Source organism: Pseudomonas sp. 22072, assembly GCF_052046095.1.
GTDB classification, from domain to species: Bacteria; Pseudomonadota; Gammaproteobacteria; order Pseudomonadales; family Pseudomonadaceae; genus Aquipseudomonas; species Aquipseudomonas paracarnis.
On the sequence record NZ_JBQEQE010000025.1, the window covers coordinates 1 to 57,671 of the forward strand.

45 protein-coding genes and 1 pseudogene (1 of these 46 running past the window's edge) are annotated in these 57,671 nt (G+C 61.4%); 29 read left to right on the forward strand and 17 right to left on the reverse strand.

Annotated features, from left to right (window positions below):
• Positions 1-115: 115 nt before the first annotated feature.
• Complete coding sequence (locus ACTJLA_RS21700; RefSeq protein WP_003191730.1) at positions 116-322, reverse strand: hypothetical protein; 207 nt, start codon at positions 320-322, stop codon at positions 116-118.
• Between the two features lie 299 nt (positions 323-621).
• On the opposite strand from ACTJLA_RS21700, the gene ACTJLA_RS21705 reads away from it, so the two are divergent.
• The 4 genes from ACTJLA_RS21705 to ACTJLA_RS21720 all read left to right on the forward strand — a co-directional run bounded on the left by ACTJLA_RS21705 (position 622) and on the right by ACTJLA_RS21720 (position 13,059).
• Positions 622-1,098 (forward strand): hemerythrin domain-containing protein, encoded by a 477-nt coding sequence (locus ACTJLA_RS21705; RefSeq protein WP_003191732.1) that lies wholly within the window; start codon positions 622-624, stop codon positions 1,096-1,098.
• A gap of 183 nt (positions 1,099-1,281) precedes the next feature.
• Positions 1,282-3,918 carry a Tc toxin subunit A gene (locus tag ACTJLA_RS21710; RefSeq protein WP_314544128.1) on the forward strand — a complete coding sequence of 879 codons (2,637 nt, stop codon included), beginning with the start codon at positions 1,282-1,284 and terminating at the stop codon, positions 3,916-3,918.
• Positions 3,919-3,952: 34 nt separating this feature from the next.
• Positions 3,953-8,632, forward strand: a complete 4,680-nt coding sequence (locus tag ACTJLA_RS21715; RefSeq protein WP_314544130.1) for a neuraminidase-like domain-containing protein — start codon at positions 3,953-3,955, stop codon at positions 8,630-8,632.
• Entirely contained in the window at positions 8,629-13,059 is a 4,431-nt protein-coding gene (locus tag ACTJLA_RS21720) for a SpvB/TcaC N-terminal domain-containing protein (protein ID WP_440842096.1), read from the forward strand. Before ACTJLA_RS21715 ends, ACTJLA_RS21720 begins: the two co-directional genes overlap by 4 nt.
• A 54-nt stretch (positions 13,060-13,113) precedes the next feature.
• On the opposite strand, the gene ACTJLA_RS21725 is transcribed toward ACTJLA_RS21720, so the two are convergent.
• The 3 genes from ACTJLA_RS21725 to ACTJLA_RS21735 form a co-directional block, all read right to left on the reverse strand.
• Positions 13,114-16,008, reverse strand: coding sequence for an RHS repeat-associated core domain-containing protein (locus tag ACTJLA_RS21725; RefSeq protein ID WP_440842098.1), 2,895 nt, complete (start codon positions 16,006-16,008; stop codon positions 13,114-13,116).
• 129 nt (positions 16,009-16,137) lie between these two features.
• Positions 16,138-16,683 carry a putative natural product biosynthesis protein gene (locus ACTJLA_RS21730; protein ID WP_054896537.1) on the reverse strand — a complete coding sequence of 182 codons (546 nt, stop codon included), beginning with the start codon at positions 16,681-16,683 and terminating at the stop codon, positions 16,138-16,140.
• A 62-nt stretch (positions 16,684-16,745) separates the two neighbouring features.
• Positions 16,746-17,129: a DUF2946 domain-containing protein gene (locus tag ACTJLA_RS21735; protein WP_054918556.1), complete on the reverse strand. Its 384-nt coding sequence runs from the start codon at positions 17,127-17,129 to the stop codon at positions 16,746-16,748.
• 181 nt (positions 17,130-17,310) lie between these two features.
• Between ACTJLA_RS21735 and ACTJLA_RS21740 the strand changes: the two genes are divergently transcribed.
• The 14 genes from ACTJLA_RS21740 to ACTJLA_RS21805 all read left to right on the forward strand — a co-directional run bounded on the left by ACTJLA_RS21740 (position 17,311) and on the right by ACTJLA_RS21805 (position 34,158).
• A complete protein-coding gene (locus ACTJLA_RS21740) occupies positions 17,311-17,919 on the forward strand; it encodes an SCO family protein (RefSeq protein WP_034125726.1) in 609 nt (202 codons plus the stop codon).
• Entirely contained in the window at positions 17,919-18,401 is a 483-nt protein-coding gene (locus ACTJLA_RS21745) for a copper chaperone PCu(A)C (protein WP_054896538.1), read from the forward strand. Before ACTJLA_RS21740 ends, ACTJLA_RS21745 begins: the two co-directional genes overlap by 1 nt.
• Positions 18,402-18,545: 144 nt before the next feature.
• Complete coding sequence (locus ACTJLA_RS21750) at positions 18,546-19,040, forward strand: DUF1543 domain-containing protein (RefSeq protein ID WP_034125728.1); 495 nt, start codon at positions 18,546-18,548, stop codon at positions 19,038-19,040.
• Between the two features lie 107 nt (positions 19,041-19,147).
• Positions 19,148-19,429, forward strand: coding sequence for a peptidylprolyl isomerase (locus ACTJLA_RS21755; RefSeq protein ID WP_034125729.1), 282 nt, complete (start codon positions 19,148-19,150; stop codon positions 19,427-19,429).
• A 129-nt stretch (positions 19,430-19,558) separates the two neighbouring features.
• Entirely contained in the window at positions 19,559-21,418 is a 1,860-nt protein-coding gene (locus ACTJLA_RS21760) for an extracellular solute-binding protein (RefSeq protein ID WP_314544147.1), read from the forward strand.
• Positions 21,418-22,476, forward strand: coding sequence for a microcin C ABC transporter permease YejB (locus ACTJLA_RS21765; protein WP_005788805.1), 1,059 nt, complete (start codon positions 21,418-21,420; stop codon positions 22,474-22,476). The genes ACTJLA_RS21760 and ACTJLA_RS21765 overlap by 1 nt, the downstream gene beginning before the upstream one ends.
• Entirely contained in the window at positions 22,476-23,498 is a 1,023-nt protein-coding gene (locus ACTJLA_RS21770) for an ABC transporter permease (RefSeq protein ID WP_034125731.1), read from the forward strand. The genes ACTJLA_RS21765 and ACTJLA_RS21770 overlap by 1 nt, the downstream gene beginning before the upstream one ends.
• 10 nt (positions 23,499-23,508) lie before the next feature.
• Entirely contained in the window at positions 23,509-25,080 is a 1,572-nt protein-coding gene (locus tag ACTJLA_RS21775; RefSeq protein ID WP_054896540.1) for an ABC transporter ATP-binding protein, read from the forward strand.
• Between the two features lie 145 nt (positions 25,081-25,225).
• Complete coding sequence (locus ACTJLA_RS21780; protein ID WP_054896541.1) at positions 25,226-26,626, forward strand: sigma-54 interaction domain-containing protein; 1,401 nt, start codon at positions 25,226-25,228, stop codon at positions 26,624-26,626.
• Between the two features lie 281 nt (positions 26,627-26,907).
• Positions 26,908-28,299, forward strand: a complete 1,392-nt coding sequence (locus tag ACTJLA_RS21785; RefSeq protein ID WP_054896542.1) for a GntP family permease — start codon at positions 26,908-26,910, stop codon at positions 28,297-28,299.
• A 7-nt stretch (positions 28,300-28,306) separates the two neighbouring features.
• On the forward strand, positions 28,307-29,080 hold the full coding sequence (locus tag ACTJLA_RS21790) for a 3-hydroxybutyrate dehydrogenase (RefSeq protein ID WP_054896543.1): 774 nt from the start codon (positions 28,307-28,309) through the stop codon (positions 29,078-29,080).
• 127 nt (positions 29,081-29,207) lie between these two features.
• Positions 29,208-31,163: an acetoacetate--CoA ligase gene (locus ACTJLA_RS21795; protein ID WP_440842102.1), complete on the forward strand. Its 1,956-nt coding sequence runs from the start codon at positions 29,208-29,210 to the stop codon at positions 31,161-31,163.
• A 138-nt stretch (positions 31,164-31,301) separates the two neighbouring features.
• On the forward strand, positions 31,302-33,839 hold the full coding sequence (locus tag ACTJLA_RS21800; protein WP_072447743.1) for a PAS domain-containing hybrid sensor histidine kinase/response regulator: 2,538 nt from the start codon (positions 31,302-31,304) through the stop codon (positions 33,837-33,839).
• A 43-nt stretch (positions 33,840-33,882) separates the two neighbouring features.
• Positions 33,883-34,158: a peptidylprolyl isomerase gene (locus tag ACTJLA_RS21805; RefSeq protein ID WP_003174397.1), complete on the forward strand. Its 276-nt coding sequence runs from the start codon at positions 33,883-33,885 to the stop codon at positions 34,156-34,158.
• Between the two features lie 125 nt (positions 34,159-34,283).
• Here ACTJLA_RS21805 and ACTJLA_RS21810 read toward each other — a convergent pair whose 3' ends face one another.
• The 8 genes from ACTJLA_RS21810 to ACTJLA_RS21845 all read right to left on the reverse strand — a co-directional run bounded on the left by ACTJLA_RS21810 (position 34,284) and on the right by ACTJLA_RS21845 (position 40,870).
• A complete protein-coding gene (locus ACTJLA_RS21810; protein WP_440842105.1) occupies positions 34,284-35,189 on the reverse strand; it encodes a sugar kinase in 906 nt (301 codons plus the stop codon).
• Between the two features lie 143 nt (positions 35,190-35,332).
• Positions 35,333-36,541 carry an amino acid deaminase gene (locus ACTJLA_RS21815; RefSeq protein ID WP_314544170.1) on the reverse strand — a complete coding sequence of 403 codons (1,209 nt, stop codon included), beginning with the start codon at positions 36,539-36,541 and terminating at the stop codon, positions 35,333-35,335.
• A 9-nt stretch (positions 36,542-36,550) separates the two neighbouring features.
• Complete coding sequence (locus ACTJLA_RS21820) at positions 36,551-37,315, reverse strand: IclR family transcriptional regulator (protein WP_003191821.1); 765 nt, start codon at positions 37,313-37,315, stop codon at positions 36,551-36,553.
• Between the two features lie 134 nt (positions 37,316-37,449).
• Entirely contained in the window at positions 37,450-37,839 is a 390-nt protein-coding gene (locus ACTJLA_RS21825; protein WP_057014351.1) for a RidA family protein, read from the reverse strand.
• Positions 37,840-37,853: 14 nt separating this feature from the next.
• Positions 37,854-38,636 carry an amino acid ABC transporter ATP-binding protein gene (locus ACTJLA_RS21830; protein ID WP_020301585.1) on the reverse strand — a complete coding sequence of 261 codons (783 nt, stop codon included), beginning with the start codon at positions 38,634-38,636 and terminating at the stop codon, positions 37,854-37,856.
• Positions 38,633-39,295, reverse strand: a complete 663-nt coding sequence (locus ACTJLA_RS21835; RefSeq protein WP_314544182.1) for an amino acid ABC transporter permease — start codon at positions 39,293-39,295, stop codon at positions 38,633-38,635. The genes ACTJLA_RS21830 and ACTJLA_RS21835 overlap by 4 nt, the downstream gene beginning before the upstream one ends.
• An 11-nt stretch (positions 39,296-39,306) precedes the next feature.
• On the reverse strand, positions 39,307-39,969 hold the full coding sequence (locus ACTJLA_RS21840; RefSeq protein ID WP_034125741.1) for an amino acid ABC transporter permease: 663 nt from the start codon (positions 39,967-39,969) through the stop codon (positions 39,307-39,309).
• A 52-nt stretch (positions 39,970-40,021) separates the two neighbouring features.
• Entirely contained in the window at positions 40,022-40,870 is an 849-nt protein-coding gene (locus ACTJLA_RS21845) for a transporter substrate-binding domain-containing protein (RefSeq protein ID WP_314544187.1), read from the reverse strand.
• Positions 40,871-41,152: 282 nt separating this feature from the next.
• On the opposite strand from ACTJLA_RS21845, the gene ACTJLA_RS21850 reads away from it, so the two are divergent.
• Both ACTJLA_RS21850 and ACTJLA_RS21855 read left to right on the forward strand, forming a co-directional pair.
• Entirely contained in the window at positions 41,153-41,401 is a 249-nt protein-coding gene (locus tag ACTJLA_RS21850) for a hypothetical protein (protein WP_034125743.1), read from the forward strand.
• An 80-nt stretch (positions 41,402-41,481) separates the two neighbouring features.
• Positions 41,482-41,763 (forward strand): annotated as a pseudogene (locus ACTJLA_RS21855) (thioredoxin family protein); the annotation flags it as partial.
• Between the two features lie 22 nt (positions 41,764-41,785).
• Here ACTJLA_RS21855 and ACTJLA_RS21860 read toward each other — a convergent pair.
• The 3 genes from ACTJLA_RS21860 to rpiB all read right to left on the reverse strand — a co-directional run bounded on the left by ACTJLA_RS21860 (position 41,786) and on the right by rpiB (position 45,293).
• Positions 41,786-43,354 carry a TerC family protein gene (locus tag ACTJLA_RS21860; protein ID WP_314544190.1) on the reverse strand — a complete coding sequence of 523 codons (1,569 nt, stop codon included), beginning with the start codon at positions 43,352-43,354 and terminating at the stop codon, positions 41,786-41,788.
• A 433-nt stretch (positions 43,355-43,787) separates the two neighbouring features.
• Complete coding sequence (locus ACTJLA_RS21865) at positions 43,788-44,768, reverse strand: sugar-binding transcriptional regulator (RefSeq protein ID WP_034125745.1); 981 nt, start codon at positions 44,766-44,768, stop codon at positions 43,788-43,790.
• A gap of 63 nt (positions 44,769-44,831) precedes the next feature.
• The gene (rpiB, locus tag ACTJLA_RS21870; RefSeq protein ID WP_019817614.1) at positions 44,832-45,293 is read right to left on the reverse strand and encodes a ribose 5-phosphate isomerase B; all 462 of its coding nucleotides are present in this window, start codon (positions 45,291-45,293) and stop codon (positions 44,832-44,834) included.
• A 262-nt stretch (positions 45,294-45,555) separates the two neighbouring features.
• Between rpiB and ACTJLA_RS21875 the strand changes: the two genes are divergently transcribed.
• From ACTJLA_RS21875 to dhaL, 7 genes are all read left to right on the forward strand, one after another.
• Positions 45,556-47,043, forward strand: a complete 1,488-nt coding sequence (locus tag ACTJLA_RS21875) for a sugar ABC transporter ATP-binding protein (RefSeq protein WP_440842111.1) — start codon at positions 45,556-45,558, stop codon at positions 47,041-47,043.
• A complete protein-coding gene (locus ACTJLA_RS21880) occupies positions 47,040-48,017 on the forward strand; it encodes an ABC transporter permease (RefSeq protein WP_014718193.1) in 978 nt (325 codons plus the stop codon). The genes ACTJLA_RS21875 and ACTJLA_RS21880 overlap by 4 nt, the downstream gene beginning before the upstream one ends.
• A 34-nt stretch (positions 48,018-48,051) precedes the next feature.
• Positions 48,052-49,059 carry a substrate-binding domain-containing protein gene (locus ACTJLA_RS21885; RefSeq protein ID WP_014718192.1) on the forward strand — a complete coding sequence of 336 codons (1,008 nt, stop codon included), beginning with the start codon at positions 48,052-48,054 and terminating at the stop codon, positions 49,057-49,059.
• Between the two features lie 121 nt (positions 49,060-49,180).
• Positions 49,181-49,936: an SDR family oxidoreductase gene (locus tag ACTJLA_RS21890; RefSeq protein WP_060767525.1), complete on the forward strand. Its 756-nt coding sequence runs from the start codon at positions 49,181-49,183 to the stop codon at positions 49,934-49,936.
• 27 nt (positions 49,937-49,963) lie between these two features.
• On the forward strand, positions 49,964-51,079 hold the full coding sequence (locus ACTJLA_RS21895) for an erythritol/L-threitol dehydrogenase (RefSeq protein ID WP_019817618.1): 1,116 nt from the start codon (positions 49,964-49,966) through the stop codon (positions 51,077-51,079).
• 96 nt (positions 51,080-51,175) lie between these two features.
• The gene (locus ACTJLA_RS21900) at positions 51,176-52,177 is read left to right on the forward strand and encodes a dihydroxyacetone kinase subunit DhaK (protein ID WP_089042557.1); all 1,002 of its coding nucleotides are present in this window, start codon (positions 51,176-51,178) and stop codon (positions 52,175-52,177) included.
• Positions 52,178-52,180: 3 nt separating this feature from the next.
• Positions 52,181-52,825 carry a dihydroxyacetone kinase subunit DhaL gene (dhaL, locus tag ACTJLA_RS21905; RefSeq protein WP_054918578.1) on the forward strand — a complete coding sequence of 215 codons (645 nt, stop codon included), beginning with the start codon at positions 52,181-52,183 and terminating at the stop codon, positions 52,823-52,825.
• Positions 52,826-52,973: 148 nt separating this feature from the next.
• Here dhaL and sohB read toward each other — a convergent pair whose 3' ends face one another.
• Positions 52,974-53,999 (reverse strand): protease SohB, encoded by a 1,026-nt coding sequence (gene sohB / locus ACTJLA_RS21910; protein WP_054918580.1) that lies wholly within the window; start codon positions 53,997-53,999, stop codon positions 52,974-52,976.
• 194 nt (positions 54,000-54,193) lie between these two features.
• Between sohB and ACTJLA_RS21915 the strand changes: the two genes are divergently transcribed.
• A complete protein-coding gene (locus ACTJLA_RS21915) occupies positions 54,194-54,904 on the forward strand; it encodes a histidine phosphatase family protein (protein ID WP_034135852.1) in 711 nt (236 codons plus the stop codon).
• A gap of 56 nt (positions 54,905-54,960) precedes the next feature.
• Complete coding sequence (locus ACTJLA_RS21920; RefSeq protein ID WP_314544219.1) at positions 54,961-55,275, forward strand: SCP2 sterol-binding domain-containing protein; 315 nt, start codon at positions 54,961-54,963, stop codon at positions 55,273-55,275.
• A 164-nt stretch (positions 55,276-55,439) separates the two neighbouring features.
• Here the strand turns inward: ACTJLA_RS21920 and ACTJLA_RS21925 are convergent, their stop codons facing one another.
• Positions 55,440-57,671, reverse strand: the 3' portion of a protein-coding gene (locus ACTJLA_RS21925) for an MGH1-like glycoside hydrolase domain-containing protein (protein WP_314544221.1). The gene runs 405 nt beyond the window's last position; 2,232 of the gene's 2,637 nt are visible here — the last part of the coding sequence; the start codon falls outside the window, past its right edge — the gene reads right to left on this strand; the stop codon is at positions 55,440-55,442.

Below are 57,671 nucleotides of genomic sequence, written 5' to 3' on the forward strand. Positions count from 1 at the left end.
TTTTTGGGGCCGCTTCGCGCCCCAGCGGGAGCAAGCTCCCTCGCCACAGTTACCGATTCTGTCTTAACTGACTGGCATTAGCCCCATGGGCGCCTGTTTTTTATCACTCACCGCTTCAGCTTTTACGCTGCTGCGCCATTTCACGCTTGGGTCCGAACATCGCCCACGCAATCAACCCCAGCAGCGGCACGAACACCAGCACCACGACCCACAACCCCTTGGTCTCCCATCCGCCAGTGCTGCGCAAAACGATATTGATCGCCCAGAGTTCCAAGAGCAGCAGAACCACCGCCAATACGATCCAGATATATTCAATTTGCATGATTCACCTCCTGAAGTCTAAGCGTTAGGTCAAGCAGATGCCCCAAGGGTTCCATTAGAATTTTCCTGGCCACCCTTTAGGGCCGCCCGTTGCGCTGGAGCGTCAGCAACCGGTTGTGCGTTGTGCAATCTCAACGCGGCCCGACCATGCAAGCTGCACGACCACCAAGCACACAGAAAAATACAACCAACTGATTTACAAGATAATTTTTAACCATAAAAGTTGGTACGCCTGATGCAACCTTCCTCACCACGAGGCGTGCACTTCGACACGCCCGCATACCCCCCGTGAGGTTACCTATGAATGCCATCGACCTGCTCAAAGCCGACCATGAACGCGTCAAGACCCTGCTGACCCAGTTAAGCGAATCCACTGAACGCGGGGTAAAAAAGCGTACCGAGTTGTTGGCCAAACTCGAAATGGAGATCACCCTGCATACCCAACTCGAAGAAGAGATCCTCTACCCCGCGTTCAGGAAAGCTGGTGGCAAGGAACAGGACATCATGTACCACGAAGCCAAGGAAGAGCACCGTACCGTCGACTCGCTGGTACTGCCGGACTTGAAGAAAACCGACCCCTCGTCCACCGAGTTTTCCGGTCGCGTCAAAGTGGTCAAGGAGTTGCTTGAGCACCATATCGAAGAAGAAGAAACCGAGATGTTCCCTCAGGCCAAGAAACTGCTGGGTAAAGCGCTGCTCGAAGAGCTGGGGGCCGAGATGGAAGCGATGAAGGCCGCGCACAAAAAAGCCATGGCGAAAAAACCGCTGGCGGCGTAACGGCTACCTCCTCGCAGCAAGGTTCGCGCGACAGTGCCCCACAGGCCCTGTCGCGCTATCGATTTGCACCGATGATTTCTCCTCGCTCACTCAGCGATCCGGCCGACCGAGCCGGCCTGGCGCCCCATGCTAGCGTGCCATTGCCCTTGGCAGTGGCCGGGGGCTTTCAGGAGATTCATCACAATGGACACGCACTCCCCCACCTATACCCACCTGTTCAAAGAGGACTGGCACCTGCTGTGTTCGGCCTCTTCCATGGCGGCAATCGACTCCCCGATCGCCTACCTGAAGGCGTTATACCTGTTTGCCCAAGCGCTGGAAAAAAGCGGTAAAGGCAAACAGCCCAAGATCACCCTCGACCGGCGACGCCCCGAACTCAAGACACTGCCCCTGGACGAACGCGGCCTCAGCGCTGTGATTCCTCAACTCTCGATGATCAACGAAACCCTGTCCCGCCAGATCGACGCTCATCTCAAACAAACCCGCCGTGAATACCGCGGCCGCTCCCTTGATGAGGTGCTCGGCAGGCAACGCTTCCCCTTCGTGCTGCCGTTCGAACGCGCGCATCGCCAGTGCTGGCTCGGTTTGTCCGGCGGCAAGCCACAATTGGGCGAACTCAGTTACCGCATCAGCCTCAAGCTGCCCACCAGCCAGCGCGCGCAAAACACTTACGGCGTGGTCCGGCACGAGGCCTATGAAGCGCAACGTTTGCTGTCCGGGCTGAGCCCTGCCCAGCAGGTGTTATTGATCGAGCCTTTGTTAATAAGAACGGGAGACGTACAGGCAGAAGATTTTTTTACCCAGCACTATGGTACCCAGGAGCAGCCCCTTGAGGAGTTGTCCCACTGGTTGCAGAAAACCGGACTCACCGCCGATCAGACCGAAGCGCTACTGGCCTGCGGCAAGTATGTGCCGGTGCTGTCGAGCAATGTTCTGGCAAGCGCCCTGCCAACGCCGCCGGCCAAGCTGCGCCTGCACAACGGTGCCGCGTACGTGAACGGGCCGATCACCGAGGCCGGCGCGACCCAGTCGCCCCTGTCGATCAATGCGCAGGACAAGGATGGTGCGCGCCTGCTCAATACCTCATGGGAACGTTATCAGCGCCTGCACCGAATGATCCGCCTGCAACGCTGGACGCAATTGCCCTTCGACGCACTCGACGCCCTATCGACGAGCGTGGTGCGGCGTGAACACGAGGGCGACCCGGCGCAGCCCGCCAACGACAATACCCTGCGCGCACTGGGCGTCTATCGCTATCTGGAGCGCCGCTACAGCCTGTCATTGCAAGCCTTTGCCGCCGTGCTGGATGAGATACCGGTGTGGGCACCCGGCACTCGTCTGTCGCTGTACGACCAGCTGTTCAATCCCGGCCCGTTGCCAGGCCAGGCATTGACCCTGGACAGGCCGACCCTGGCCTTGAGGGAGGAAATCCCGACAACCCTGCGCCACCAGCTCTGCACCGGCCTGCACCTGAGCGACACCCCAGCCTCGTTGCACTGGCTGATCAAGCAGGCCCGCCTGCATCTACCCGCTTCTTGCCCGACGCTTACGTTTTATAGCGCGCTGTATCGCCAAACCCGTATCGCGCGATTGTTCGGGCTGTCAGTGCTCGACAGCTACCATGTGGCGGCGCTGCTGGGCGGTAAGGATTACACCGCACAACTGGTCAACCCGAGCCTGCGTCGCTCCGGCGTCAATGCCCCTGCCGACCTGCTCGATGTGCTGATGCAAATGGACTGGCTGGTCCGCTGGCTCAACGACACGGGTCAAACGGTTGATCAGCTTCGCCGCCAATTGCTATTGGATGCCCAATCCCCACCGCCCCACGTGCAGACGTACATCACCCAACTCGATGAGGTGGTCGAACTGACCCGGCATGGCCTGTTGGCGCAAGAAGACCTCGCTGACCTGTCATTGCCCCAGCCCGAGCCTGACACCAAAGCGGCGCCCATTGCCTGGCATGCCCTCATCGTACAAGGGCTGCTGCACAGCCAACCGCTGCTCAAGCCCGCGCCGCCCAAAGAACTGCCCAATGCGCTGGTGCAGCTTATCGAAGCCCAGACCCTGAGCCTCGACCCAGAAGGCAACACGGCTCTGCACAGCGATGCCAAACAGGCAGTGACCAAGAAGCTGGGCGCGTTCTACCAACAAATGCAGCCGCTGAAAGCAAAAATCGACACGCTGCTCAACGCTCCCTCACACCTCGCCGGTGACCCCGCCGCGTACCTGCAATGGCGCAAACTCGTGGTTCGACAAATTGCCCGAACCGCCACTGCCGAGTCCACCACGGAGCTGCACAAAAATGTACTGCTGAGCCTGCCGGATGCCGAAGTGTCCTTGGGGCTGGCAGTGAGCCGTGAGGCCTTGCAGGCCTTCGTGCTCCATCCGCACTGGCTGAGCCCGGACCACACCGCGGCCTCGCTGCTCAAGCTGACGCTGAGCACGCTGTACCTGCTGCAACGCTTTGCCCATTGCCTCAGCACCTACGGGCTGGCCCAGGACAGCGTGCTCGCCTATTTGCAGTGCGCCAATTCATCCTCCGTCGAAGGCTCCGCCATAACTGACAATGGGGCTTGCACCTCGCAACTGGCCGCATTGCTCAAGTGGGATGTCGATGAAATCAACCTGCTCGTTGAATACCTGCCTGCCAAACAGGTGAAGACCCTGGCCGACCTGGACTGGCTCCTGCGTTGCCATGAAGCCGTCAGGCTCACCGGCCTCTCCGCCAGCGCCTTGCTCAAGGCTGCCGACCTGCATGCCACCTTGATGAATGAAGACTGGCAACACGTTGGCTCGGCATTGATCGCCACAACCCCCTAATCCCGTTGTATTTCGCCTGGTTCAAGGAATGACCATGTCTGACACCCTCACCCAACACCTCAACGAATACCTGCGCGACGCGATGCTGGGGTTCTACCTCAACAGCGTGCTGCCTGAAGACACGGCAGTGGCCGATACCGTCAAGACCGTAGACGATGTCTATACCTATTGGCTGCTCGACCCCCAGGTCAGCCATACGGTGCCTACCACCCGTGTCGCCAGCGCCATTGCCAGCCTGCAGCAGTACATCACAGGCATTTACCTGGGCCTGGAGCCCGGCTACGACGAACAGGGCATGAGCGCTGACGAGCAGAGCGAGTGGCGAGACCAGTTGCTGTCCTATTCACTGTGGCGTGCCCACCAGCAACTCCAGCACTACCCGGCCACCTACCTGAGCCCTGCATTGCGCCATGACAAAAGCGACAACTTCAGGCAACTGGAGAACCAGCTCAACCAATTTCGCATCGAGCCTGCGCCGCTGCAGACAGCCGTCCACAGTTACCTCAGCCGCTTCGAAGCACTTGCCAACATCAAGACCCTCAATGGTTATATCGACGGTGATAAAGACAGCTTTGCCAGCAGCACTTATTACTTCACCGGCAAGTCCAGTCCGGAAAACACCTATTACTGGCGCACGCTGAAAATGGCCTCGGGCGACGCGGCCACTCCGCCAGCCTGGTCCTCCTGGCAAAAGATCCCGCTGTCGATTGACGATAACGTCCCCGAACAGACGATTCGCCCGGTGGTGTTCAACGGGCGCCTCTTCGTAGTGTGGGCCCAATGCATCAACCCGACGTCCTCGTCGAGGGACATCACCCCGATTGGACGAGGTGATGTCGAATCGGAGAGGGAATACCAACAACGGCTGGAAACCCGGATAAAGACCACCTATCTACAGTTGCGCTTGTACTTTTCCTATAAAAAACTGGATGACAGTTGGAGCGTGCCGCAGGCCTGCATTCAGGAATACAGCCTTGCACAGGGCCTTGACGAATTGAGCTCGGAAGACCTGATGAGTGCCACTGCGTCCATCGCCGTACTCGATTCAAAAAGCCAACCGCCGTCACTGTTCCTGGGCCTGAGCGCACAGCCGAACCATCAAACGGCTTCCTCGCACAACGGCGTGCATCGGCATTTCTTTCAAGCGGTACGGCTGGATCAGCACTTCAACGTCCATTGGCTGGAAACCCTGGGCAGCACTCGGCGGATGTTCTCCTGGCATAAAGAGTCTGAACTGGCCGGGCGGTACCAGGCCCTGTTCGGGCACCACAACAGGTCAAGATTTCAATTCAGGGCGCCCGAAACGGTCCAGGTCAAAGTTCACTCCCTGACCAACAATGCGCCCCATGGCACCACCCATGGCTGGAATTACGAAGACAATCAACAGCATATCCGCAGTCTTTCGGCTGAGAGCGATATCCGGTTCAACCGAACGACGTCAGTACTGGAGGTCACCACCCGCCTGGCGAAACGCTTCGAACCGCACCGCACTGTCAGGTTCAGCAAGGCAGACGCAATGGCCAATTTGACCATCACCCTCAGCAGCAGCGGTCCTGCCCAGAACGAGATGCTGGCGTTAGGCCCCACCGCCGAGATTTTCCTGGAGAGCGCCAGGCTGGCAACCTTCTCCAACGTGCGCATCGACTTGACCCTCAAGTGCAACGAGACCGGCGTCAGCTATGCCCAATTCATAAAAAATGCAGCGAATCAGCCGACGACCTTTACCCTGCCGCAGATTGAAAAAGATCAAGAAACCCCGAAAAGCGCGACATTCAATCTGCGCGACCAACGCATTAGCCAAGAAGCCTTCGATTATTTTTTCAATACGCCGGACGCCACCTATACCGTCATTCTCTCGTTCTACAACAATCAAGCGGAGTCCAGCAGCCATGCCTACGACTTGGTACTGGACAAGGTCCAGGTCCAGCAGAAACAACGCCTGTACAAACCCGTGTTGATGTATCCCAGACAGGGAGACAGCGCTTTACCGGAAAGCCCTCACCGCAATAACACGGTACTCGTCGGCCTGGCAGACGCCTCTCGGCGCACCCTGCGCGACACGTTCACTGAACTCTCCGAAACGCACACGCTTGAGGCGCAGATCGAACTCTCTCCCTCGACCTTGCACCCCTACGACGAGGACTCCACTGACACGACGGCTTCCACATTGACGCTGATTCACGGCGTGTTGCTGCTGGAAAGCGATGTGCATTACCCCGACCCCATCATCCTGGGCTACGCGCTGAAAACCGCGACTTTCACCCTGCCGCCCGATAACAGCACCCCCATCATTCCACTGGCTCCGTTTATCCGGCGACTCGCTACCCCGCCCTATGGCACGGCAGAGTTCATCGACTTCAGCGGGTCCACTATCGAGTCTCTCGATAAGCCTGAAAACAAACGAGCGCCCATACGCACCAACACCTGCGTGGCCGGGCTGCTGGCAAAAACCGCGGGCGCAGGTTTGCATGAGCTGTTTGCGTTGGCGCCGGATGCCTGGCGCGAGCCGCCCTTGCCAGGCGAGAAAAAGCCCAGTCCCCTGGACTTTCACGGCCCCCATGGCACCTATTACTGGGAGTTGTTTCTTTACCTGCCCTGGCTGTTGGCACAACGCCTGAACCAGGAGCAACAATACGCCGAGGCCGAAACGTGGATACGCTACGTGTTCGATCCCGTACACCCATCCGGGTTCTGGCGCCTGCCTGCGCTGCTTACCAGTGCGCCACAACGCCACGACGTCTCGTCCGTGTCCCACCCATTGGCGACAAGCAGCGCGGTACATTTTCGTCAGGCGCTGTACCTGCTGTACGTCGACATCCTGCTCAATCGCGGGGATGCGGCCTACCGGCAAATGACCCGTGACGGCCTGGCCGACGCCAAGTTGTGGTACATCCGCGTCAAGGGCTTGCTCGGGCCAAGGCCGCCGCTCAACCCGGTCGATCCCTGGGCAGCCACGACCCTGGACAAACTGCAAAACCCTTCCACGCTCGACAGCACGACAGTACCTGCGGGCACCTCGCGGCTGTGTCGGTCCCTGAGCCCTGATTTGCTGCTGCGCTGGGACAAGATCGAATCTCGCCTGCACAACCTGCGCCATCACCTGGATCTGACCGGCAAACCCTTGAGTTTGCCGCTGTACGCCGCGACCCTGACGCCTCAAACGCTGCTTGCCGCGTACCAGCAAGGGGCGGTCGGCGCCAGCCTGCGCCCGTCCCTACGCACCGCCCAGGCCGCGCACTATCGCTTCCAGGTGCTGCTGGGACACGCCTTGCAAGCGGTCGACAACCTGATCCAGTTGGGGACGACCTTATTGTCGTTGTTCGAACGCAAAGAGCAGGCCCAGTACCTGGAAACCCAGCAGCAGCAAGCCTGGGACTTGGCGAGGCTGGCCGTCGAGCAACAGGCCCAGGCCGTACAGTTCGATGCGAGGAACCAGGAGGCGCTGTTGGCAGGACGCCGCATGGTCGAAGCGCGGGTGGCGTTCTTCGAACAGCAGCTCAAGCGAGGCATCAGCCCGGCCGAGGCCCAGGCCACCCAGGAGTACCAGGACAGTGCGCGCTGGGACACCGCCGCCGCCGTGGCACAAGCCGGCGCGGGGCTGGCGATGCTGATACCGAATATTTTTGGCACCTCCAACGGCGGCGTGCGCTACGAGGGCGCTTTTCACGCCCTGCACGCGGCGTCCCAAGGCATTGCCAATGAAAAGCGCGCCAACGCTGCCCACCTGGACCGCACCGACCTGTTTGCCCGACGCGCCGCCGAGTGGGCCCATTCGCTTGAACAGGCACGCCTTGAGCTGGCCCAGGTCGACGCCCAACTGCAGGCTTATACCGAACAGCAAGCCCATACCCGCTTGCAACTGGCCCTGGCCCAGACCAGCCTGACCCAGGCACGAAGCCTGTACGACCAGCTCGGCAAACGCTTTACCAACGCCCAACTGTATCAATGGCTCAATGGCCAACTTTCCACTTTCTACTACCAAGCCTATGACTCGACCCTGTCGCTGTGCCTGGCGGCCGAGGCCTGCTGGCAGGAAGAACGGGCTCAGTGGGACAAGCACTTCATTCAAACCCAGCATTGGACCCATCAATATCGAGGCTTCAGCGCCGGCGAAGCGCTCAAGCAAAATCTACTGAGCATGAGTAACGCCTACGTCACCCACAACGAACGTTTGCTGGAGATCACTAAAACCGTGTCGCTGCGCCATCTGCACAGCCGAGACCCGATGGCCACGCGCGACATGCCCTGGGCCGCGCTTAAAGCCGACCTGGTAAAAACCGGCACCTTGACCTTTGAACTGACCCTCAAGCTGTTTGACGACGACTACCCAGGCCATTACCTGCGGCGTATCAAGCACGTCAGTGTGTCCCTGCCCGCCACGCTGGGCCCCTATGAAGACATCAAGGCCATCCTGACCCAAACCGCCAATACCACGCACGTCACCCCAGCGACCAGACACACCGAAGCCGCGGTAAAAAAAGACCTGCGCGCCAAACAGCAAATCGCCCTGTCCAGCGGGCTCAACGACAGCGGATTGTTCACCTTGAACTTCGACAGCGACGAGCGTTACCTGCCGTTCGAATACACAGGAGCGATCTCCACCTGGCAACTGACCTTTCCCAACCATGCCCGGCAAAACGCTCTGCTCGAATCCCTCACCGATATCATCGTGCACCTGCGCTACACCGCTAAAAACACCGGAGGTCAACGATGAGCGTGCAGTCGCCCGAACTCTTGGAACCTAAGATTCCTGCGTTGCCCAAGGGCGGTGGCGCCATCCAGGGCCCCGGCGCGCAATGGGGCGCCGTGGGCACACGGGGTGAGGCGTGCCTGGAGGTGCCCTTGCCCATTTCGCCGGGCCGTGGCTTCACGCCGGCCTTGAGCCTGGGTTATCGCAGCGCCCAAGGCAACGGGCCCTTCGGCCTCGGCTGGGCGATGTCGGCAGGCGCCATCAGCCGTGATACCCGCAAAGGCGTACCGGCCTACGGTGATGACGACCGTTTCATCAGCCCCCAAGGCATCGACATGATCCCTGAGCGTGATGCCGACGGCGCAATTCAGGCCACGACCTGGGACCACTATAACGGCCTGGCCCTGGGTGAATCCCACCGAGTGGTGCGCTATTTTCCGGTGATAGAAGCGCGCTTCGACCGTATCGAGCATTGGTCTTGCGACAGCGACAAGGCCGGGTTCTGGTTGGTTCAGGGGGCCGACGGCTGCGTGCACCTGTTCGGCAAGACTCTGATCGCGCGCTGTGCAGACCCGAACGACGATCTACGTGTTGCCCAATGGCTGTTGCAGGAAAGCCTCAACCCCCTGGGTGAGCAGATCTATTACCACTACAAACACGACGACCAGCCGCCAAGCGCCGCCAGGGACTATCGCGCCCAGCGTTATCTGGCGCGGGTGTGCTACGGCAACCTCAAGCCCCTTGAGCACCTGGCGCTGTGGCGCGCGGACGCCCTCGCTGACAAGCAATGGCACTTCGAACTGCTGCTGGATTATGGTGAACGCCACGCTGGCCTGAGCCAAGTGCCGACCTATGCCGAACAACACGCCTGGCCGGTCCGCAACGACCCGATCAGCAGTTATGCCTATGGCTTTGAACTCGGCACCCTGCGGCGGTGCCAGCAAGTGCTGATGTTTCATTACTTCCCCGACGAGCCGAGCCTGGGCGCCGAGCCGGTGCTGACGCGGCGTCTGTTGCTGGAGTACACCCATCGCCACGCCATCGGCAGTTGCCTGAACGCCGTGCACAACCAGGCCTTTGACGCCCAGGGGAACGCCAGTGCCTGGCCGCCCCTGGAACTGGCCTACAGCGCCTTCGTGCCGACGCTGGACGCCGCGCGCTACCAAGCGTTCGACGCCATGGCGGGCGTCAACGATGGGCAGCATTATCAACTGGTGGACCTGTACCGCGACGGTTTGCCGGGCATCCTGCACCGCACCGATAAAAGCTGGTATTACCGCGAGCCGCTCAGGGCCCCCGGCACAGCCAGCAGCAATGCGCTGATCTATGGTCCATGGCAGGCCCTGCCACGCATCCCCCTCGCCGATACCGTCCAAGCCACGCGCCAGGCACTGGCGGATCTTGACGGCGATGGGCATCTGGAATGGGTGGTGGCGCAACCGGGGCTGAGTGGTTTTTTCAGCCTCGACTCGCAGCGGCAATGGTCGGGTTTCGTGCCTTTTGCGTCGATGCCCCAGGAGTTTTTCCATCCCCACGGGCAACTGGCCGACCTGATGGGCAGTGGGAGGCTGGACCTGGCCTTGATCGGCAGCCGTAGCGTGCGCCTGTATGCTCAGCGCCAGGACGGCGGGTTTGATCCTGGCCAGGAGGTGCGCCATGCGCCCGACGATGAGGGGCTACCCACCCTCAGCCATTCGCCGGCTGAATTGATCGCCTTTTGCGACCCCCTGGGCAGCGGCCAACAACACCTGGTGCGTATCCGCCATAACGAAATCAAATGCTGGCCCAACCTCGGCCGTGGACGCTTCGGCAAAGGGTTTGTCTTCGCCACACTGGCGTTCGACCACGCCAGCTTCGATGCCGCCCATATTCGCCTCGCCGACCTGGATGGTTCAGGCGCGGTGGACCTGATTTACCTGGCGCCTGAACACGTACAGATCTATATGAACCGCGCCGGCAGCGGGCTGGCATCGGAGCCACTGACATTGCCTTGGCCCGAGGGCGTGCGACATGACGCGACGTGCCAGGTCAGCTTTGCCGACCTTCAAGGCCTGGGCTGTTCCAGCCTGATCCTGAGCGTGCCGCACATGACCCCCCAGCACTGGCGGTATGACTTCGTCAGTCTCAAACCGTATTTGTTAACCGCCACGCTCAACAACCGGGGGGCCACCACCCAGCTGAGCTACCGCAGCAGCGCCCAGGAATGGCTCGACGAAAAACAGCACTGGCAAACCCTGGGAGTGCCCCAAGGCAGTAGCCTTGCGTTCCCAGTGCAGGTGGTCAAGCGGCAACAGCAAAAGGACCTGGTCAGCGGCAACCGCTCCACCCAGTATTTTCGTTACCGGCAAGCCTGCTATGACCGTGAGGAGCGCCAGTTCCTCGGCTTTGGCCTGGTGTTGCACACCGAGCAACCCCCTACGGCCGATGCGCAGCCTGGGGTGTTGACCAAACGCTGGTTCCACACCTTTGAGCCCTCGCAGGAGGCTTTTTACCCGGGCGACCCACAGGCGCCCGCGCTGGGGCCAACCCTGCTGGGCCAGTTGGAGGCCGGGCGCACGGGAGACACGCTGATCGCCACGCCCGTCGCAACCACCCGCCGCGCGATGCAGCGTGCATTGGCGGGGAGCCTGCTGCGTGAAGAGGTGTATGCCGCCGCCGATGCGCCACCCCAGGCAGTGCCCTATTCGGTGCAGCAACAGCGCTATCTCATACGGCAATTAAGCCCGTCGGCCAAGGCCGGCGAACCGGCGGTGCTGCTGCCACTGTTGCTGGAGTCGCTGACCTGTCGCTACGAGCGCCAACCGGACGACCCGTGCTGCCGGCACATCCTCAATCTGCGCTGGGACCGCTACGCCGGCAATCTGCACAGCGTGGTGGTCGACTATGCCCGTCGCAGGACAGCCAGCGACTCCCCACCGCCCGGGCCAGCCCACCAGCAGCAGTGGTGGCGTGACGCACACGACTCAGCGCAGCAGACGTATTACCTCAACGAAACCCGCGCCCGCTTCATTCACCTGGACGCCGCGCAGCGCTGGCGCTTGCACTTGCCCTACCAGCAACGAAGCAACGTGCTGGTGCTGAGCAAAGAGGCGTTAGCGATTGAAAAAATAAGCTATGAACACTTCATCGCGCAGGGCCCGTCCGATCCATTGGGAACAGCGGCCGAACGCAGGCTGGGGGGGCTGTCGGTGCAGCACTACTGCGTGGCGGAGCACACCGAACCCTTGCCGGCCGGCACCGCGAGTTTTCAGGCGCTGCCTGCCTATATCGAGACGGCCGAACTCGATCAGCAAGCGCTGGAGGTATATGAGGGCCGCACTGTCACTGCTACGCTCAGTGCACAGCACTATCGGGCCATGGCCGCGTTCCTGTCACCGGACCCCGGGCAGGACGAGGCCATCACCCTGTGGTCCCTCGGCCAGGGTTACACCCGCTACGGCCAGGCCGAAATGTTCTATCGGCCTCGTCGGCATCAGGCGAGCCTGAGCCATGGGTTCACGCAGTCCGAGTACGACCGCTATGGGCTGTACATCATCAAAGTGCAATTGGCGGACGGCTGCACGACCCAGGCGCAGTACGACTACCGCCTTGGCCTGCCGGTGAGGGTGACTGACGCACAGCGTACACAACGCTACGCGCACTACGACGCCCACGGGCAGCTGCTGGCGACCGGCCTCAAGGGTGAGGAGCAAGGAAAGCCCGTCGGCCATGACGCCCCTACGCCCTTCATCCGCACGCCCGATACGGGCCCGGCGCAGGCCCTGGCTGATCCGAAGGCGGCGTTGCTCAACGCTCAAAGCGCGTGCTTCTACGACGTGTTCAGTTGGATGGGGCGCATTCCACCCGCCAGCATCCAGGCGCAATGGGTAAGCAACGGTTACCTGCTGCCCAGCGGGCATATTCGTGCCTCGGCGTTGGCACGCCTGAACAGCCTGAGCGCTGCGCTCCCCCATCATCAAACCCTCAAGCGCCTGATTCAGGCGGCCAGGCAAGTGCCGGTGCACGTCGTGGTACTGCACGCCGACCGTTGGCAAGGCACGTCGCAAACGGCGCAGATCCAGGTAGCCCTCGCCTTCAGCGACGGCTTTGGCCGCGTGCGGCAAACCCAGGAAAAGGCGCAACCGGGCCCGGCCTTTGCAGTCGATGACGCCGGTATGTTGAGCGCGGGTGCCGAGCCAACCGATGCCACTCGCCGTTGGCGGATCAGCGGCCGTGTGGAGTATGACAATCAGGGTTGCCTGGCGCGCACCTGGCGACCTTACTTTGCCGACCGTGCCGGCTATATCGACGATGCGGCCTTCAACACCTTGCGTCCCAGCGAGCAGCACTTTCATGACGCGTTGGGGCGCCCGGTACGCGTGCTCAATGCCAATGGCGACACGCGGCGCCAGACCTACCACGCCTGGTACAGCATCGCTGAAGACGAAAACGACACGCACGCGCCGGCCTGACAACAGAGCCGGGCCGTTACACGGCCCGCGCTCCTTGGCCTGACGTTGCGCGTATTAACGGCGGTGAGGGTCCATCACCCTGACCGCCCGATAGTTAAGCCCACTGATGTGCTGGATCATCACCCGATAGGCGCCACGACCGCGCTGCCCGCGATAACGCGGCAAGTCAAAACTGCGGACATTCTGCCCACCCGCCATGGCATGGCCGGTATGAAAATCCAGTGTGCGGTCTTCCAGCCGACCAATCACCCTTCTGAGAATTTCACCTCCCGGGCCATGTAATTCATTCTGAATAGGTGTGACGTCAATCTGGAGGGGCTCAGGCACCAGCCCGGAGGAAGGTCCCGGGCTTACCGGTTGCGCGGCGGGCACCTCAGAAGCGGAGCCTCTGCGGCCCACGCTCGTGACCCTGGTTTGCGGCTGTACTTCGGTATGGGTCAGCCCAGCCGCTGGCAGCGGGCTGGCGCCCACTTTGCGTGCCGGGGCGCGCAGTTCTATGCCTACAAACCCCAACCTGGCAAGCGTAAAGCTAGGGTTACGCTCCGTTCGTGAGGCTGTTTCAGCCCGGTCCCGATGCTCGGTGGGCCCAACGTACCCATAGAGACCGCCCCGCGCTGCCGGGGTCAGCCCGTAGGACAGACTTTTAGTGTCAGCGGTAGCCAGACGGTGTTCCAGGAAAAAGTCCGCCAACTCGCTGACTTCATGTTCGGTAGCGCCCTGTCGGCGGCCCAGCTCTTGCGCACCGACCGTTACGGACTGCTCATAGAACGCTCTGCGCTGAACGTCAGTGGTGCCTAATCGCTGAAGCGCGTAAAGCGCCACGCCCACCACACCTGAAATCAGCCCGAAATAAGCCAGTTCAGCCCTATAGCCTATCTCTACCCCTACTCCGTGCCCGATCAACAACACCAGGAGCAGAACCGTCACCACCTCCAGCATCGAGCGGCGCTGCAAACCGTCTTCGTCTACATAACCCATGGGGTTGTTCCCCACCATCGCATACAGGTTCAACCCATCCACATCCCCCGCCGGGTCAGCGCTGATCCACCGCAACAACCACGGCGCGTAGTACCTGAAGCCGTAGTAATACAGCCCGCTGGCGTCGCGCTCCTTGCCCGAATAACGTCGGGTTTTATAGTTCGCCTCCAAGGCACTTTTTGCCGCCCACCAGGCAGTTGCGCCGAAGGGGTAATAACTTTCCTGGCTCAACAGGCCGGCTGCCTCGTCCAGCTCCAGAGTGCCGCTGCCCAAATGATCGTCGAGGCTGAACCGCAGTTGCTCGTCCTGCATCTCGTCGGGGCGCTGCTGCTCCCACTGCAGCCCTCTGACCGAATGCCGCCCGCCCGGAGCAAGCACCACGTTCAACCACTCGCCATCCGGCCCGTGGCGATGCAGCTCCAGCCCTGGCAGATAAAGCACTTCATGGGTGTGAGTCTGCGTCTTGCCATGTGCCACGCGACGCTTGATGACTCGCTGGCCGGTGCCGTCATACAGATACACCTCATCGTCATGTTCGCCATTGTCACGCAGCACCTGCGCAACGCGAACCAACTGGTTGCGCCCATTCCAGGTCAACGCCTGACCAGGCGCCAGTGCCTGGAGATTGCCACGTTGGTCGAAGCCGTTGCCCAGGCCCGGCGCCTTTGCGCCCTCGCGGGCAATCACGCTGTGATTGCTGTGTTCGCCCACCTGCATCCGTTGGGTATAACCGCTGCCGGTGCTGGGCACATGGCGCATCTGAGTCAGGTTACTGGCCGAGTCGTAGGCATAGTGGCGGGTGTAGTTGCCCCAGAGATTGTCGTCTGTGGCGCCGAACGTGATTCGCCCCGGCAGTGCGGATGCGCCAGTATTGCGCGCGTTTTCACGACCGGTGGCCTTGATCAATCGCGACAGGCTGTCGTATTCGAATGTGCTTACTGCCTCCACCTGCACGTTGCTGGCCCAGCGGGTCGGCTGCGCCGCATCGCGGATGCGCAACACATTGCCGACCCGGTCGTAGCTGTAGAAGAGGTCTTGCAGTCGCTTGCCTGCCGAATCCTTGAGGTGGGCGCTCAAGCGTGTCAAACGTCCATCGGTGTCCGAATACTCGGCAACGCTGACCACGCCATTACCCAAGCGTTCGCTCAACACCTGGCCCGAGGCGTTGACGCTGCGTTGATCCACCAGGGTCTTGCGCGCTCCGCTTTTGAACAGGATCTCGCTTTTCGTCAACTGGCCGTCGACACCGTATTGAGATTGCTGGCGATTGCCGCGCGCGTCGACCTGCTCCAGGCGTTGCCCCAGCGCGTCGTGCTGCCAGGTGGTGGTGAAGGTCTGGGCTTGCAACTGTGCATCCCGCTCACTCACGGGCAGCGGCCAGTCGGGCACGGTGTGCGACGTGCACAGGCGCCGGGTTTGCTCGGTGATATTGCCTTGCACGTCGTAGCGCTCAACGAGCAACGTGCCTGCCGGGTCATCGTGACGAATCATGCGCCCACAGCGATTGCGCGCCGCCTCCGTGGACGTCATGCCCGCGTAACTCATGCGCTCGACACAGCGTTCAGCCGCCGCCTCCTCCGCGCGCTCGAATACCGCGACGGGGCGCAGCAACGGGTCGTATTCGAACCGCTGGCGCGTGCCTCGACTGTCCCACTGTTGCACGACCTGGCCGCCACTGCCGAGCAAGCGCGTCTGACGGCCCGCATCCACGCTGTCGGTGCTCAGCACTTGCCCGCTCAAGCTATAACGATGAGACAGATTGGGCCGCACGTCGGGATCGGCAGCGTGCAACTCGAACAGCCTGGGGTCCCACTGTTGCTGCAACAGGCCGCGAGCGTCGAACACCTGCCGCGTGACCTGCGCGCTGGGTGATTGCTGCGCGGTATTGCGATGGTACGCCACGCTGCGCACGGTCAACCCTCGCGGGTCGACCACCGTCAGCGTGGGCGTGTTGTGATGCAAAGAAGACATAACCTGATGACCTGGAAACCAAAGAAGCCTAGAGCCTAGTCATCAAGCCGGTGCCAGCCTGCGGGCTCCGCACGCTGCGCAGTGTGCGGCGCTTCCGAGGGTGTCGTGAGGCTTACCGGATGCGGCGCTTCATGGCACCGGCAGCCAACCGCTGAAAGCACCTTGGGCACCCAACGGGGACCAGGCAAAATCCCAGGCGGGCGGCGGCAATGCCGGTCGCGGCGCGGCTATCGAAGGGTGGCCCTTCCAGTCGAACAGGGTGCAATCGCGCCAGCTCAAGACAATGCCTGCCGCCGGGCTGTCATCCGTCAGCACCCAGCGCGCAGCAGCGGCGGCCATGAAGGCCTCGATCGGCTCCTCATCGACCTGCGTGCGGTACGTCGAACTCAGCAACCAGCGGCATACGTTCAGATGGTACGTCCAGTCCAGCGGCGGCTGGTTGCGATAGGCCCAGGTCATGAAGGCGCGAAACAGGTTCAAGCCCTCCGGTGGGTCGAGCTTGAGCAACGCCGGGCAGATGTCGAACAAGGTATGCCAGTGAGGCAACAGGCGTGCATCCAGGTGCACGAAGCAGCGCGAATTACTCGGGTAATCAGACAGCGCCGGTTGCGCACGCAGGCGCCGCGACGCCTTGCTGACCAGGCGGCCGGCGCCGGCAGGCAATTGAGGGTTCATAGAGTGTTCTCACAATCGTGACGAGAGAATGCCTCCTGGTTACAGGAAGCCCAAGGCACACGTCAGGATGCGGGAGAAGCGCGGGGGTTGGCCGAGGGCCAGGAATAGCGCGGCGGCGCCTTGTTGCGCCGCTCATGGGCGACACGCGGGGCTTGGGTGAGGCCGAGCAGCCAGGCTAGGCCGATCAGAAACACCAGGGCAACGGTAACCGCGTTGCACACCGGGCAGGCAAAGTAGTTCGAGATGTTGCTGGAGGACGGGTTCGCCAACCCTTTGTCGGAAATTGGCGACTGACCGCCGTCCACCGAACAGAACAGCCCGCCGATGCCGTTGAGCTGCTGCCCCATCATCTGGCCATGCCCCAAACCGCAGGCGAACAGGTTCATCAGCACGCAGAAGTACAGGGCCCAGGCGATCAGTGAGCGGTCAGAGTGGCGCAATTTCATGGCGGCGACTCTACCACCGAAGCCATAAAAGAAAGAAATGCGACGCGCCCCTGTGGCAGAACGTCGCAGATTACGCGCGCCGGCCAGGGTTGCTAGACTCTGCACCCTTCTCGTTACTCCTTTTCAAAGCCTGGCGGAGCAGCTCCACGGCCCTACAGGCGTTTCACAGGATGCACAGTTGATGAGTACGTTATTCACCCGCCGCAAAGTGCTGACCGGCATGGGCCTATTGGGTCTGGGCAGCCTGCTGGGCGGCTGTGACTACAGCCCCAAGCTGAACTTCAAGTACGGCAAGGACCTCAGTGACAAGATCATGGGCCGCACCTTCAAGCTCAAGAACACCGACGGCGAAACCGTCACCCTGAGCTCGTACCGCGGCCTGATGCCGGTGGTGTTCTTCGGCTTCACCCAGTGCCCGGCCGTCTGCCCGACAGCCCTGGCCCGCGCCGCCCAGGCCAAGAAGCTGATGGGCCGCGATGGCAAGATCATGCAGGTGGTGTTCATCACCCTGGACCCCGAGCGCGACACCCCCGAAATTCTCGACAACTACGTCAAGGCCTTCGACCCAAGCTTCGAAGCGCTCTACGGCACCCCGGAAGAAATCGCCGTGGCCGCCAAGGAGTTCGGGATCTTTTATGAAAAGATCCCCGCCGGCGACACCTATACCCTCTCCCACACCGCCACCAGTTTCGTGTTCGACACCCGTGGCAACCTGCGCCTTGGCTTGCAGGCATCCCTTACCGCTCAAGAGTGCGCAGAAGACCTGCTCACCGTCATGGAGGTCTGCTAATGACTGCCGTTCAACACCTCAAGCGTCTCACCCTCGGTCTAACCCTGCTGGGCCTCGCTGCCCACGCCAGTGCCCAGGTACAAGTCACTGACGCCTGGGTACGCGCCTCCGTAGTGGGCCAACCGTCCAGTGGCGCCTTCATGACCCTCACAGCCGACAGCGACAGCAAACTGTTGAGCGTGGCATCGCCAGTGGCCAAGGACGTGCAGATTCATGAGATGAGCATGAAGGACGACGTCATGCGCATGGGCCCGGTGGGCTCGGTGGCCCTGCCTGCCGGCAAAGCCGTCAAGCTCGACCCCAACGGCTACCACGTCATGTTGATGGGCCTGACCGGCCAGATCAAGGAAGGCGACCAGGTACCACTGACCCTTACGGTAGAAGATGCCAAGGGTGAAAAGCAGGCCGTCGAAGTGAAGGCAACGGCGCGTGGGCTGGATGGCATGGACCACAGCAAGATGGACCATAGCAAGATGCATTGATTGCGCAAACAAGCCTGCAGCTCTTGCTCTGCTCCCCGGTAACGTTGGTTGAGGGTTGCCCCTCATCCATAGAATCTCCCACAGTTTGATTGCCGGGAGTGATCAGATAGGCTGTCAGGCCGCCCTCCCCAGGAATCATCGGTAATGCTGTTTGTCGTCATGCTCGGGGGCAAGCACCCGCGGGCCAGGATCGAAGTACACGATGTGGTGTTCGCCGTGGCGGACACCCTGCAAGCCACCTACCCGCAATTACGCGACGCCTGGTTCGGCAGCCCCAAAGGCGTACACATCGATTCATGGATGGCCGTCGATGGCGTCGACGGCTGGAAGGTTGAACTGAGCCACCTGGCGCCCCACGGCGATGCACTCCGCCTGTACTTCATCAACCTGGGCGGTTACGAAGCCAATAGCTTTGGCGAGTCCCATCACTACCTGCTGGTGGTCGCCCGTAACAAAAAGGAGGCCATGGGCAAAGGCAAGCAGCAGATGCTCAGCCACTGGTCCCAGGCCCACACCGACGCGGTGCTGGATATCGACGACTGCCTGCCCATCGACCTGGTGGACGGCCGCTATATCCACCTGGTGCAAGCGGCGCACCGCCCGATCGTGCAGCGCAACGACTACCTTGTGCTGCCTTGAATCCTCACGGCGAAAACAGTGCCGGCTGAAACCCAGTGGAACTTTGCCGAGAAATAACCGCCTGAATCCGGTACGCTCACCGTTTTTTACTCTAGGAGTTACTCACCATGGCCAAAGCCACCGCCCGTCACATCCTCGTTGCCTCTGAAGACAAGTGCAACGAACTCAAGGCCCAAATCGAAGGCGGCGCTGATTTCGCAGAAATCGCTAAAGCCAACTCCAGCTGCCCATCCAGCCGCCAGGGCGGTGACCTCGGTTCGTTCGGCCCAGGCCAGATGGTCAAGGAATTCGACACCGTGGTCTTCAGTGCCCCGGTCAACACCGTGCAAGGCCCGGTGAAGACTCAGTTCGGCTACCACCTGCTGGAAGTCACCAGCCGCCAGGATTGATTCAATCCGCGCTGATGCTATAAACAACGGCCCGCCCTTTGGTGGGCCGTTGTGCATCTGATGACTGGCGATGCCCAGGCCGTTAGCGTACAAATCCTTACGACTCTTACCCGGCGCTCAAGGCTGATAATGCGATTGGCTTTTTCATCTCTGCTCTGTTCCACCCTGGCCTTGCTAATGGCCAGCACTGCGGTGATCGCAGCCCCGCAAACCTACCTGACGGTGTACGGCGAGCCCGCCAAATACGCCGAAGGTTTCAGCCATTTCGACTATGCCAACCCCAACGCTCCCAAGGGCGGCAGCCTGCGGCGTTCCGCGCTGGAGGTGGGGCGGTTTGACCATGTGCTGCCGTATATCGACAAAGGCATCGGCGTATCCCAGGTCGACGGCTGGGTGTATGCGCCCTTGGCGTTGCGCTCGCTGGATGAGCCTTACACCGTCTACGGCCTGGTGGCGCAAAAGATGGAGCGCGCCGACGATGGCCTGTCACTGCGCTTCTACCTGAACCCCAAGGCGCGCTTTGCCGATGGCAAGCCCATCACCGCGCAAGACGTGCGCTACAGCTTTGACGTGCTGATGACCCAAGGCAGCTTGCGCTTTCGCACGCTATTTGCCGACGTGAAGCACGTCGAGGTCGAAGGTGAGCGCCAGGTGCGCTTTGACTTTTCCAGCAACGAAAACCGTACCCTGCCCCTGGATATCGCCACCTTGCCGGTGTTCCCCGAGCACTGGTGGAAGACCCGCGACTTTGCCAACGGCGGCGGCTACGAAGCGCCACTGGGCAGCGGCCCCTACAAGGTCAGCAAGATCGACTCCGGCAGCACCATCACCTTCACCCGTGACCCCGACTGGTGGGGCAAGGACTTGCCGGCCAGCCGCGGCCTGTACAACTTCGATCACCTGAGCCTGGAGTACTTCGGCGACACCGAAGTAGCGCGACAAGTGCTACGCGGCGGCGCCTATGATTTCAACCGTGAATTCTCCGCCACCGGTTACTCCATCGGCTACAACGGCCCGGCCCTGGACGATGGCCGCCTGCAGCGCGCGCACCTGGCCAAGGAGATGCCGCAGCCGGCCCAGGGCTATGTGTTCAACGTGCAAAAACCGATATTCAAGGATCGCCGCGTGCGCCAGGCCCTGGCGATGCTGTGGGATTTTGAATGGGCCAACCGGCAGATGATGCGCAACTTGTACATCCGCCAGCAGAGCTATTTTTCCAATAGTCCGCTGGCCGCCAGCCAGTTGCCCACCCCGCAAGAACTGGCAATCCTCGAACCCCTGCGCGGGCAGATTCCCGACGAGGTGTTTACCCAGGTGTTCAAGGCCCCGGTCACCGATGGCACTGGCATGATCCGCGACAAACAGTTGCAAGCCTTGGCCCTGCTGGAAGACGCCGGCTGGAAACCTGTGGGCGACAAACTCGTCAATGCCCAGGGCGAGCCACTGGAATTCACCTTCCTCAACGTCCAGAACGGCCTCGAACGCCTGTTGCTGCCCTACAAACGCAACCTGGCGCAGATCGGCATCACCCTGAATATTCGCCGCATCGACTCCTCGCAGTACGTCAACCGACTGATGGCCCGCGACTACGACATGATCGTCACGGGTTTCCCGGTCACCACCTCGCCCGGCATGGAGCTGTACAACTATTTCGGCTCTGCCGCCGCGTTCGATTCGGGCGCCAATAACTACATCGTGCTCAAGGACCCGGCCGTCGATACCCTGATCCATGGCCTGGTCAAGGCTGACACCCAGGCCAAGATGCTCACCTATGCCCACGCCCTGGACCGCGTACTGCAATGGAATTACCTATGGATCCCCAACTATTACCCACCGGGCACCTCCGCCGCATGGTGGAACCGTTTCGGGCGCCCGGCCATCGAGGCGAAGAACGACGAAGCCCTGGAAACCTGGTGGGAAGTCAGCCCCACCCCGCTGACGAACGAACAAATGCAGGCTGAGTTGAAAAAACGCGGAGAGGCCCACTGATGTTTGCCTATATCGTACGGCGCCTGCTGCTGATCATCCCGACGCTGGTGATCATCCTGCTGGTGAACTTCGTGATCGTGCAGGCCGCGCCCGGCGGGCCGGTGGAGCAAGCCATCGCCCACTTGCAAGGCATTGGTGGCGGAGGTGTGGCGGGCGCATCCGGCGAAGGCATCAGCGGCTCGCGAGCCAGCCGCGGCCTGGACCCGAAGCTGATCAAGGACATCGAAAAACAATACGGCTTCGACAAATCCGCGCCGGAACGCCTGTGGTTGATGCTCAAGAACTATGCCCAATTGGACTTCGGCAACAGTTTCTTCAGAGGCGCAACGGTAACTGACCTGATCCTGGAAAAGATGCCCGTCACGATTTCCCTCGGCCTGTGGGCCACGCTGATCACCTACCTGGTGTCGATCCCGCTGGGCATACGCAAGGCCGTGCGCCATGGCAGCAGCTTTGATATGTGGAGCAGCACGGCCATCGTCATCGGTTACGCGATGCCGGCGTTCCTGTTTGCGATGTTCCTGATCGTGGTGTTCGCCGGCGGTACCTCGCTGAACTGGTTCCCGGTACGCGGGCTGGTCTCGGAAAACTTCGCCGAACTGAGCACCGTGGGCAAAATCGCCGACTATTTCTGGCACCTGGTACTGCCAGTAACGGCGCTGGTGATCGGCGGCTTTGCCACCTTGACCATCCTGACCAAGAACTCGTTCCTCAATGAAATTACCCGCCAATATGTGGTCACCGCCCGCGCCAAGGGTTTGAGCGAACGCCGGGTGCTGTACGGTCACGTGTTCCGCAATGCGATGTTGCTGGTGATCTCGGGGATTCCCCAGGCGTTTATCAGTGTGTTTTTTGCCGGCTCGCTGCTGATCGAGGTGATCTTCTCCCTCGATGGCCTGGGCCGCATGAGCTACGAGGCGGCCGTGTCCCGCGACTACCCGGTGGTGTTCGGCTCGCTGTTTATCTTCACCCTGTTCGGCCTTCTGATAAAACTCATCGGTGACCTGTGCTACACCCTGGTGGACCCGCGTATCGACTTCGCCGCGAGGAACGCCTGATGCTCAACCTGTCTCCCGTGGCTCGCCGGCGTTTCGAACGCTTCAAGAAAAACCGCCGTGGCTGGTGGTCGCTGTGGCTGTTTATCGGCCTGTTTATCCTGACCCTGGGCGGCGAGTTGATCGCCAATGACAAGCCGCTGGTGCTCAGTTTCAAGAACGAGCTGTATTTTCCGGTGTTCAAGCGCTACACCGAGCAGCAGTTCGGTGGGCAGTTGCCGTTCCAGGCGGACTACCGCAGTGACTACGTGCAAAAGCTGATCAAGCAGGATGGCGGCTGGATGCTGTTCCCGCCGATTCCGTTCAGCGATGACACGCCCAACTACGAACTCTCCCGCCCTGCCCCGAGCCCGCCGTCGGCGGTGAACTGGCTGGGCACCGATGACCAGTCCCGCGATGTGTTGGCCCGGGTGATCTTTGGTGCACGGGTGTCGATCCTGTTTGCCCTGGCCCTGACCGCCATCAGCGCCGTCATTGGCATTGCCGCCGGGGCGTTGCAGGGGTACTACGGTGGCTGGGTGGACTTGCTCGGCCAGCGCATCCTCGAGGTGTGGTCTGGCCTGCCGGTGCTGTATCTGCTGATTATCCTGTCGGGGTTTGTGGAGCCGAACTTCTGGTGGTTGCTGGGGATCATGGCGCTGTTTTCCTGGTTGGCCCTGGTGGACGTGGTGCGCGCCGAGTTCCTGCGTGGGCGCAACCTGGAGTACGTCAAGGCCGCACGCGCCCTGGGCCTGGGCGACGGCAAGATCATTCGCCGGCACATCCTGCCCAACGCCATGACCGCGACCCTCAGCTATTTGCCATTTATCTTGACCGGGGCGATATCCACCTTGAGCGCTCTGGATTTCCTTGGCTTCGGCATGCCCGCCGGCAGCGCCTCCCTGGGCGAGCTGATCGGCCAGGGCAAGCAGAACCTGCAAGCGCCGTGGCTGGGCTTGACGGCGTTTTTCACCCTGGCGCTGATTCTGTCGTTGCTGGTGTTTATCGGCGAGGCACTGCGTGATGCCTTCGACCCCCGCTCATGAGTGACTGCGTATGAACCTGATCGAAATCCGCGACCTGTGCGTCGCCTTCAACGGCCAGACCGTCGTGCGCAACCTGAGCCTGGACGTGCGCCCTGGCGAGTGCCTGGCGTTGGTGGGCGAGTCGGGCTCGGGCAAGTCGGTGACGGCCCATTCGATCCTGCAACTGCTGCCGCAAGCCGGCACCGAAACCCTGGGTTCCATCAAGTATCGCGGCCAGGAACTGATCGGCGCCTCACCGAGTACCTTGCAAAAATTGCGCGGCAACCGCATTGCCATGATCTTCCAGGAGCCGATGACCTCCCTCAACCCGCTGCACAGCATCGAAAAGCAGATCGGCGAAACCCTGCTGCTGCACAAGGGCCTGGGCGGCAAGGCGGCGCAGGCGCGCATCCTCGAACTGCTGGAACTGGTGGGCATCCAGAAACCCCAGGAACGGCTCAAGGCCTACCCCCATCAATTGTCCGGCGGCCAGCGCCAGCGGGTGATGATCGCCATGGCCCTGGCCTGCGAGCCCGAACTGCTGATTGCCGACGAGCCCACCACGGCGCTGGACGTGACGGTGCAGCGCAAGATCCTGCTGCTGCTCAAGTCCTTGCAACAACGCCTGGGCATGTCGCTGCTGCTGATCAGCCATGACCTCAACCTGGTGCGCAGTATCGCCCAGCGGGTCTGTGTGATGCGTGCCGGCGAAATCGTCGAGCAGGCTGACTGCCAGGCCTTGTTCACCGCACCGCAGCATCCCTACAGCCGCCTGCTGCTGGACGCCGAGCCCTCGGGCGATGTGCTGTGCAGCGAGCCCCGTGAGACGGTACTGGAAGTGGATGACCTGAGCGTGCAATTCCCCCTCGGTGGCGGGCTGTTCCGGGCCAAGACCTACCTGCGCGCGGTGGACGGCATCAGCCTCAGCGTGCAGCGCGGCAAAACCCTGGGGATTGTCGGCGAGTCCGGTTCCGGCAAGTCCACCCTGGGCCAGGCGATCCTGCGCTTGCTCGACTCCAGCGGCGGCATTCGCTTCCAGGGTGAGGCCCTGGACCCGCTCAACCATCAGCAGATGCGCCCATGGCGCAAGCAGATGCAGGTGGTGTTCCAGGACCCCTATGGCAGCCTCAGCCCGCGCATGTCGGTGCAGCAGATCATCAGCGAGGGCCTGGAAGTACACGCGCCGTGCAGCCTGGCCGAGCGTGACGCGCAAGTCATACAGGTGCTCAAGGACGTGGGCCTCGACCCTGCCAGCCGACATCGCTACCCCCATGAGTTTTCCGGTGGCCAGCGCCAACGCATCGCCATTGCCCGCGCCCTTGTACTCAAGCCAGCGCTGATGCTGCTCGACGAACCGACCTCGGCCCTCGACCGTACAGTGCAGAAACAAGTGGTGGCGCTGCTGCGCGAACTGCAGGACAAATACGGCCTGACCTACCTGTTTATCAGCCATGACCTGGCGGTGGTGCGGGCCATGGCCCATGACATGATCGTGGTCAAGGATGGCAAGGTGGTGGAGCGTGGCGCGAGCCATGATGTGTTCGAATCGCCCCAACACCCGTACACCAAAGAACTGCTGGCAGCAGCGCACATCCCTTTGTGAGGTGAGATTGTTCCCACGCTCTGCGTGGGAACACAACCCGAGACGCTCCGCGTCGTGTCTTGGCCCTACGCCGAGTGACGCAGAGCGTCACGGTAGACATTCCCACGCAGAGCGTGGGAACGATCATTAACAGGATTCTGTACCCATGAGTACCAGCCTCAAGGACTACCAACAGGTTCGCGGCCTGGCCATCCAGTCGCTGTTCGAGATCATCGAGCAGTCCAGCGAGGGCACAGTCATCGTCGACCGCGATGCGAACATCGTGTGGATGAACGAGCGTTACGCCAAGCGTTTTGGCCTCAAGAGCGCCGACCAAGCCATCGGCCAGCCTTGCGAGCAGGTGATTTCCAACAGCCTGCTGCGCCAGGTGGTGCGCAACGACCGGCCGATCCTGCTGGATATCCAGGACACTCCCAAAGGCCCGCTGGTGGTGATGCGCCTGCCGATCCACGACGAGGCCGGGGCGGTGATCGGCGCGATTGGGTTTGCGCTGTTCGATGAACTGCGCAACCTGTCGCCGCTGATCGAGCGCTACCTGAGCATGCAGCAGGAGCTGGCCTCCACGCGCTCGCTGCTGCGTTCGCGGCAAAGCAAATACAACTTCGCGCACTTTATCGGCACCAGCGCCGCCAGCCTTGAGGTCAAGCGCCGGGCGCGGCGCAGTGCGAGTGCCGATTCGCCGGTATTGCTACTCGGGGAGACCGGCACCGGCAAGGAGCTGCTGGCCCAGGCCATTCACGGCGCATCGCCACGGGCGCACAAAGCCTTTGTGAGCGTCAACAGCGCGGCGATCCCCCATGATCTGCTTGAAGCCGAATTCTTCGGCACCGCACCCGGCGCCTTTACCGGTGCCGACCGCAAGGGTCGCCCCGGCAAGTTCCAGATTGCCCAGGGCGGCACGTTGTTTCTCGATGAAATCGGCGACATGCCGCTGCCACTGCAAAGCAAATTGCTGCGGGTGTTGCAGGAAAAGGAATTCGAACCGGTGGGCTCCAACGAGATGCTGCACAGCGATGTGCGGGTGATTGCCGCGACGTCCATGGACTTGGAAGCGGCGATCAAGCGTGGCGAGTTTCGCGCCGATCTGTATTACCGCCTCAACGTGCTGCCGATCCAGGTGCCGCCGCTGCGTGAACGGCTGGAGGATATTCCGGCGCTGAGCGAGGCGATCCTTGAGGAGTTGCGCAGCCAGCACGAACTGGACCGCGATGCCCTGGCGCTGTTGGCCCAACATGCCTGGCCGGGCAATATCCGCGAGCTGCGCAATGTGCTGGAGCGGGCGGCGTTGCTGAGTGATGACTTGGTGTTGAATGCCGAGGAGATACGCACAGCGATTGGCACTTTTACGCCGGTTGAACGCCGTGCGCTGGTGTCGATGGAAGAAGAGACATTCAGTGCGGCACGGGAACGGTTAGATCGGCAGGTGATCGCAGCCGCGCTCACGGCGTGTGAAGGGAATGTGGTAGAGGCAGCCAAGCGGTTGGGGCTTGGGCGGTCAACGTTGTATAAAAAAATGCTGGCTCTTGGAATAACCCAGTCTCATTAAAGAGACTAGATTCCCACTATGGAGACAATCCTGTGTGGGAGCTGGCTTGCCTGCGATAGCGTTGGNTAGGGAATATGGCACTGTTACACCGCTATCGCAGGCAAGCCAGCTCCCACAAGGGATCTCCACTCGTCTCTCGATTGAGACTGCCTTCTGGAAAACCGTCGTTAAAAAGTAAATAAATCTATATATATCAACAAGTTATAAATCTGGCACACATCTCGCTATAGCTTCCTCCCACAGCCTCACCCACAACAATAACAATCCGATGGAGACACACCATGAGTGTGATCATTGCCCTGGCCGCGCTCGCGCTGCTGATGCTGGCCGCCTACCGTGGCTATAGCGTTATCCTGTTCGCCCCCATCGCCGCCCTTGGCGCGGTGCTGCTCACTGACCCGTCCGCCGTCGCACCTGCCTTTACCGGGGTGTTCATGGAAAAGATGGTCGGTTTTATCAAGCTGTATTTCCCGGTATTCCTGCTCGGTGCGGTGTTCGGCAAGCTCATTGAGCTGTCGGGGTTTTCGCGCTCGATCGTGGCCGCTGCGATCCGCTTGCTCGGCACGCGCCAGGCGATGCTGGTGATTGTGCTGGTCTGCGCCCTGCTCACCTACGGTGGCGTGTCGCTGTTCGTGGTGGTGTTTGCGGTGTACCCGTTTGCCGCCGAGATGTTCCGCCAGAGCAATATCCCCAAGCGCCTGATCCCGGCGACCATCGCCCTCGGTGCGTTCTCGTTCACCATGGACGCCCTGCCCGGCACTCCGCAGATCCAGAACATCATCCCCAGCACCTTCTTCAACACCACCGCCTGGGCGGCGCCGTGGCTGGGGCTGATCGGCACGATCTTCGTGTTTTGCGCCGGCATGCTCTACCTCGCACGCCAGCGCAACAAGGCCCAGCGTGCCGGTGAAGGCTATGGCACCGAGTTGCGCAATGAGCCGGAAACCGCCGACAACCTTGCCTTGCCCAACCCATGGGTCGCGCTGTCGCCGCTGATCCTGGTGGGGGTGATGAACCTGTTGTTCACCCACTGGATCCCGCAGTGGTACGGCAAGACCCACAGCCTCAGCCTGCCGGGCATGAGCGCGCCGGTGACCACCGAAATCGCCAAGCTCACCGCGATCTGGGCGGTGCAGGCGGCATTGCTGGTGGGAATTATCGTGGTGCTGGTGTTCGGCTTCTCGGCGATCAAGAGCAAGCTGGCCGAAGGCAGTAAAAGCGCGGTAAGCGGTGCATTGCTTGCGGCGATGAACACCGCCTCGGAATACGGCTTTGGCGCAGTAATCGCCTCGCTGCCAGGCTTTCTGGTACTGGCGGACTGGCTCAAGGGCATCCCCAACCCGCTGGTCAACGAAGCGATCACCGTGACCTTGCTGGCCGGTATCACCGGCTCCGCTTCCGGCGGCATGAGCATCGCCCTCGCCGCGATGTCCGAGAGCTTCATTGCAGCCGCCCACGCGGCCAATATCCCCCTTGAGGTGCTGCACCGGGTCGCGGCCATGGCCAGCGGCGGCATGGACACCCTGCCCCACAACGGCGCAGTGATCACCCTGCTGGCGGTCACCGGGTTGACCCACCGCGAAGCCTACAAGGACATTTTTGGCATTACGATCATCAAGACCCTTGCGGTGTTCGTGGTGATCGGTACTTTCTACGCCACCGGCATTGTGTGAGGTTTTCATGACAACTTTGAATGGCAAGACCGCCCTGGTCACCGGCTCCACCAGCGGCATCGGCTTGGGGATTGCCCTGAGCCTGGCCAAGGCCGGCGCCAACCTGATTCTCAACGGCTTTGGCGACGCCAGCGCGGTGATCGCCCAGGTGCAGGCGTTTGGCGGCAAGGTCGGGCATCACCCGGCAGACGTCAGCGACCCCACGCAGATCGCCGACATGCTCGCCTACGCCGAGCGCGAGTTCGGTGGCGTGGACATCCTGGTCAACAATGCCGGTATCCAGCATGTGGCAGCGGTAGAAGACTTCCCTGTGGAGCGCTGGGATTCGATCATCGCCATCAACCTGTCCTCGGTGTTCCACAGCACACGCCTGAGCTTGCCGGGCATGAAGGCCAAGGGCTGGGGGCGCATCGTCAATATCGCCTCGGTGCATGGGCAAGTCGGCTCAGTGGGCAAGGCGGCGTATGTGGCGGCCAAACATGGGGTAATCGGCCTCACCAAGGTGGTGGGCCTGGAAACCGCCACCAGCAATGTCACCTGCAACGCCATCTGCCCGGGCTGGGTGCTGACGCCGCTGGTGCAGAAGCAGATTGATGATCGCGTGGCCACTGGGGTCGACCCACAGCAAGCGCAGCAGGATCTGTTGGCAGAGAAACAGCCGTCGCTGGAGTTTGTGACGCCGTCGCAACTGGGGGAACTGGTGTTGTTCTTGTGCAGTGAAGCCGGCGCCCAGGTGCGCGGCGCGGCCTGGAACATCGACGGTGGCTGGCTGGCCCAGTAAACCCGTGATGACCGTTCCCACGCTCTGCGTGGGCACGCAGACCGGGGCGCTCCGCGCCCCAAAAGCGGACGCAGAGCGTCCAGTCAGGCATTCCCACGCGAAGCGTGGGAACGAGAAGAGGCAGCTTATGTCCGAGATCCTCTGGCAACCCTCCCCGGAACGCATCGCCACCACGCGCATGGATCAGTTCCGCCGCTTCATCAACCAACGGCACGGCGTGCAGCTCGACGACTACCCCGCCCTGCACCAATGGAGCATCGACCAGCGCCCGGATTTCTGGCAGGCGATTGTCGCGTTCTTCGACGTGCAGTTTCGCAGCCCATCCAGCGTCACGCTGATCGAAGACATCGAGATGCCCAGCGCCCAATGGTTTCCCGGCGCCACCCTGAACTTCGCCGAACACCTGTTGCGCCGGCGCGACGATCATCCTGCGGTGGTGGCTGTCAGCGAAGACGGCCAACGTGAACAATTGAGCTATGCGCAACTGGCGGAACAGGTTGCCGGCCTGCAAAAAAGCCTGCGGGCGGCCGGGGTCGGCATAGGTGACCGGGTGGCCGCGTGTATGCCCAATACCTGGCAAACCCTGGTTGGCATGCTCGCCACCACCAGCCTCGGTGCGATCTGGTCGTGCTCCTCGCCAGACTTCGGCACCCAAGGCGTCATCGACCGCTTCGGCCAGATCGAGCCCAAGGTGCTGATCACCTGCGCAGGCTACCGCTATGCCGGCAAGCGCATCGACCAGAGCGCCAAGCTCAATGAGATCCTTGAACGCCTGCCCTCCCTGCAACAGCTGATCATCGTGCCTTACGCCAAGCCCGAAGCGCAGGCTGGGGACTACACCACCCACGCCCACGTCGCGCTGTGGGACGACTTCTATCAAGCCGGCGGAGAACCGGAATTTGTCGCGGTGCCGTTCGATCACCCGCTGTATATCCTTTATTCCAGCGGCACCACCGGCATCCCCAAGTGCATCATCCACGGCACTGGCGGCGTATTGCTGACTCACCTCAAGGAACACGGCCTGCATGCCGACCTGAACCGCGAGGACTGCCTGTTCTATTACACCACCTGCGGCTGGATGATGTGGAACTGGCTGGTGTCGGTGCTGGCGATCGGCGCCACCGCGGTGCTGTACGACGGCTCGCCGTTCCACCCCGGCCCCGAACGTTTGATCGACCTGATCGATGCGGAAAAAATCAGCGTGTTCGGCACCAGCCCCAAATTCCTCGCCACCCTGGAAAAGTCCGGGTTGCAGCCGCGCCTGAGCCACGATCTGGGCAGCCTCAAGGGCTTGATTTCGACCGGCTCGCCGCTGTCGCCCCAGAGTTACGACTACGTGTACCGCGAGATCAAAGCCGAGCTGTGCCTGTCCTCGATGTCCGGTGGCACCGACATTGTCTCCTGCTTTGTGATCGGCAACCCGGTGCTGCCGGTGCGGCGTGGTGAGATGCAATGCAAGAGCCTGGCCATGGCCATCGAAGTGTGGGACGACCAGGGCCGGCCCCTGATCGGAGAGAAAGGCGAACTGGTGTGCACTCGGCATTTCCCTGCCATGCCCATCGGGCTGTGGAACGACCCGCAGCAGCAGAAACTGCGCGCTTCGTATTTCAGTCAGTTCCCCGGTGTATGGGCCCAGGGTGACTATGCCGAGCAACGCGCCAACGGCAGCCTGTTGATCCACGGGCGTTCCGATGCGGTGCTCAACCCCGGCGGCGTGCGCATTGGCACCGCCGAGATTTATCGCCAGGTGGAAAAGGTCCCGCAGGTGCTGGAAAGCCTCGCCATCGGCCAGCATTGGCAGGACGACGTGCGCGTGGTGCTGTTTGTGCGCCTGGATGATGGAATTGAACTGGACGAGGCGCTGCAACAGCAGATCCGCCAGGTGATTCGTGCCAACACCACACCGCGCCATGTACCGGCCAAGATCCTCGCTGTCACGGATATCCCCCGCACCATCAGTGGCAAAATCGTCGAATTGGCGGTGCGCAACGTGGTGCATGGAGAGCCGGTGAAAAACACCGATGCCCTGGCCAACCCCCAGGCACTGGAGCAATTTCGCGACAGAGCTGAGCTGGCTTATTAGATGAAAGGTTTCAGCGCTGACGCAGCGTTTTGAAGAAAAACCCTCAAGGCATGCTATTTTTCCGGGGTAGCCACCCGTTGCCGCTCCTTGGGATAATGGGTGTTGTCATTTTTCAAAGCGTCATGCTCAGGGCTTTTTATGAATGGAACATCCACCGGTAGCGAAGCCGCTGCGTTGATCAAGCGGCTGGACTGGGCGCAAAGCCCACTCGGTGAGGCCAGTGAGTGGCCGCAAAGCCTGCGCACTGCCGTTGATATCGTCGTGCATTCGCCCATGCCGATGGTACTGCTGTGGGGCCCGCACCTCACGCAACTCTATAACGATGGCTTTGCACACCTGATTGGCAGCAAGCACCCCGGCGCCTTGGGCCAGCCGGCGCACCACACTTGGCCTGAGCTTGAAAGCTTCGCCGCGCCGGTGTACGACGCCGTGCTCGGCGGCCAGGTACGCACCTTCAGCGAGCAACGCTTTGTGCTGCACCGCCAGGGCTGCGATACCGAAATCTGGCTGGATCTGACCTACAGCCCGGTGCGCGATGAAAGCTGCCGGGTAGCCGGCATTCTGGTCACGGCCATTGAAACCAATGAGCGACGCAGCAAAACCCTCGAACTGCAACAGCGCTCCGAAGCAAGCCTCAAGGCCCAGCACAACACCGAGCAACGCCTGCAACTCGCGTTGGCGGCCACCGACGCGGTGGGTACCTGGGACTGGGATATCGGTGAAGACCGCTTCATCGCCGACGCCCATTTCGCCTACCTGCATGGCGTCGACCCCAACGATTCAAGCCTGCTGCCCATCAGCGCCTACCTGCACGGCGTGCATCCCGAAGACCGGGGCACGGTGACGCGCAGCATCAAGCATTGCATCACCCATGGCACCGAGTACGCCGAGGAATACCGCCTGCAACAGGCCGATGGCCAGGTGCGCTGGGTGTTCGCCCGTGGCCGCTGCTACAAGGATCAACAGGGCCGGCCGGCGCGGTTCCTCGGCGCCGCGCTGGACCTCACCGAGCGCAAAAACACCGAGCAGGCCTTGCGCCAGAGCCAGACCGAGCTGCAACTGATCATCAACGCCATGCCGGTGTTGATCGGCTACGTTGACCACGAACAGCGCTTTCGCCTCAACAACAGCGCTTACCTCGAGTGGTATGGCAAGACGCCCCAGGAGCTGTACGGCAAGACCATCCGCGAAGTGCTCGGCGACGAGGTGTATGCCGGGCGCGCAGACAAGATCGCCGCCGCGCTCAAGGGCAAGGCGTGCAGCTTCATGACGGTGACGCCTCATCGCGATGGCCGCCCCCGCCATGCGCTGATGAAGTACCTGCCGCGGTTTAGCAGTGACGGCTCGGTGAATGGTTTCTACATCTTTGTGATCGACGAGACCGAACGCAAGCTCACCGAAGAGGCCCTGCGCCACCTCAACGAGAACCTTGAAGAACGCGTGGCCCAGCGCACCCAGGCGCTGGCCGAGGCCAACCAGCGCCTGCAGAACGAGATGTTCGAGCGCGAACGTGCAGAAGATGCCCTGCGCCATGCGCAGAAGATGGAAGCGGTCGGTCAGCTCACCGGCGGTATCGCCCATGACTTCAACAATATGCTCACCGGCATCATCGGCAGCCTGGACCTGATGCAGCGCTATATCGCCGCCGGGCGCAGCGACGATATCGGCCGTTTTGCCGATGCTGCCGTGTCCTCCGCGCACCGTGCCGCCGCCCTTACCCACCGGCTGCTGGCGTTCTCGCGGCGCCAGTCACTGGACCGTCGCCCCACCGACCCCAACCAACTGGTGGCGTCCCTGGAAGACCTGTTCCGGCGCACCAAGGGCGCGCATATCACGCTCAAGGTGCAACTGGGCAAGGACATCTGGCCGGTCAACACCGACGCCAGCCAACTGGAAAATGCCCTGCTCAATCTGGTGATCAACGCCCGCGACGCCATGCCCGACGGCGGTGAGCTGCTGATCGAAACCGCCAACAGTTATCTGGACGGCACCGACATCACCACCCTGGAACCGGTCAAGGCCGGCGACTATGTGATGCTTGGTGTGAGCGACAACGGCAGCGGCATGGCGCCGAAAATCCTCGCCAAGGCGTTCGACCCGTTCTTTACCACCAAGCCCATCGGCCAAGGCACTGGCCTTGGGTTGTCGATGATCTACGGCTTTGCCCAGCAATCCGGCGGCCACGTGACCATCCAGAGCGAACCGGGCCAGGGCACCTGCGTGCGCCTGTACCTGCCGCGTTTGTATGGCACGGCGCTGGAAAGCAGCCTGCCCGCCAGCCTGACCGAAGCGCCCGTGGCCCTGGCCGGTGAAGCGGTGGTGGTGGTCGAGGACGACCCGGCGGTGCGCATGCTGGTGGTCAATGTGCTCGACGAACTGGGCTACACCGCGCACCAGGCGGCGGATGCCCGTGCGGCGCTGCCGTTGCTGGAGTCGGATTTGCGTGTGGACTTGCTGGTGACCGACGTTGGCTTGCCCGGCATGAACGGCCGACAACTGGCGGAAATCGCCCGTCAGCATCGTCCCGGCCTGCGCGTGCTGTTCATGACCGGTTATGCCGAGAAAGCCGCCGAGCGCCAGGGGTTCCTGGAGGACGGCATGGACATGGTCGCCAAGCCTTTTTCCATTGACCTGTTGGCCAACAAAATCCGTAGCATGATCGGCGTCGAGGCCTGAGTTCAGGCATAATCGCGCGCCGTCGCACAGCTGGTAGAGCCCCATGAAAGCCCAAGCCCGTCATATCCTGGTGAAAACCAGCGAAGAAGCCGAACAACTCAAGCAGCGCATTGCCAAGGGCGAAGCCTTTGATGTGCTGGCCAAGAAGTACTCCACCTGCCCGTCGGGCAAACGCGGTGGTGACCTGGGCGAAGTGCGGCCCGGGCAGATGGTGGGGGCGATTGATGCGGTGATCTTCAAGAAACCGGTGAAGGTGGTGCATGGGCCGATCAAGAGCAAGTTTGGGTATCACCTGGTGCAGGTGTTTTACCGGGATTGATACGGCTACCTCCGATCGTTCCCACGCTCTGCGTGGGAATGCCTCACTGGACGCTCTGCGTCCGCTTCTGGGACGCAGAACGTCCCGGGCTGCGCTCCCACGCAGAGCGTGGGAACGATCAGTGATCATCTCGGTATCAGCGCCCCGGGCACCTGAATCACCCGGCTTGCCAACCGATGCCCCGCCAGTGCGGCGTCTTGGGGCGAGCCACCCTTGAGCCGAGAGGCCAAATACGCCGCACTGAACGAATCCCCCGCCGCCGTGGTGTCCACCACCTTCTCCACTTTCAACGACGGCACCGCAAAGCGCTCGCCCGCGCAACGAATCAGGCACGCATCCGCTCCCCGCTTGAGCACCACTTCTGCAATCGAGGGATACGCCGCAAACACCTGCTCGCTATCCTCATAGCCAAACAACGCGCGCTCGTCATCCTCGGTGAGCAAGGCAATGTCCACTGCGGCCAACACCCTGCGATACGCCTCACGGGCCGTTTGCACATCGGCCCACAGCCGGGGCCGGTAGTTGTTATCGAACACCACCTTGGCGCCACGCTGGCGGGCTTCGATCAGCGCCTGCAGTAAGCGCTCACGCCCGATGTCTCCCAGCACCGCCAGGGTAATGCCACTGAAATACACCACGTCATAGCCCGGCAATGCCGCCAGGACCGGCTCGGCGGCAGGCGTGGTGAAGCAGTCGCGCACGGCCGCCTCGTTGCGCCAGTAGAGGAATTTACGTTCGCCCTGGGCGTCGGTCTGGATGCAATACAAGCCCGGCAGGCGCCCAGGCAGACGCTGGACCCTGTCCAGGCCAAGGCCTTCGGCGTGCCAATGATCACACATGGCATCGCTGAAGCTGTCATCGCCCAGGGCGGTGACGTAGTCAACGCTGCCGGCATCGCCCAGCTCGCGACGCAGGTACACCGCAGTGTTCAGGGTGTCGCCGCCGAAGCTCTGGTGCAGGCTGCCGTCGGCGCGGTGTTGCAGTTCGATCATGCATTCGCCGATGAGGGCGATGCGGGGGTGGGTGTTCATGGCAAAGTTCTCAGGTGTGCTGGAGGGCCCCATCGCGGGCAAGCCCGACTCCCACATTCGACTGCATTCCTTCAGTTAAAACGCGGTCACTGTGGGAGCTGGCTTGTCGGGTCGCCGCATCGCTGCGATAGCCGCGACTCGGTCTAGAAGCTGGTACGCAGAGACTCAACCACCTGCAACTGCTCATCCACCAGGCACCCCACCTGCCATTTATCAAAGGTCAGGCAAGGGTGGGACGTACCAAAGGAAATGATGTCGCCAATACGCAATTCAACCTCCGGCGCCACGGTCATGAACGCATGCTGGTCCATTACCGCCGTGACCTTGCACCCGCTCACATCATCACCTTGCGCCGGCACGATCCCGGCCCTGTAGCGCTTGAGCGGCACTGGCAAACCGGCGTCGTAGGCCACGTCGCGCTTGCCCAGGGCAACCACCGCAAAACCAGGCTCCGGCAGCGACTGCACATGCGCCCAGACTTCCATTGCCGGGCGCAGGCCCTCGTTGAGGTCGCTGCGGCGTTCGAGTACGCAGCACTGCGCCTCTTTATAGATGCCATGGTCGTGGGCCACGTAACTGCCAGGGCGCAACACGCTGAGGAAACGGCCGGCGGCGTTTTGCGTTTCGAACGACTCGGCGATCAGGTCGTACCAGGCCGAGCCCGATGCGGTGATGATCGGCTTGGGCAGGTCGAACAGGCCGCTGTCTTGCAGTTCCACCGCCAGGCTCACCAGGCTGGCGGCGAAGGCGCGGATACCGCTGATGGCGTGCTCGCCGTGGATCACGCCTTCGTAACCCTCGATACCGGTGAGGGCCAATGCCGGCTGGGCCTGGATCGCCTTGGCCAGGTCGCGCACTTGCTGCTCGCTGCGGCAGCCGCACCGGCCACCGACCACGCCGTACTCGATCATCACGTTGAGGCGCTGGCCACGGGCGGCGAAGAACAGGCCCAGGTCGGCGACGTTGTCCGGGTGATCGACCATACAATGGAAGTCAAAATCCTTGTCGGCCAGCAGGTCTGCGATCAAGGCCATGTTCGCCGCGCCCACCAGTTGGTTGGCCATCAGCACGCGACGCACGCCGCTGGCGTAGGCGGCGCGGGTCTGCACGGCGGTAGCCAGGGTGATGCCCCAGGCACCGGCGGCGATCTGGCGCTGGAACAGCGCGGGCATCATGCTGGTCTTGCCGTGGGGCGCCAGCTCGGCGCCGCTGCTGCGGACAAAGTCCTGCATCCAGCGGATGTTATGTTCCAGGGCGTCACGGTGCAGCACCAGGGCCGGCAGGCTGACATCGCGAACCAAATGGGCACCGACGGCGGCGGCACCTTTTTCAACGGCATTGAGGGCAGACATGGAAAACTCCTATTCGTTGATGCGCCGGGCCAGGCTGTTGGCACTGTCGATCAGTACCCGGCGATAGTCGTGGTAGTTTTTGCTCGCATCAGCCCGGGGGGCGACGATGCACAGGGTCGCGATGCTGATGCCCTGGGCATCGCGCACCGGGGCGGCAAAGCAGTGGGTGAAGGTGTCGGCCACACTGTCGAAGGAGAAGAACCCATCCAGGCTGGCCTGGCGAATCTGCGCCAGAAAGGTGTCCAGCGGCAGGCGCAGGCCATCCGGCAGGATGAAATCGTCGGGATCGATCAGGTCGACGATCTGCTGATCGCTCAAATGCCCCAGCAACAAGCGTCCCGAGGCAGTCCACGGAATGGGCGCGTTTTCACCTATGTCCGAAGAAATACGGAAATGCCGCTGGCCCTCGCGCATCAGCGCCACCGTGTATTTGCGGCCGTTGAGCAGGCACATCTGCGCGGTTTCGTGGGTCTGGCTGACGATCTCCTGCAAGGCGTGGTCGGCCTCGCGGGTCAGGTCGAAGTGACGCAAGTGTGCCTGGCCGAGGAAATACAGCTGGCGCCCCAGATACACGTGGCCGTCCTTGCCCACGGTCTCCAGGATGCGCCGCTCCAGCAACGACGCCACCAGTTCGTAGACCGTGGATTTGGGGCTGCCAATGCCGCTGGCAATATCATTCGGGCGCAGGGGTTGGCCGATTTCCTTGAGAAAATCGAGGATATCGAACGCACGGTCCAGGCCTTTGGCGCGGCGTTTGATGGTGTCTTCGGTCATGGCAGTACTCGGTCCCGTTCCAGATGATCGTTCCCACGCTCTGCGTGGGAATGCATGCGGTGACGCTTTGCGTCACATGCGCGGACGCAGTGCGTCCAAGGCGGTATTCCCACGCAGAGCGTGGGAATGATCAGTTAGGCCTTTTTCTTGTAGGCCACGCAATCGATCTCGACCTTGCAATCGACCATCATATTGGCCTGCACGCAGGCGCGCGCCGGGGCGTGTTCCGGGGTGAAGTATTCGCCGAATACCTTGTTGAAACTCCAGAAGTCCCGTGGGTCTTCCAACCATACGCCCACCCGCACCACATCCTTGAGTTCGTAGCCGGCTTCTTCGAGGATCGCCACCACGTTGCGCATCGTCTGGCGGGTTTGCTCGATGATGCCGCCACTGATGATTTCACCGTCCACCGCAGGCACCTGGCCCGACACGTACAGCCAGCCATCGGCTTCCACCGCGCGGGCGAACGGACGTGGCTGGCCGCCACCTGCGGTGCTGCCGGTGCCGTAACGAGTAATGCTCATAAAGTTGCTCCTTGTTAAAAACGAATGTTCTTGAGAAATTCTGCCAGTCGCGGCGACTGCGGCCGCTCGAAGATGTCCTTCGCACTGCCCTGCTCTTCAATGCGGCCCTGGTTCATGAAGACGATCTGGTCCGAGACCTCATAGGCAAAGCGCATCTCGTGGGTGACCAACAACATGGTCATGCCCTCCTCCGCCAACCCCTTGATCACGCTGAGCACTTCGCCCACCAACTCCGGGTCGAGGGCCGAGGTGACTTCGTCGAACAGCATCAGGCTGGGGTTCATGGCAATGGCCCGGGCAATGGCCACGCGCTGTTGCTGGCCGCCGGACAATTGGCCAGGAAAGTGGTTGCGGCGCTCCAGCAGGCCGACGCGGTCCAGCCATTTTTCGGCCAGCGCCACCGCTTCATCCTTGCCCATTTTCTTGACCTTGAGCAAGCCGAGGGTGACGTTCTGCAGCGCGGTCAGGTGCGGGAACAGGTTGAATTGCTGGAACGCCATGCCGGTCATTGCGCGGTGCTGGGCGATCACTCGCTCCGGGTGGCGTACACGCTTGCCGCCGACATCGCTGTAGCCGATGGACTCGCCATCCAGGGTGATCTGCCCGCCCTGGAACTCTTCCAGCAGGTTCACGCAGCGCAGCAAGGTGGTCTTGCCCGAGCCGCTGGAGCCGATCAACGTCACCACATTGCCGCGCTGCATGGACAGGTCGACGCCCTTGAGCACTTCCACCTGGCCGTATTGTTTACGCAGGCCACGAATGTCCAGCAGCGCTGGGTTGGTTTGAGCTTGGTTCATGGCAAGGCCACCCGTTTTTCAATGTAGCGCCCGAATAATTCGATGGCGTAGTTGATGACAAAGAACAGAAAACCGGCGAACAGGTAGAACTCCAGGGTCATGAAGGTGCGCGCGATCACCTGCTGAGTACTGAGCAGCAATTCGGCCACGCCGATCACCGACAGCAAGGTGGAAGCCTTGACAATTTCCGTGGAGGAATTGACCCAAGTCGGCAAAATCTGCCGCAGCGCCTGGGGCAACAACACGTAGCCCAGGGACTGATAAAACGTCAGGCCAATCGCCTTGCCCGCTTCCATTTGCCCACGGGGAATGGCTTGCAGCGCGCCGCGCACGATTTCCGATACATGGGAGCCACAGAACAAGGTGAGCCCGACCGCACCGGCCTGGAACGCACTGATTTGCCAGCCAAGGGCCGGCAGCATGTAGAAACATGCCAATACCAGCACAAACACCGGCGTGCCACGGATCAAATCGACATACAGGCGGAACGGCGCACGCATCCAGAACTTGCCATAGGTCAGGATCAACCCGGCGACGATGCCGATCAGGGTGCCAAAGACAATCGCCAGCGCCGAGACCGCCACGCTGGCCTGGAAGCCAGCCCAAAGAGTCTCGCGGGCGATCCACAATTCATGCAGCCAATTGGGGGATTCGTACATGGGACCCTTCCTTAACGACGGATAGCCAAACGCTGTTCCAGGTAACGGAGCAGCATGGCAATCAGGTAACAGGCAGCCACGTAGAGCGCGGTCGTGACCAGCCAGGTTTCAATCACCCGGTAGCTTTCGACGTTGATCTTGCGGGCGTAATAGGTCAGCTCCGGCACCGCGATCGCGGCGGCCAGGGAGGTGTCCTTGAACAGCGAGATGAAGTTGTTCGAGAGTGCCGGCAACACGTTGCGCAGCATCACCGGCACGGTGATGTAAGCGCGAATCCGCCACTCCCCCAGGCCGATGGCCAGGCCGGCTTCCCGCAAGCCCTTGGGAATATTCACCAGGCCTGCACGGAATACCTCGGTGAGATAGGCGCCGGCATACAGCGACAGGGTGATGATGAACGAGGGAATCTTATCCAGCCGAATGCCCAGGGAGGGCAAGGCGAAGTAGATCAACAGGATCAACACCAGGATGGGGGTGTTGCGCACCACCGTCACATACACCGAGGCAATAATACGCAACGCGCGGTGCCTGGAAAGCATGGCAAACGCCATCAACAGGCCGATCACGCAGCCGATGGCGATCGACAGCAACGCCAACTGCAGCCCCAGGCCGAGCCCCGCCAGCAAGGTGTCGAAATCACGCCAGACGGCGGCAAAGTTCAACTGATAGTTCATGGTCAGCAGCACCTGAAGGGGGCGTGTTCAAGCACGCCCCTGTTGTTGCGGGTCACTTGAATTCCACGGGAAAACCAATCGCCGGTTCTGGCAGGTCCACGCCGAACCACTGCTTGAACGAGGCTTTGTAGCTGGGGAATTCCACACCGGTCATGGCTTCGTGCAGCGCGGTGTTGACGAAATTCAGCCAGTCCTGGTCGCCGCGCTTGACCGCACAGGCATAGGTTTGCGGGCTCCAGGCGTAGGTGGGGCTGCGGTAGCGGCCAGGGTTCTGCACCATCAGGTATTTGACCGAGGACTGATCGGTGGCGGCGGCATCGGCGCGGCCTGAGTTCACGGCCTGGTACATCAAGTCGACACTGTCGTACTGGTCGACCTTGGCCTTGGGCAGCGCCTGGTGCACCAACTCTTCGGCGTATACGTTTTGCAGCACTGCCACGGTAACGTCATCACCTGCGGCTTGGAGATCTTCGATTTCCTTGTACTTGCTGTTGTTGGGCAGCAGCAGGCCGACGCCTTCCCGGTAGTACGGCAGGGTGAAGGCCACCTGCTGCGCACGGCTGGCGGTAACGGTGATGAACTGGCAGCTCATGTCGACCTTGTCGGTGAGCAGGTTGGGAATACGTGCATCGGACGACTGCACCACAAACTCCACCTTGCTCGGGTCATTGAACAAGCCTTTGGCCACGATGCGGCCGATGTCGATATCAAACCCCTGCAATTTGCCATCCGCTCCCTGGAAGTGCCACGGCGCATTGGTACTGCCTGTACCTACGATCAAGTGCCCACGCTTGAGCACATCATCGAGCTTGCTGTCCGCCGCCTGCACCACGCTGGCGAGGGAAGCCGATGCAGCGACGAGAAAAACACACGCTTTGAATACGGAAGGTCGGTGATGCATGACAAGCACTCCAGGGAGGGTGTATTCCGCTATACCGGAACTTGGTATGTAACAACGGAATAGACAGCAGAAAGTGTGCCATAGGTGCTCATGGAAAGACATGCGTCCCACAAATGCCTTATGGATCAGTCAGATAGCGGCCTGACGGGAATACGGCGCCTGCCTGTGAGTACAAACGCTTTGCTACGCAAGACCTCAAACCCTGTTACTGCGCACCAATACCGAACGCCTGGGCTAACCTCTAAGAGCGTGCTTGCTCGCCCTTACATGGAACCCTGACTGATGAAACTGCGATATATCTTGCCCGTGCTTCTGCTCGGGGTGGCTGGCAACGCCCTGGCCAGTAGCGACCGTCGTGAATGCAAGGAAGAACTGCAGAAACTCAAGGAAGCCTTCAGTACCGACTACACCGCCCAGAATCACCATGGCTATCGCCGGGCCAAGGCCTCCCGTGACAATGAGGAATACGAGAAGTGCGCGAGCCAGGCCCGCAAGGCCAGGGAGCGCATAGAGCGCGAGGCAGACCTGTGAAGATTGACAGTAGACGGTGATAAGCCACGGGCTTAGCGTTGGCAAACACCCACGCGGCTTGAAGGGAGATCACCATGGGAATGGCCACCCGCATCATTTCCAGCGTCACAGCGTTCGAACGCGTACTGAATACACCGCGCCCGGTGTTCCTCCTGTTTGTATCAGAGCACTGCCCCGCTTGCGCGCAGGCAGGCTCCGTGTTCGAACAGCACGCCTGGCAGCATCCCTGGGTCGTGAGCCTGGTACTCGATTGCGCCCATACGCCGAGGCACCCTGACGTGTCAGGCACCCCGACGCTGCTGATCTATCGCAAGGGCGCCCTGGTGGAAAAACACAAAGGTTTGGGCCCCCTTGAAGAACAAGAGCAGTACGTGAAGAACATCTTCAGCCGTTATGACCTGAGCAAGGGTGCAAGTGCACTTGCGTCACTCGACGCTCCTCCACTTCAGCCACGGTCAAACGCCAGCCTTCATGTTCCAGGCTATCGCCCACCACCGGCAGGCGGTCAAGCAGGCTCATCACCAAACCTGCCAGGGTTTGATAATCCTCGGTCGTCACCGCCTTGAAGCCCGTGCGTTGACGCACCAGGTTGAGGTTCAATGCGCCATTGGCACGGAAGCCATCGCCTTGCTCGACAATATCGGGTCCTTCGATTTCGCTGGCATCGGGCAATTCACCGGCGATGGATTCCAGAATATCCGTCATGCTCAATACGCCCATGAAGTCGCCGAATTCGTTGATCACGAAAGCGATGTGAGTGGACTCCTGGCGCATCTGCTCGAGGGCATTGAGGATCGAAAAACTGTCCAGCAGGTTGATCGCCCGACGCGCCAGGTGTTCCAGGTTCGGCTCGTTGCCCGCCAGGTACTCCTTGAGTAACTCCTTCTTGTGCACAAAACCCAGGGGCTCATCCACCGCACCGTTACGGATCAACGGCAGACGCGAGTAGGACGAGTGCATCAGTTTCAGACGGATCGTCTCGGGGTCGTCCGCCAGGTCGATGCAATCAACCTTGGCCCTTGGGGTCATCAGGGTGCGAATCGGCCGCTCGGCCAGTTGCAGCACACCGCTGATCATCACCCGTTCGCGCCGGTCAAACAGCGGACCCTGCGCAGCATCCGGCTCGCCCAGCAGGTCGGCTACCTCTTCACCCACCTCTTCCACCGCCAGGCTGCGGCCGCCCAACAAGCGCATCACCGCATGGGCGGTACGCTCACGCACCGGCAACACACCCTGTGCCGATTTTTTGCGACGGGCTCGGGCGATCTGGTTGAACACCTCGATCAGAATCGAGAAGCCAATGGCCGCGTACAAGTAGCCCTTGGGAATATGGAAGCCCAGGCCTTCGGCGGTCAGGGCGAAACCGATCATCATCAGGAAGCCCAGGCACAGCATGATCACGGTGGGGTGCGCATTGACGAAACGGGTCAGCGGCTTGCTCGCCACGATCATCAGGCCGATGGACACGATCACGGCGATCATCATCACCGCCAGCTCGTCAACCATGCCCACGGCGGTAATCACCGCGTCGAGGGAGAACACCGCATCCAGCACCACGATCTGCGCGACAATAGGCCAGAACATTGCGTAAGCCACACTGCCCTTGTGCTGCGCCACATGGCCTTCAAGGCGCTCATGCAATTCCATGGTGGCCTTGAACAACAGGAACACACCACCAAACAGCATGATCAGATCACGGCCGGAGAAGCTCTTGTCGAACACCTCGAACAGCGGCTGGGTCAGGGTCACCAACCAGGAAATACTCGCCAACAGGCCCAGGCGCATCAGCAGCGCCAGGGATAAACCGATCAAACGTGCACGGTCACGCTGCTCCGGCGGCAACTTGTCCGCCAGGATCGCGATAAACACCAGGTTGTCGATACCCAGCACCAGTTCCAGCACAATCAAGGTCGCAAGGCCGAGCCAGGCCGTAGGATCCGCTAACCATTCCATTTATAAATTCTCTGTCTTTAAAGTGTTCAGAACGCCGGGCACGGCAAAGTGCGGTCATGCGACCGGGACAAGGTTAGTTGACGGAATACGGGGTGCTTCAGCGGGAACAGCGACAGCGGTTGTCTTGGGGAAAGACGACTGGGAGGCTCCGAGAGGGTGTTCATGCAAGTCCTGAAATGACAAAAGGACTTGAATCCTACATTCGAAATACAAATTTCCCACAACGCAAAACTATTACAAAACCTGTAAACCCCCCATCAGAAGCACAGCAACTCTTGTGGGAGCTGGCCTGCGATGCCGGCACCTCGATGCATGATCGTTCCCACGCTCTGCGTGGGAATGCCGCCTGTGACGCTCCGCGTCCCACCCGCGCAAGGATGACGCGGAGCGTCACAGGATGCGTTCCCACGCTGGAGCGTGGGAACGATCTGTATCAGGTTTTACGAGTGGCATCGTCCAGCGCCAGGATGGTGTGGGCATTGGTGACGGTGGTCGCCAGCGTATTGATCACCCCCGAACGCAACGCCCCCAAGGTCGCCGCCGCCTTGGTGTTCTCGCTGGCAATCGCCACCACATCCGGGATGCGAAACAGCTCCTGCACCGTCAACCCGATCACGCGCCCCTGGATGGCGTTGACCGCCGGCTGGCCGTGAATGTCGATAAAGTCATAGCCCATCATGTCGCCCACGGTGCCAGACAACCGCGCCTGGGCGATTTCCTGGGGCGAGAACCAGCCCATGCGCACCATGTTGCTGTTCTCGCTCATGTCGCCGATGCCGATCAGGGCGATATCGGCACGGCGGGCGCGGTCAAGAGTCGAACGCACCGTGTCGTTGTTGATCAGCACCCCGCGCAGTTCCGGGTTGGCCACCAGCGCCGGGGCGTACAGGCTTTCACTTTCGCCACCAAAGCGCAGGGCCAGGCGTCGGCAGATGTGGTCAGGGTTCATGTATTCGCCGGCCTTGAGCGAACCGCCGATGGCACACACGAAAGTGCAGTTGCGGGTCACCGGCAGAAACACGTTATCGGCCACCGCGCCGACGTTACGCCCCATGCCCACGGCAACGATCATCCCATCACTCAGGGTCTTGTTGAGGTAGTTGGCGACCAGGCTGGCGACCGCCGAGCGCTGGGTGTCGGGGTCGCTGTGGTCGACTGCGATCAAGGCGCGGTCGAGCTTGAAGCGCTCCACCAGCGCCCGCTCCAGCTCGTTGTTCATCGCCGGATGCTGCAATACGCGCACCTCGACGATCCCTTCATCCCGAGCACGCTTGAGCAGGCGGCTGACTTTGGCCCGCGACAGGTCAAAGCGCTTGGCAATGGCCTCCTGAGTGACGTTCTCAAGGTAATAGAGCATCGCCACTTCGGTCATCTGATCGATATCACTGGCCATGCGCTGGGTACTGTCACTCATGGGGACGGGCTTCCGTTTCGGCGTCAAAGGCGCATTCTCCCGACTCTTGCCCCGCGCCGTCCACTACTGATGCCCATCGCGCTCGATCGCATTGATGCGTTCGACCTTGGCCCCGGACCGCGCCGCTTCGAACTCCGAGGCCAAAAACGCACTGACGATGCTTTTGGCCAACTCCGCACCGATGACCCGCGCACCGATGGAGAGGATTTGCGCATCGTTGCTCTTGCGCGCCCGCTCCGCAGAGTAGGTGTCATGGGCCTGGGCCGCACGGATGCCCAGAACTTTGTTGGCCGAGATGGCCATGCCTATGCCGGTGCCGCATACCAGCACGCCGAGGCGCTGTTGCCCGGCATTGATGGCGGTGGCCACGGCCAGAGCGATGTCCGGGTACAGCACCGGCGCCGTTGAATGCGTACCGAAGTCGGTGACCGGGTACCCCAACGCCTCGATATGGCGCTTCAACAACTCTTTGAGCTCAAAACCCGCTTCATCACATCCGATAGCCACCGGGAAAGGTGTGTTCATGGCGCCAAACTCCACTGATCAAATGATCACTTAGTGAAATATCTCTCACTCATTTCGCAAGCATTCACCCCTTACTGTCAAGCGAGATTTAACTGACCTGCCAGTCAAAGCCCTATAGCAAGGCAATAAACGCGTCAAAGATGAGAATCACACCTTTTAAGTGAAAGAGATTGACTGATCAGAATTTCATTTGATACACATATGATCACAGCGAAACATGACTGTGCGACCTAATAAGAATTCACAGCACGAGGACACGCCGATGGCCACGCCATTACTGCTCCAGGCTGAACACGTCGCCAAGGCTTACGCCGGGGTACCAGCCCTGCGCGACGGGCGCCTTTCTCTGCGCGCCGGCAGCGTCCACGCCCTGTGCGGCGGCAACGGTGCCGGCAAGTCAACCTTCTTGAGCATCCTGATGGGCATCACCCAGCGTGACGCCGGCAGCATTCTGCTCAACGGCGCACCGGTGCAGTTCAATCGCCCGAGTGAAGCCCTGGCCGCGGGGATCGCAATGATCACCCAGGAGCTCGAACCCATCCCCTACATGACCGTCGCTGAAAACATCTGGCTGGGCCGCGAACCGCGCCGCGCCGGTTGCATCGTCGACAGCAAGGCCCACAACCGCCGCACCCGCGAACTGCTCGAAAGCCTGGAGTTCGACGTCGACGCCACCAGCCCCATGCACCGCTTGAGCGTGGCGCAGATGCAATTGGTGGAAATCGCCAAGGCGTTCAGCCATGACTGCCAGGTGATGATCATGGACGAGCCCACCTCAGCCATCGGCGAGCGCGAGGCCGAAACCCTGTTCAAGGCGATTCGCCGCCTTACCGCGCGCGGTGCCGGCATCGTGTACGTGTCCCATCGACTGAGCGAACTGGCGCAGATCGCCGATGACTACAGCATCTTCCGTGATGGCGCCTTTGTGGAAAGCGGGCGCATGGCCGATATCGACCGCGACCACCTGGTGCGCGGCATTGTCGGCCAGGAACTGACGCGCATCGACCACAAAGCGGGCCGCGAATGTGCGGCCAGCACCTGCCTGCAAGTCGACAACCTGAGCCGCAACGGTGAGTTCCACGACATCAGCCTGCAGCTGCGCCGTGGCGAGATTCTCGGCATTTATGGGTTGATGGGCTCCGGGCGCAGTGAATTCCTCAATTGCATCTACGGCTTGACCGTGGCGGATTCCGGCAGCGTTACCTTGCAAGGCAAGCCCATGCCCATCGGGCAGCCCAAGGCGACCATCGACGCCGGCATGTCGCTGGTTACCGAAGACCGCAAGGACAGCGGCCTGGTGCTGACCGGCAGCATCCTGTCGAACATTGCACTGTCGGCCTATAAGCGCTTGTCGAGTTGGTCGCTGATCAACGCACGTAAAGAAGCGCAACTGGCCGAGGAGATGGTCAAGCGCTTGCAGATCAAGACCAGCTCCCTGGAGCTGCCGGTAGCATCAATGAGCGGCGGCAACCAGCAAAAGGTGGTGCTCGCCAAATGCCTGTCCACCGAGCCGGTATGCCTGCTCTGCGATGAACCCACCCGCGGCATCGACGAAGGCGCCAAACAGGAGATCTACCACCTGCTCGACCAGTTCGTGCGCGCCGGTGGCGCAGCCATTGTGGTGTCGTCGGAAGCACCGGAACTGCTGCACTTGAGCGACCGCATCGCCGTCTTCAAAGGCGGCCGGCTGGTCACTATCAGCACCGACACCGCCCTTTCCCAGGAAGCCTTGTTGAGTCTTGCCTCATGAATGCCAAAACCATCGTTGCTCCCGTTACTGCCGCGCCGCGCAACCGCTTGCGCCTGTCCCTCGACCGCTTCGGCCTGCCGCTGGTGTTTATCCTGCTGTGCGTGGTGATGGCGTTTTCCAGCGAATACTTCATGACCTGGCGCAACTGGATGGACATCCTGCGCCAGACCTCCATCAACGGCATTCTCGCCGTGGGCATGACCTATGTGATCCTGACCAAGGGCATCGACCTGTCGGTGGGGTCGATCCTGGCGTTCGCCGGGTTGTGCAGCGCCATGGTCGCCACCCAGGGTTATGGCCTGTTGGCGGCGGTCAGCGCGGGGATGTTTGCCGGCGCGATGCTCGGGGTGGTCAATGGTTTCATGATCGCCAACCTGTCGATCCCGCCGTTCGTGGCCACCCTCGGCATGCTCAGCATCGCCCGGGGCATGACCTTTATTCTCAACGACGGCAGCCCGATCACCGACCTGCCCGACGCCTACCTGGCCCTGGGCATCGGCAAGGTCGGCCCGGTGGGCGTGCCGATCATCATCTTCGCCGTGGTCGCGCTTATTTTCTGGATGGTGCTGCGCTACACCACCTACGGCCGTTATGTGTACGCGGTGGGCGGCAATGAAAAAAGCGCGCGCACATCGGGCATTGGCGTGCGCAAGGTGATGTTCTCGGTCTACGTGGTCTCGGGCCTGCTCGCCGGGTTGGCCGGCGTGGTGCTGTCGGCACGCACCACCTCTGCCCTGCCCCAGGCCGGGGTTTCCTATGAGTTGGACGCGATTGCCGCGGTGGTGATCGGTGGCACCAGTTTGTCCGGCGGTACCGGCAGCATTGTCGGCACCTTGTTCGGGGCACTGTTGATCGGCGTGATCAACAACGGCCTGAACCTGCTCGGCGTGTCCTCCTATTACCAGCAGGTCGCCAAGGGCCTGATCATCGTGTTTGCAGTACTGATCGACGTGTGGCGCAAGAAGAAACGCTGAAGAACGACCCATAACAATAACTGGAGTTCTACTTATGAAACTGGGTACCACCCTGGCCGCTGCGGCGGCCCTCTCCCTGCTCGCCAGCAGTATCGCCCTGGCCGCCGACGGCAAGACCTACAAGATCGGCGCAGCCGTCTATGGCCTCAAGGGTCAGTTCATGCAGAACTGGGTCCGCGAGCTCAAGGAACATCCGGCCGTCAAGGATGGCACCGTGCAGTTGACCGTGTTCGACGGCAACTACGACGCCCTGACCCAGAACAACCAGATCGAAAACATGGTGACCCAACGCTACGACGCGATTCTGTTCGTACCGATTGATACCAAGGCCGGCGTCGGTACCGTCAAGGCCGCCATGAGCAACGACGTGGTGGTCATCGCCTCCAATACGAAAGTAGCCGATGCCAGCGTGCCGTATGTGGGTAACGACGACGTGGAAGGCGGCCGCCTGCAGGCCCAGGCCATGGTCGACAAGCTCAATGGCAAAGGCAATGTGGTGATCATCCAGGGCCCGATTGGCCAGTCGGCGCAGATCGACCGGGAAAAAGGCGAGCTGGAAGTGCTGGGCAAACACCCGGACATCAAGATCATCGAAAAGAAAACCGCCAACTGGGACCGCGCCCAGGCCATGACGCTCACCGAAGACTGGCTCAACGCCCACCCCAAGGGCATCAATGGCGTGATCGCCCAGAATGACGACATGGCCCTGGGCGCCGTGCAGGCGCTGAAGTCCCATGGCCTCACCGCCAAGGATGTGCCCGTGACCTCTATCGACGGCATGCCGGATGCGATCCAGGCGGCGAAAAAGGACGAAGTCACCACCTTCCTCCAGGATGCCCAGGCCCAATCCCAAGGCGCACTGGACGTGGCCCTGCGCGCCCTGGCAGGCGAGGACTACAAGCCGCAATCGGTGATCTGGGAGCGCTACGCCAAGGACGTGAAATGGGCCGACGGCACAGCCAAGAACTACATCCTGCCCTGGGTGCCGGTGACCAATGCCAATGCGGATGCGCTGTACAAGCAAGTCAGCGGCGGTAAGTAGTTTGATCGTTCCCACGCTCCGCGTGGGAACGCATCCCGTGACGCTCCGCGTCACTTAACATCGGAACGCAGAGCGTTCCACGCGGCATTCCCACGCAGAGCGTGAGAACGAGGAGTCATTCATGTCTGGTTTCTGGAACCAAGCCTTCGACCTCAGCGGCCGTTGCGCGGTGATCACCGGTGGCGCCGCCGGCATCGGCCTGGCCTGCGCCACCTTGCTGGCGGAACGCGGCGCAAGGGTGGCGCTGCTGGACCGCGACCCGGCCGTGGTCGAGGTGGCCGCCAGCCTGGGTGCCGGGCACCTTGGCATTGCCGTCGACCTCGGGAGGATCGACCAGATACAACCGACCGTCGACAAGGTGTTCGCGCATTTCCAGCGCCTGGATTACCTGATCAACAGTGCAGGCGTGGTGCTGCTGGACAAGGCCATCGAGGTCAGCGAAAGCGCCTGGGACACCACCCTGGACATCAACCTCAAGGCCAGTTTTTTCATGGCTCAGGCCTGCGCCAGGCACATGATCGCCCAGGGCAGCGGGCGCATCGTCAACCTGGCGTCCCAGGCTGCCGTGATTGGCCTGGACCGTCACGTCGCCTACTGCGCCAGCAAGGCCGCCATCGTCGGCATGACCAAGGTATTGGCCATGGAGTGGGCGCCGCAGATCAACGTCAACGCCATCTCTCCGACCATCGTCGAAACCGCCCTGGGCAAAAAAGCCTGGGCGGGCGAGGTGGGTGAGCGGGCCAAATTGCAGATTCCGGCAGGTCGCTTTGCCCAGCCGGAAGAAATCGCCGGGCTGGCGCTGTACCTGCTCAGCGACGCCGCACAGATGATCACCGGTGCCAACATGGTGATCGACGGCGGCTACAGCATTCAGTAATTCATCGTTATGTCGTGAGGTTTTGTCATGTCCACCGTCACCGAACGCACACCTGAACAACTCGCCCCGAGCATCCCGAAAACCATGCAGGCTGTGGTCTGCCACGGCCCGGAAGATTACCGTCTGGAAACCGTCGACGTGCCCACGCCCGGCCCCGACGAGATCCTGACCAAAGTCGAGCTGTGCGGCATTTGTATGGGCGATATCAAGACCTATCGCGGCGCGCCGTCGTTTTGGGGCGATGCCGAGCAACCGCGCTACGTGAAGCCGCCGATGATCCCCGGGCATGAGTTCGTGTGCCGCGTAGTCGCCCTTGGCCCAGGCGCCGAGAAACGCGGCGTGGCCGTGGGCGACCGGGTGATCTCCGAGCAGATCGTGCCATGCTGGGGCTGCCGCTTTTGCAACCACGGCCAGTATTGGATGTGCCAGAAGCACGACCTGTATGGCTTCCAGAACAATGTGCAGGGCGCCATGGCGCAATACATGATCTTCACCAAGGAAGGCATCATCCACAAAGTGCCGGAATCCATCGCCCCCGATGAAGCGATCCTGATCGAACCCCTGGCCTGCTCGCTACACGCGGCGGAACGCGCCAACGTCGACCATGACGATATCGTGGTGGTCGCCGGCGCCGGCACCCTGGGCCTGGGCATCATCGGCGCGGTGCGGTTGCGCAACCCGAAAAAACTCATCGTGCTGGACATGAAACCCGAACGCGCCGCCCTCGCCCTGCGCCTGGGCGCCGATGAAGTGTGGAACCCGGCCGAGGTGGATGTGTTGGCGAAGATCCGCGAAATCACCGATGGCTACGGCTGCGACATTTATATCGAGGCGACCGGGCATCACAAGGCGGTGAACCAAGGCCTGGCGATGCTGCGCAAGCTGGGACGCTTTGTGGAATTCAGCGTGTTCAATGACGAGGCCACGGTGGATTGGTCGATCATCGGTGACCGCAAGGAGCTGGATATCCTCGGCTCGCACCTGGGGCCGTATATGTACCCAAGGGCCATAGACTTTATCGGCAACCGCAAGATCGATATGCGCGACGTGGTGACCCACAAGTTTGCGCTGGCGGACTTCAAGGAAGCCTTTGCAGTGATGGAACGCGGCGATAAATCGCTGAAGGTTGTGCTCGAACCCTGATCTCAGTAACAACACAAAACCCTGTGGGAGCTGGCTTGCCTGCTCCCACAATGGAAGGGTGTCGCCCCTTAGAACAAGAACACAGGAACCCGCGTTATGAATCGAGTCATCAACGATCCCGACCAAGTGGTCGAAGACATGCTGCGCGGCATCCTGGTCGCGCACCCCGAGCTGCGCCAGTACGAAAGCAACCCACGGGTCATCGTCAAGGCCAAGCCCTCCGCCCAGGGCCGCGTCGGCATTGTCACCGGCGGCGGCTCCGGGCATGAGCCGGCGTTCCTCGGTTATGTAGGCCCAGGCCTGGTGGATGCGGTGGCCGTTGGCGAGATTTTTTCCTCGCCCACCGCCAAAAGCTTTTTCGACGCCTTCCGCGCCGCCGACCATGGCGCAGGCGTGGCATGCCTGTATGGCAACTACGCGGGCGACAATATGAACGTGAAGCTGGCGATGAAAATGGCCGCCAGCAAAGACATGCGCATCCGCACGGTGGTCGCCAACGACGACGTGGCCTCCGCGCCCAAGGCCGACATCGCCAAGCGTCGCGGTGTAGCCGGGGAGATCTTCATGTGGAAGATCGGCGGTGCCGCCGCTGCCCAGCATTACGACCTGGACGGCGTGATTCGGGTGGCGCAGAAAACCGTCGACCACTGCCGCTCGATTGGTATCGGCCTTACGCCCTGCACGATAGCCGCGGTGGGCAAGCCGAACTTCCAGATTCCCGACGGCCAGATGGAGCTGGGTATCGGCCATCATGGCGAACCGGGCATCGAAGTCATCCCGATTGAACCGGCCGCTGCCATGGCCGAGCGCATGCTGGTGCCGATCCTCGCCGACCGCGATTTCAGCCAGGACGATAGCGTGGTGGTGCTGGTCTCAGGCCTGGGCGCCACCCCGGTGATGGAGTTGTATATTTTCTACGCCGAGGTGGAAAAACAGCTCAAGGCCAAAGGTTTGAAGATTCACCGCTGCTACGTGGGCAACTACTTCACGTCCCTGGAGATGATGGGCGTGACCTTGACCCTGCTCGGCCTCGACGCCGAGCTGAAAACCCTGATCGACCAACCCTGCCGCTCCATCGGCATGACCCAGGCGGAGTGAACCATGAGCCAGCATTTTTCCACCCATGAGGGTAGCGCCATCGTCGCCGACCTGGTCAGCGTGATCGTGGCCAACCGGGAGTACCTCAGCGAAGTCGACGGCGCTATAGGCGATGGCGACCATGGCATCAACATGGCCAAGGGCTTTGCCCATTGCGGCCGTACGATCGAAGGCCGCCAACTGACCCTGGCCGAAGCCCTGGATGAACTGACCCTGAGCCTGATGGAAGGCATCGGCGGCTCCATGGGGCCCTTGTATGGCAGCCTGTTTATCGGTATGGCCGACGAAGTGCGCGGCAGTGAAGACATCGACGCCGCCACCTTCGCCCATCTGCTGCGCGGCGGCTTGACCTCGTTGCAGGACATCACCGAAGCGGGCGTGGGCGACAAGTGCTTGATGGACACGTTGATCCCGGCGGTGGAAGCCTTTGAACGGGCGCATGCAGCGGCGCGTTCTTTCAGCGATGCACTCGACGCGATGAAAAGCGCTGCTTCTCAGGGGCGGGATTCGACCAAGGACCTGGTGGCCAAGATTGGCCGAGCGAGTCGTTTGGGTGAGCGCTCCCTCGGCGTTCTGGATGCCGGGGCCGTATCGTGCTGCCTGATCCTTACGCAGTTGGCGGACTCGATTAAACCCCGTTTGACCTGACATGATCGTTCCCACGCTCCGCGTGGGAATGCAGCCTTGGACGCTCCGCGTCCCACCTACGCCAGGGTGACGCAGAGCGTCACTGGTGGCATTCCCACGCTCCGCGTGGGAACGATCGACAAGGGATTACCTGGATTTCAGTAATGGCTTACCAGAACCGCTGCTGGGTCAAGCGGCTCCACCAGGTCAACAGCACCCGGTCCACCGAACCGCTGGCCGCCAAGCCCACGCGCTCCTGCAGGCTCTTACGCTCGGCATAGTGCAGGTGGAACACTTCGGCGGTCTTGGCCTTGGTGGCCAGGTATTCATCGCTGGTTTGCAGCTCATCGACCAGTTGTTTGTCGAGAGCGGCAACCCCCAACCACACTTCGCCAGTGGCCACCTCGTCAATCGCCAACTGCGGGCGGTAACGCGAGACGAAGTTCTTGAACAGCTGATGAGTGATGTCCAGGTCTTCCTGGAACTTCTCCCGGCCCTTCTCGGTGTTTTCGCCGAACACTGTGAGCGTGCGCTTGTATTCACCGGCGGTCAGCACTTCAAAGTCGATGTCGTGCTTTTTAAGCAGGCGATTGACGTTGGGCAACTGCGCCACCACGCCAATGGAACCGAGAATGGCGAAGGGAGCGCTGATGATCTTCTCGCCGATGCACGCCATCATGTAGCCACCGCTGGCCGCGACTTTGTCGATGCACACGGTCAACGGCACGCCGGCCTGGCGGATACGCGCCAGTTGCGAGGAGGCCAGGCCATAGCTGTGCACCATGCCGCCGCCGCTTTCCAGGCGTAGCACCACTTCATCCTTGGGCGTGGCCAGGCTCAGCAGTGCGGTGATTTCATGACGCAGGCTTTCGGTGGCCGAGGCCTTGATGTCACCGTCGAAATCCAGCACGAATACCCGTGGCTTGGGCTCGGGCTTCTTCTTGTCTTTCTTCTTTTCAGCTTTGGTTTCGGACTTGCGCAGGGCCTTGAGCTGGTCCTTGTCGAGCAGGCTGGACTCCAGGCGCTCACGCAAGCCCTTGTAGAAATCATTCAGCTTGCTGACCTGCAATTGGCCGGCGGATTTACGACGACCTTTGCTGCGCAGTGCTGCAAAGCTGATCAGTACCACCAGAATAGCGACCACCAGGGTGACGGTCTTCGCCAGAAAGCTCGCGTATTCGGCCAAAAAATCCATATGTCTCCTTAAAAAATGCACTGCGCCAGGCGCGGATGGCCTCAGCATACCGACGCCACTGCGAAGGAGCCAGTGATCAAACCGCCAGCAGGCGGGCTCCAACGCGCTTTTAAAACAAGCGTATGTTTTTTCATTGACAGCTCGCAGGCATCCTCATAACCTCGCCAGACTTTCAACGTACCGGGAAAACGGACGTGGGCAGCATTTATCTGATTCGACATGGCCAGGCTTCCTTCGGTGCAGACGACTATGACGTCCTCTCGCCCATTGGCGTGGAACAAGCGCAAGTGCTCGGTCGCCACCTGGCAGACCTGGGCATTGCGTTTGACCGCTGCATCGCCGGCGACCTGCGTCGCCAGCAGCACACTGCCAGCGCCACGTTCGACCAGTACAGCGCCCTGGGCTTGCCGGTTCCGGCATTGGAAACAGACAGCGCGTTCAACGAGTTCGACGGCGAGGCAATCATTCGCGGCCTGTTACCCGACCTGCTCAGCAGTGAGCCGGATGCCGTGCACATCCTGCGCAATGGCCCGCAGAACCGCAGCGAGTTCCAACGCATTTTCGCCCTGATCATCGAACGCTGGCTGGCCGGCACCTATGATCCGCCCGGGCTGGAAAGCTGGCTGGGGTTTGTCGAGCGGGTCCAGGGTGGTTTGCAGCGGATCCTTGAAGCCGCCAACCACACCGACAAAATCGCCGTATTCACCTCCGGCGGCACCATCACCGCCCTGCTCCACCTGATTACCCGAATGCCTGCCGCCCAGGCCTTCGAAATGAACTGGCAAATTGTTAACACCTCGCTCAACCAATTGAAGTTCCGTGGTCGCGAGGTGGCACTGGCTTCCTTCAACAGTCACGCCCACTTGCAACTGTTGAAGGCGCCGCAGCTCATCACTTTCCGATGAACTGCGGCCAACCGTGACCCCAAGGTCACTGGACTCTACCCTTAAGGATCGAAACCATGACTGACGTAGCTAGAGCAGTAGAAGCAATGAAAGCCAAATTCAACCCAAGCGCTGCCGAAGGCTTGGACCTGGTGTTCGGTTTCCGTATCGACGACAGCAAGAATTTCTCGCTGGTGGTCAAGGACAAGACCTGCGAGCTCAAAGAAGGCGAAAACCCTGACGCGCAGGTCACCCTGGTGATGGACAGCGAGACCCTGGAAGGCATCGTCGACGGCTCCACCGACGGAATGCAAGCGTTCATGGGCGGCAAGCTGCGCACCGAAGGCGACATGATGCTGGCGATGAAGCTGAGCGAGCTGTTCCCTTCCTGATTCACGGGTAACCCTGAATCCTGATCCCGCCTCCCCAGGCGGGATTTTTTTGCCTGCATTCTCGCGGTGAATGAAGATCCCCTGTGGGAGCTGGCTTGCCTNCACCGCGGTGCCTGTATCGCAGGCAAGCCAGCTCCCACAGAAAAGCAAATCCGTAGGACTGCTCAGGTTTTTGGCTGTAGCAACAACGCCACCAACGCGCTCCACCCGGTCTGGTGTGAAGCCCCCAGCCCTCGCCCTGTCTCACCATGAAAATACTCATGGAACAACACCAGGTCACGACTGGCCAGGTCTTCCTGCAGCTGTGCATACCCCGCCATCGACGGCCGCACACCGTTTTCATCTTTGAGAAACAGCCGCGTCAGCCGCTCGCTGAGGCTGTCAGCCACTTCCTCGAGTGACGCCAGATACCCACTGCCCGTCGGGTACTCCACGGAAAAATGCTCCGCGTAATAGCGATGAAATTCGCGCAACGATTCAATCAGCATGTAATTGACCGGCATCCACAGCGGCCCGCGCCAATTGGAGTTGCCGCCGTACAAGCGTGAGTCGGATTCACCGGGTTGGTAACTGGCGCACAAGGTGTCGCCATTCATCTTCAACGCCAGGGGCTGCTCGGCGAACGCCTTGGACAGGGCGCGCACGCCAAAGGCCGACAAGAACTCCTGGTCATCCAGCATGCGTCGCAGCAAATCCTTGGTGCGTTCACCGCGCAGCAGCGCCAGCAACAGGCGGTTGCCCTGCCCCGGTTCGGTCCAGCGCGAAACCAACCTGGCCAGGTCCGGCCGATGATGCATAAAGCCCAGCAGGCGCTCGCGCAAGCCTCCCAGGCCCTCGTGCTCGCGCTGTTCCAGCACAAGCACCGCGAACAGCGGCATTAACCCGACGATGGAGCGCAGGCGCACCGGTTCGCTCTGGCCATCAGGACGGTGCAGTACGTCGTAGAAAAACTGGTCCTGCTCATCCCACAAGCCTTCGGCGCTGTCATCGACGCGGTTGATAGCGCCGGCGATGTAGAGGAAATGCTCGAAAAACTTCACGGCAATGTCCACGTACACCACATTGCGCTTGGCCAACTCCAGGCCGATGCGCATCAGGTCCAGGGCATAGGCCGCCACCCAGGCGGTGCCATCGGCCTGGTCCAACTGGTAACCCGGCGGCAACGGGGCCGAGCGGTCGAACAAGGCGATATTGTCCAGGCCCAGAAAACCGCCCTGGAACAGGTTGCGGCCCTCGGCGTCCTTGCGGTTGACCCACCAGGAGAAATTCAGCAGCAGCTTATGAAAGATGCGCTCCAGGAAATCCATGTCGCCCACGCCGGTCAACGCCTTGTCCTGCTGATATACGCGCCAGCTGGCCCAGGCGTGCACGGGCGGGTTGGCGTCGTCAAAGCGCCATTCGTAGGCCGGCAATTGGCCGTTGGGGTGCATGAAGCGGTCCTTTACCAGCAGCAACAGCTGTTGCTTGGCGTAACTGGGGTCGATCAGCGCGATGGCCACCGCCTGGAAGCCTTGATCCCAGGAGGCATACCAGGGGTATTCCCAAGTGTCGGGCATGGACAAGATGTCGAAGTTGCTCAGGTGCCGCCAATGGGTATTGCGGATAAGCAGACGCTCGGGCGGTGGCGCGGGCTGGGCCGGGTCGCCGTCAAGCCACTGGTTCACGTCGAAATAGTACAGCTGCTTGGACCACAGCAGGCCGGCCAGGGCCTGGCGTTGCACATTGCGCGCATCGTCATCGGCAAGGCCCTGTTGCAAGACCGCGTAGAAGTCATCGGCCTCCTGGCGGCGCTGTTCGAATAGCTTGCGCGCATTGACATCGGGCGCGTCCAAAGGCGCCAAACGCAGGTAAAGGGTTTTGCTTTCCTGGCCCGCCAGTTCAAGGGTGAAATGCGCGGCCACCTTGGTGCCGGCGTCCCGGCGAACGGCCGACTCAACCCCGCCCACCACGTAATCATTAATGCCATCCTTGAATGGCCCCGGCGCCGGTTGCCCGTCCAGTTTGGGCCGATTGGTTTGGTTTTCGCAGAACAGCCACTGCAACCCGTCCTGGCCCCAGGCACTGAGGTGGCGATCATCGAGCTCATGATGACGCGCCAGAACCCGCTCGCCGTCCAACCTCAAGCTGGGCTTGGGTGCATCGAAGGTCCAGCTCCAGTCATTGCGCGCCCAGAGCTGGGGCAGCACCTGCAGGCGTGTGGGTTGGTCCGAACGGTTATGCACGGTGACGCGCATGAAAATATCGTCGGGCTGATGCTTGGCGTATTCGACACTGACGTCGCAGTAGTGGTTGTCTGCGAACACACCGGTATCAAGGATTTCATACTCGGCATCCGCCAGCCCACGACGGGCGTTTTCGGCGATCAGGTCAGCGTAGGGAAAGGCCGCATGGGGATA

Bases quoted from the DNA above. Each gene is read 5' to 3' on its own strand.
- ACTJLA_RS21700 (WP_003191730.1), bottom strand. From the start codon at position 322: ATGCAAATTGAATATATCTGGATCGTATTGGCGGTGGTTCTGCTGCTC.
- ACTJLA_RS21705 (WP_003191732.1), top strand. From the start codon at position 622: ATGAATGCCATCGACCTGCTCAAAGCCGACCATGAACGCGTCAAGACC.
- ACTJLA_RS21710 (WP_314544128.1), top strand. From the start codon at position 1,282: ATGGACACGCACTCCCCCACCTATACCCACCTGTTCAAAGAGGACTGG.
- ACTJLA_RS21715 (WP_314544130.1), top strand. From the start codon at position 3,953: ATGTCTGACACCCTCACCCAACACCTCAACGAATACCTGCGCGACGCG.
- ACTJLA_RS21720 (WP_440842096.1), top strand. From the start codon at position 8,629: ATGAGCGTGCAGTCGCCCGAACTCTTGGAACCTAAGATTCCTGCGTTG.
- ACTJLA_RS21725 (WP_440842098.1), bottom strand. From the start codon at position 16,008: ATGTCTTCTTTGCATCACAACACGCCCACGCTGACGGTGGTCGACCCG.
- ACTJLA_RS21730 (WP_054896537.1), bottom strand. From the start codon at position 16,683: ATGAACCCTCAATTGCCTGCCGGCGCCGGCCGCCTGGTCAGCAAGGCG.
- ACTJLA_RS21735 (WP_054918556.1), bottom strand. From the start codon at position 17,129: ATGAAATTGCGCCACTCTGACCGCTCACTGATCGCCTGGGCCCTGTAC.
- ACTJLA_RS21740 (WP_034125726.1), top strand. From the start codon at position 17,311: ATGAGTACGTTATTCACCCGCCGCAAAGTGCTGACCGGCATGGGCCTA.
- ACTJLA_RS21745 (WP_054896538.1), top strand. From the start codon at position 17,919: ATGACTGCCGTTCAACACCTCAAGCGTCTCACCCTCGGTCTAACCCTG.
- ACTJLA_RS21750 (WP_034125728.1), top strand. From the start codon at position 18,546: ATGCTGTTTGTCGTCATGCTCGGGGGCAAGCACCCGCGGGCCAGGATC.
- ACTJLA_RS21755 (WP_034125729.1), top strand. From the start codon at position 19,148: ATGGCCAAAGCCACCGCCCGTCACATCCTCGTTGCCTCTGAAGACAAG.
- ACTJLA_RS21760 (WP_314544147.1), top strand. From the start codon at position 19,559: ATGCGATTGGCTTTTTCATCTCTGCTCTGTTCCACCCTGGCCTTGCTA.
- ACTJLA_RS21765 (WP_005788805.1), top strand. From the start codon at position 21,418: ATGTTTGCCTATATCGTACGGCGCCTGCTGCTGATCATCCCGACGCTG.
- ACTJLA_RS21770 (WP_034125731.1), top strand. From the start codon at position 22,476: ATGCTCAACCTGTCTCCCGTGGCTCGCCGGCGTTTCGAACGCTTCAAG.
- ACTJLA_RS21775 (WP_054896540.1), top strand. From the start codon at position 23,509: ATGAACCTGATCGAAATCCGCGACCTGTGCGTCGCCTTCAACGGCCAG.
- ACTJLA_RS21780 (WP_054896541.1), top strand. From the start codon at position 25,226: ATGAGTACCAGCCTCAAGGACTACCAACAGGTTCGCGGCCTGGCCATC.
- ACTJLA_RS21785 (WP_054896542.1), top strand. From the start codon at position 26,908: ATGAGTGTGATCATTGCCCTGGCCGCGCTCGCGCTGCTGATGCTGGCC.
- ACTJLA_RS21790 (WP_054896543.1), top strand. From the start codon at position 28,307: ATGACAACTTTGAATGGCAAGACCGCCCTGGTCACCGGCTCCACCAGC.
- ACTJLA_RS21795 (WP_440842102.1), top strand. From the start codon at position 29,208: ATGTCCGAGATCCTCTGGCAACCCTCCCCGGAACGCATCGCCACCACG.
- ACTJLA_RS21800 (WP_072447743.1), top strand. From the start codon at position 31,302: ATGAATGGAACATCCACCGGTAGCGAAGCCGCTGCGTTGATCAAGCGG.
- ACTJLA_RS21805 (WP_003174397.1), top strand. From the start codon at position 33,883: ATGAAAGCCCAAGCCCGTCATATCCTGGTGAAAACCAGCGAAGAAGCC.
- ACTJLA_RS21810 (WP_440842105.1), bottom strand. From the start codon at position 35,189: ATGAACACCCACCCCCGCATCGCCCTCATCGGCGAATGCATGATCGAA.
- ACTJLA_RS21815 (WP_314544170.1), bottom strand. From the start codon at position 36,541: ATGTCTGCCCTCAATGCCGTTGAAAAAGGTGCCGCCGCCGTCGGTGCC.
- ACTJLA_RS21820 (WP_003191821.1), bottom strand. From the start codon at position 37,315: ATGACCGAAGACACCATCAAACGCCGCGCCAAAGGCCTGGACCGTGCG.
- ACTJLA_RS21825 (WP_057014351.1), bottom strand. From the start codon at position 37,839: ATGAGCATTACTCGTTACGGCACCGGCAGCACCGCAGGTGGCGGCCAG.
- ACTJLA_RS21830 (WP_020301585.1), bottom strand. From the start codon at position 38,636: ATGAACCAAGCTCAAACCAACCCAGCGCTGCTGGACATTCGTGGCCTG.
- ACTJLA_RS21835 (WP_314544182.1), bottom strand. From the start codon at position 39,295: ATGTACGAATCCCCCAATTGGCTGCATGAATTGTGGATCGCCCGCGAG.
- ACTJLA_RS21840 (WP_034125741.1), bottom strand. From the start codon at position 39,969: ATGAACTATCAGTTGAACTTTGCCGCCGTCTGGCGTGATTTCGACACC.
- ACTJLA_RS21845 (WP_314544187.1), bottom strand. From the start codon at position 40,870: ATGCATCACCGACCTTCCGTATTCAAAGCGTGTGTTTTTCTCGTCGCT.
- ACTJLA_RS21850 (WP_034125743.1), top strand. From the start codon at position 41,153: ATGAAACTGCGATATATCTTGCCCGTGCTTCTGCTCGGGGTGGCTGGC.
- ACTJLA_RS21860 (WP_314544190.1), bottom strand. From the start codon at position 43,354: ATGGAATGGTTAGCGGATCCTACGGCCTGGCTCGGCCTTGCGACCTTG.
- ACTJLA_RS21865 (WP_034125745.1), bottom strand. From the start codon at position 44,768: ATGAGTGACAGTACCCAGCGCATGGCCAGTGATATCGATCAGATGACC.
- rpiB (WP_019817614.1), bottom strand. From the start codon at position 45,293: ATGAACACACCTTTCCCGGTGGCTATCGGATGTGATGAAGCGGGTTTT.
- ACTJLA_RS21875 (WP_440842111.1), top strand. From the start codon at position 45,556: ATGGCCACGCCATTACTGCTCCAGGCTGAACACGTCGCCAAGGCTTAC.
- ACTJLA_RS21880 (WP_014718193.1), top strand. From the start codon at position 47,040: ATGAATGCCAAAACCATCGTTGCTCCCGTTACTGCCGCGCCGCGCAAC.
- ACTJLA_RS21885 (WP_014718192.1), top strand. From the start codon at position 48,052: ATGAAACTGGGTACCACCCTGGCCGCTGCGGCGGCCCTCTCCCTGCTC.
- ACTJLA_RS21890 (WP_060767525.1), top strand. From the start codon at position 49,181: ATGTCTGGTTTCTGGAACCAAGCCTTCGACCTCAGCGGCCGTTGCGCG.
- ACTJLA_RS21895 (WP_019817618.1), top strand. From the start codon at position 49,964: ATGTCCACCGTCACCGAACGCACACCTGAACAACTCGCCCCGAGCATC.
- ACTJLA_RS21900 (WP_089042557.1), top strand. From the start codon at position 51,176: ATGAATCGAGTCATCAACGATCCCGACCAAGTGGTCGAAGACATGCTG.
- dhaL (WP_054918578.1), top strand. From the start codon at position 52,181: ATGAGCCAGCATTTTTCCACCCATGAGGGTAGCGCCATCGTCGCCGAC.
- sohB (WP_054918580.1), bottom strand. From the start codon at position 53,999: ATGGATTTTTTGGCCGAATACGCGAGCTTTCTGGCGAAGACCGTCACC.
- ACTJLA_RS21920 (WP_314544219.1), top strand. From the start codon at position 54,961: ATGACTGACGTAGCTAGAGCAGTAGAAGCAATGAAAGCCAAATTCAAC.